This window comes from Neobacillus sp. Soil_C_43 (assembly GCF_057656715.1).
The window spans coordinates 402,748-460,418 of the sequence record NZ_JBDGJV010000001.1 but is presented as its reverse complement, the minus strand read 5'-3'; the positions used below and the strand labels follow the sequence as shown (position 1 = coordinate 460,418).

At 38.7% G+C, this 57,671-nt stretch carries 59 protein-coding genes (2 of these 59 only partly in view); 52 read left to right on the top strand and 7 right to left on the bottom strand.

All coding sequences use genetic code 11. The features are described 5' to 3' along the window. The 5 genes in view from ccmA to AC3A54_RS02415 are tightly spaced (at most 24 nt apart) and all read left to right on the top strand, a layout consistent with a single transcriptional unit that may run on beyond the window. Window positions 1-547: the 3' portion of a heme ABC exporter ATP-binding protein CcmA gene (ccmA, locus tag AC3A54_RS02435; RefSeq protein ID WP_335546952.1), read on the top strand. Its footprint begins 158 nt before the window's first position; only the last 547 of its 705 coding nucleotides appear in the window; its start codon lies off the left edge, out of view; the stop codon is at window positions 545-547. Next, window positions 544-1,224 (top strand): heme exporter protein CcmB, encoded by a 681-nt coding sequence (locus AC3A54_RS02430; protein ID WP_308083224.1) that lies wholly within the window; start codon window positions 544-546, stop codon window positions 1,222-1,224. Before ccmA ends, AC3A54_RS02430 begins: the two co-directional genes overlap by 4 nt. Continuing rightward, entirely contained in the window at window positions 1,225-1,989 is a 765-nt protein-coding gene (locus AC3A54_RS02425) for a cytochrome c biogenesis protein (RefSeq protein ID WP_420489856.1), read from the top strand. 12 nt (window positions 1,990-2,001) lie between these two features. Beyond that, window positions 2,002-2,133 carry a CcmD family protein gene (locus AC3A54_RS02420; RefSeq protein WP_308083225.1) on the top strand — a complete coding sequence of 44 codons (132 nt, stop codon included), beginning with the start codon at window positions 2,002-2,004 and terminating at the stop codon, window positions 2,131-2,133. Between the two features lie 24 nt (window positions 2,134-2,157). Further along, the gene (locus tag AC3A54_RS02415) at window positions 2,158-2,667 is read left to right on the top strand and encodes a TlpA family protein disulfide reductase (RefSeq protein ID WP_308083226.1); all 510 of its coding nucleotides are present in this window, start codon (window positions 2,158-2,160) and stop codon (window positions 2,665-2,667) included. A gap of 42 nt (window positions 2,668-2,709) precedes the next feature. On the opposite strand, the gene AC3A54_RS02410 is transcribed toward AC3A54_RS02415, so the two are convergent. Beyond that, window positions 2,710-3,381 carry an SIMPL domain-containing protein gene (locus AC3A54_RS02410; protein ID WP_487653217.1) on the bottom strand — a complete coding sequence of 224 codons (672 nt, stop codon included), beginning with the start codon at window positions 3,379-3,381 and terminating at the stop codon, window positions 2,710-2,712. A gap of 210 nt (window positions 3,382-3,591) precedes the next feature. Between AC3A54_RS02410 and spoIIIAA the strand changes: the two genes are divergently transcribed. From spoIIIAA to AC3A54_RS02295, 23 genes are all read left to right on the top strand, one after another. Beyond that, window positions 3,592-4,515 carry a stage III sporulation protein AA gene (spoIIIAA, locus tag AC3A54_RS02405; RefSeq protein WP_335546947.1) on the top strand — a complete coding sequence of 308 codons (924 nt, stop codon included), beginning with the start codon at window positions 3,592-3,594 and terminating at the stop codon, window positions 4,513-4,515. Continuing rightward, window positions 4,516-5,031 (top strand): stage III sporulation protein SpoIIIAB, encoded by a 516-nt coding sequence (gene spoIIIAB / locus AC3A54_RS02400; RefSeq protein ID WP_308083229.1) that lies wholly within the window; start codon window positions 4,516-4,518, stop codon window positions 5,029-5,031. A gap of 11 nt (window positions 5,032-5,042) precedes the next feature. Further along, entirely contained in the window at window positions 5,043-5,246 is a 204-nt protein-coding gene (spoIIIAC, locus tag AC3A54_RS02395) for a stage III sporulation protein AC (protein ID WP_007084610.1), read from the top strand. 16 nt (window positions 5,247-5,262) lie between these two features. Further along, window positions 5,263-5,652 carry a stage III sporulation protein AD gene (gene spoIIIAD / locus AC3A54_RS02390; protein WP_308084132.1) on the top strand — a complete coding sequence of 130 codons (390 nt, stop codon included), beginning with the start codon at window positions 5,263-5,265 and terminating at the stop codon, window positions 5,650-5,652. A gap of 29 nt (window positions 5,653-5,681) precedes the next feature. After that, window positions 5,682-6,881, top strand: coding sequence for a stage III sporulation protein AE (gene spoIIIAE, locus AC3A54_RS02385; protein WP_335546945.1), 1,200 nt, complete (start codon window positions 5,682-5,684; stop codon window positions 6,879-6,881). 12 nt (window positions 6,882-6,893) lie between these two features. Then, a complete protein-coding gene (spoIIIAF, locus tag AC3A54_RS02380) occupies window positions 6,894-7,523 on the top strand; it encodes a stage III sporulation protein AF (protein ID WP_335546943.1) in 630 nt (209 codons plus the stop codon). Further along, a complete protein-coding gene (gene spoIIIAG, locus AC3A54_RS02375; protein ID WP_335546941.1) occupies window positions 7,516-8,166 on the top strand; it encodes a stage III sporulation protein AG in 651 nt (216 codons plus the stop codon). Before spoIIIAF ends, spoIIIAG begins: the two co-directional genes overlap by 8 nt. Before the next feature lie 205 nt (window positions 8,167-8,371). Continuing rightward, the gene (locus AC3A54_RS02370) at window positions 8,372-8,932 is read left to right on the top strand and encodes a SpoIIIAH-like family protein (RefSeq protein ID WP_308083233.1); all 561 of its coding nucleotides are present in this window, start codon (window positions 8,372-8,374) and stop codon (window positions 8,930-8,932) included. Between the two features lie 450 nt (window positions 8,933-9,382). Further along, window positions 9,383-9,886 carry an acetyl-CoA carboxylase biotin carboxyl carrier protein gene (accB, locus tag AC3A54_RS02365; RefSeq protein WP_308083234.1) on the top strand — a complete coding sequence of 168 codons (504 nt, stop codon included), beginning with the start codon at window positions 9,383-9,385 and terminating at the stop codon, window positions 9,884-9,886. 14 nt (window positions 9,887-9,900) lie between these two features. Beyond that, the gene (gene accC, locus AC3A54_RS02360) at window positions 9,901-11,256 is read left to right on the top strand and encodes an acetyl-CoA carboxylase biotin carboxylase subunit (RefSeq protein WP_308083235.1); all 1,356 of its coding nucleotides are present in this window, start codon (window positions 9,901-9,903) and stop codon (window positions 11,254-11,256) included. Between the two features lie 18 nt (window positions 11,257-11,274). Continuing rightward, the gene (locus tag AC3A54_RS02355; protein ID WP_308083236.1) at window positions 11,275-11,682 is read left to right on the top strand and encodes an Asp23/Gls24 family envelope stress response protein; all 408 of its coding nucleotides are present in this window, start codon (window positions 11,275-11,277) and stop codon (window positions 11,680-11,682) included. A gap of 218 nt (window positions 11,683-11,900) precedes the next feature. Continuing rightward, window positions 11,901-12,299 carry a transcription antitermination factor NusB gene (gene nusB, locus AC3A54_RS02350; protein WP_335548852.1) on the top strand — a complete coding sequence of 133 codons (399 nt, stop codon included), beginning with the start codon at window positions 11,901-11,903 and terminating at the stop codon, window positions 12,297-12,299. A 37-nt stretch (window positions 12,300-12,336) separates the two neighbouring features. Next, window positions 12,337-13,197: a bifunctional methylenetetrahydrofolate dehydrogenase/methenyltetrahydrofolate cyclohydrolase FolD gene (folD, locus tag AC3A54_RS02345; protein WP_487653216.1), complete on the top strand. Its 861-nt coding sequence runs from the start codon at window positions 12,337-12,339 to the stop codon at window positions 13,195-13,197. A gap of 122 nt (window positions 13,198-13,319) precedes the next feature. Further along, window positions 13,320-14,678 (top strand): exodeoxyribonuclease VII large subunit, encoded by a 1,359-nt coding sequence (gene xseA / locus AC3A54_RS02340; protein WP_487653215.1) that lies wholly within the window; start codon window positions 13,320-13,322, stop codon window positions 14,676-14,678. Continuing rightward, entirely contained in the window at window positions 14,668-14,901 is a 234-nt protein-coding gene (locus AC3A54_RS02335; protein ID WP_308083240.1) for an exodeoxyribonuclease VII small subunit, read from the top strand. The genes xseA and AC3A54_RS02335 overlap by 11 nt, the downstream gene beginning before the upstream one ends. Before the next feature lie 3 nt (window positions 14,902-14,904). Continuing rightward, a complete protein-coding gene (locus AC3A54_RS02330; RefSeq protein WP_335548854.1) occupies window positions 14,905-15,798 on the top strand; it encodes a polyprenyl synthetase family protein in 894 nt (297 codons plus the stop codon). Window positions 15,799-15,978: 180 nt separating this feature from the next. Further along, window positions 15,979-17,874 (top strand): 1-deoxy-D-xylulose-5-phosphate synthase, encoded by a 1,896-nt coding sequence (dxs, locus tag AC3A54_RS02325; protein WP_335548855.1) that lies wholly within the window; start codon window positions 15,979-15,981, stop codon window positions 17,872-17,874. Window positions 17,875-17,877: 3 nt separating this feature from the next. Further along, window positions 17,878-18,717, top strand: a complete 840-nt coding sequence (locus tag AC3A54_RS02320; protein WP_335548856.1) for a TlyA family RNA methyltransferase — start codon at window positions 17,878-17,880, stop codon at window positions 18,715-18,717. A gap of 146 nt (window positions 18,718-18,863) precedes the next feature. Beyond that, on the top strand, window positions 18,864-19,313 hold the full coding sequence (gene ahrC, locus AC3A54_RS02315) for a transcriptional regulator AhrC/ArgR (RefSeq protein ID WP_308083244.1): 450 nt from the start codon (window positions 18,864-18,866) through the stop codon (window positions 19,311-19,313). Window positions 19,314-19,328: 15 nt separating this feature from the next. Continuing rightward, window positions 19,329-21,017: a DNA repair protein RecN gene (gene recN / locus AC3A54_RS02310; RefSeq protein WP_335548857.1), complete on the top strand. Its 1,689-nt coding sequence runs from the start codon at window positions 19,329-19,331 to the stop codon at window positions 21,015-21,017. 124 nt (window positions 21,018-21,141) lie between these two features. Beyond that, window positions 21,142-22,431 (top strand): SpoIVB peptidase, encoded by a 1,290-nt coding sequence (spoIVB, locus tag AC3A54_RS02305; RefSeq protein WP_335548858.1) that lies wholly within the window; start codon window positions 21,142-21,144, stop codon window positions 22,429-22,431. 515 nt (window positions 22,432-22,946) lie between these two features. Beyond that, window positions 22,947-23,738: a sporulation transcription factor Spo0A gene (spo0A, locus tag AC3A54_RS02300; RefSeq protein WP_335548801.1), complete on the top strand. Its 792-nt coding sequence runs from the start codon at window positions 22,947-22,949 to the stop codon at window positions 23,736-23,738. A gap of 179 nt (window positions 23,739-23,917) precedes the next feature. Continuing rightward, window positions 23,918-25,153, top strand: a complete 1,236-nt coding sequence (locus AC3A54_RS02295) for an ATP-binding protein (RefSeq protein ID WP_487653214.1) — start codon at window positions 23,918-23,920, stop codon at window positions 25,151-25,153. Window positions 25,154-25,211: 58 nt separating this feature from the next. Here AC3A54_RS02295 and AC3A54_RS02290 read toward each other — a convergent pair whose 3' ends face one another. Next, complete coding sequence (locus tag AC3A54_RS02290; RefSeq protein ID WP_308083249.1) at window positions 25,212-25,355, bottom strand: YycC family protein; 144 nt, start codon at window positions 25,353-25,355, stop codon at window positions 25,212-25,214. A gap of 40 nt (window positions 25,356-25,395) precedes the next feature. On the opposite strand from AC3A54_RS02290, the gene AC3A54_RS02285 reads away from it, so the two are divergent. After that, entirely contained in the window at window positions 25,396-26,124 is a 729-nt protein-coding gene (locus tag AC3A54_RS02285) for a glycerophosphodiester phosphodiesterase (RefSeq protein WP_487653213.1), read from the top strand. A gap of 204 nt (window positions 26,125-26,328) precedes the next feature. On the opposite strand, the gene AC3A54_RS02280 is transcribed toward AC3A54_RS02285, so the two are convergent. Continuing rightward, entirely contained in the window at window positions 26,329-26,562 is a 234-nt protein-coding gene (locus AC3A54_RS02280) for a DUF2627 domain-containing protein (protein ID WP_309860810.1), read from the bottom strand. A gap of 174 nt (window positions 26,563-26,736) precedes the next feature. Between AC3A54_RS02280 and AC3A54_RS02275 the strand changes: the two genes are divergently transcribed. The 18 genes from AC3A54_RS02275 to AC3A54_RS02190 all read left to right on the top strand — a co-directional run bounded on the left by AC3A54_RS02275 (window position 26,737) and on the right by AC3A54_RS02190 (window position 48,422). Continuing rightward, entirely contained in the window at window positions 26,737-28,809 is a 2,073-nt protein-coding gene (locus AC3A54_RS02275) for a sigma 54-interacting transcriptional regulator (protein ID WP_487653212.1), read from the top strand. A 131-nt stretch (window positions 28,810-28,940) separates the two neighbouring features. Then, window positions 28,941-29,846 (top strand): phosphate butyryltransferase, encoded by a 906-nt coding sequence (gene yqiS, locus AC3A54_RS02270; RefSeq protein ID WP_487653211.1) that lies wholly within the window; start codon window positions 28,941-28,943, stop codon window positions 29,844-29,846. Between the two features lie 31 nt (window positions 29,847-29,877). After that, a complete protein-coding gene (gene bcd / locus AC3A54_RS02265; protein WP_487653210.1) occupies window positions 29,878-30,981 on the top strand; it encodes a branched-chain amino acid dehydrogenase in 1,104 nt (367 codons plus the stop codon). A gap of 92 nt (window positions 30,982-31,073) precedes the next feature. Next, the gene (gene buk, locus AC3A54_RS02260; RefSeq protein WP_487653209.1) at window positions 31,074-32,177 is read left to right on the top strand and encodes a butyrate kinase; all 1,104 of its coding nucleotides are present in this window, start codon (window positions 31,074-31,076) and stop codon (window positions 32,175-32,177) included. Between the two features lie 22 nt (window positions 32,178-32,199). Beyond that, window positions 32,200-33,621: a dihydrolipoyl dehydrogenase gene (gene lpdA / locus AC3A54_RS02255; RefSeq protein ID WP_487653208.1), complete on the top strand. Its 1,422-nt coding sequence runs from the start codon at window positions 32,200-32,202 to the stop codon at window positions 33,619-33,621. A 43-nt stretch (window positions 33,622-33,664) separates the two neighbouring features. Next, on the top strand, window positions 33,665-34,660 hold the full coding sequence (locus tag AC3A54_RS02250; protein WP_309860823.1) for a thiamine pyrophosphate-dependent dehydrogenase E1 component subunit alpha: 996 nt from the start codon (window positions 33,665-33,667) through the stop codon (window positions 34,658-34,660). 12 nt (window positions 34,661-34,672) lie between these two features. Next, on the top strand, window positions 34,673-35,656 hold the full coding sequence (locus AC3A54_RS02245; RefSeq protein ID WP_309860826.1) for an alpha-ketoacid dehydrogenase subunit beta: 984 nt from the start codon (window positions 34,673-34,675) through the stop codon (window positions 35,654-35,656). A 14-nt stretch (window positions 35,657-35,670) separates the two neighbouring features. Next, on the top strand, window positions 35,671-36,981 hold the full coding sequence (locus AC3A54_RS02240) for a dihydrolipoamide acetyltransferase family protein (RefSeq protein WP_487653207.1): 1,311 nt from the start codon (window positions 35,671-35,673) through the stop codon (window positions 36,979-36,981). Window positions 36,982-37,108: 127 nt separating this feature from the next. After that, complete coding sequence (locus AC3A54_RS02235; RefSeq protein WP_487653206.1) at window positions 37,109-39,010, top strand: methylmalonyl-CoA mutase subunit beta; 1,902 nt, start codon at window positions 37,109-37,111, stop codon at window positions 39,008-39,010. Continuing rightward, complete coding sequence (gene scpA, locus AC3A54_RS02230; protein ID WP_487653205.1) at window positions 38,991-41,189, top strand: methylmalonyl-CoA mutase; 2,199 nt, start codon at window positions 38,991-38,993, stop codon at window positions 41,187-41,189. The genes AC3A54_RS02235 and scpA overlap by 20 nt, the downstream gene beginning before the upstream one ends. Beyond that, window positions 41,189-42,313 (top strand): methylmalonyl Co-A mutase-associated GTPase MeaB, encoded by a 1,125-nt coding sequence (meaB, locus tag AC3A54_RS02225; protein WP_487653204.1) that lies wholly within the window; start codon window positions 41,189-41,191, stop codon window positions 42,311-42,313. Before scpA ends, meaB begins: the two co-directional genes overlap by 1 nt. Before the next feature lie 103 nt (window positions 42,314-42,416). Continuing rightward, window positions 42,417-42,854: a BrxA/BrxB family bacilliredoxin gene (locus tag AC3A54_RS02220; RefSeq protein ID WP_335548257.1), complete on the top strand. Its 438-nt coding sequence runs from the start codon at window positions 42,417-42,419 to the stop codon at window positions 42,852-42,854. 124 nt (window positions 42,855-42,978) lie between these two features. Beyond that, a complete protein-coding gene (locus AC3A54_RS02215) occupies window positions 42,979-44,145 on the top strand; it encodes a M20 family metallopeptidase (RefSeq protein WP_335548256.1) in 1,167 nt (388 codons plus the stop codon). A 379-nt stretch (window positions 44,146-44,524) separates the two neighbouring features. Beyond that, complete coding sequence (locus AC3A54_RS02210) at window positions 44,525-45,292, top strand: ABC transporter substrate-binding protein (RefSeq protein WP_487653203.1); 768 nt, start codon at window positions 44,525-44,527, stop codon at window positions 45,290-45,292. Window positions 45,293-45,339: 47 nt separating this feature from the next. Further along, a complete protein-coding gene (locus AC3A54_RS02205; protein ID WP_308083267.1) occupies window positions 45,340-45,999 on the top strand; it encodes an amino acid ABC transporter permease in 660 nt (219 codons plus the stop codon). Then, complete coding sequence (locus tag AC3A54_RS02200) at window positions 45,992-46,714, top strand: amino acid ABC transporter ATP-binding protein (protein WP_487653202.1); 723 nt, start codon at window positions 45,992-45,994, stop codon at window positions 46,712-46,714. The genes AC3A54_RS02205 and AC3A54_RS02200 overlap by 8 nt, the downstream gene beginning before the upstream one ends. Window positions 46,715-46,896: 182 nt before the next feature. Beyond that, window positions 46,897-47,886 (top strand): aromatic acid exporter family protein, encoded by a 990-nt coding sequence (locus tag AC3A54_RS02195; RefSeq protein ID WP_335545043.1) that lies wholly within the window; start codon window positions 46,897-46,899, stop codon window positions 47,884-47,886. A gap of 23 nt (window positions 47,887-47,909) precedes the next feature. Further along, window positions 47,910-48,422 carry a L,D-transpeptidase gene (locus AC3A54_RS02190; protein ID WP_335545044.1) on the top strand — a complete coding sequence of 171 codons (513 nt, stop codon included), beginning with the start codon at window positions 47,910-47,912 and terminating at the stop codon, window positions 48,420-48,422. A 41-nt stretch (window positions 48,423-48,463) separates the two neighbouring features. Here the strand turns inward: AC3A54_RS02190 and prli42 are convergent, their stop codons facing one another. Then, window positions 48,464-48,562, bottom strand: coding sequence for a stressosome-associated protein Prli42 (prli42, locus tag AC3A54_RS02185; RefSeq protein ID WP_308083271.1), 99 nt, complete (start codon window positions 48,560-48,562; stop codon window positions 48,464-48,466). A 161-nt stretch (window positions 48,563-48,723) separates the two neighbouring features. Here prli42 and mce point away from each other — a divergent pair, with 161 nt between their 5' ends. From mce to AC3A54_RS02165, 4 genes are all read left to right on the top strand, one after another. Next, on the top strand, window positions 48,724-49,137 hold the full coding sequence (gene mce, locus AC3A54_RS02180) for a methylmalonyl-CoA epimerase (protein ID WP_487653201.1): 414 nt from the start codon (window positions 48,724-48,726) through the stop codon (window positions 49,135-49,137). Next, window positions 49,138-50,688 carry an acyl-CoA carboxylase subunit beta gene (locus AC3A54_RS02175; RefSeq protein ID WP_487653200.1) on the top strand — a complete coding sequence of 517 codons (1,551 nt, stop codon included), beginning with the start codon at window positions 49,138-49,140 and terminating at the stop codon, window positions 50,686-50,688. Window positions 50,689-50,821: 133 nt separating this feature from the next. Continuing rightward, window positions 50,822-51,943, top strand: coding sequence for a tripeptidase T (locus tag AC3A54_RS02170; protein WP_335545047.1), 1,122 nt, complete (start codon window positions 50,822-50,824; stop codon window positions 51,941-51,943). A gap of 74 nt (window positions 51,944-52,017) precedes the next feature. After that, window positions 52,018-53,295, top strand: coding sequence for a DNA polymerase IV (locus tag AC3A54_RS02165; protein ID WP_487653199.1), 1,278 nt, complete (start codon window positions 52,018-52,020; stop codon window positions 53,293-53,295). 50 nt (window positions 53,296-53,345) lie between these two features. Here the strand turns inward: AC3A54_RS02165 and zwf are convergent, their stop codons facing one another. Continuing rightward, window positions 53,346-54,812: a glucose-6-phosphate dehydrogenase gene (zwf, locus tag AC3A54_RS02160; RefSeq protein ID WP_487653482.1), complete on the bottom strand. Its 1,467-nt coding sequence runs from the start codon at window positions 54,810-54,812 to the stop codon at window positions 53,346-53,348. A 257-nt stretch (window positions 54,813-55,069) separates the two neighbouring features. Between zwf and rnz the strand changes: the two genes are divergently transcribed. Then, window positions 55,070-55,993, top strand: coding sequence for a ribonuclease Z (gene rnz, locus AC3A54_RS02155; RefSeq protein ID WP_487653198.1), 924 nt, complete (start codon window positions 55,070-55,072; stop codon window positions 55,991-55,993). 201 nt (window positions 55,994-56,194) lie between these two features. Here the strand turns inward: rnz and namA are convergent, their stop codons facing one another. Beyond that, window positions 56,195-57,214, bottom strand: a complete 1,020-nt coding sequence (gene namA / locus AC3A54_RS02150) for an NADPH dehydrogenase NamA (RefSeq protein ID WP_487653197.1) — start codon at window positions 57,212-57,214, stop codon at window positions 56,195-56,197. 76 nt (window positions 57,215-57,290) lie between these two features. Next, window positions 57,291-57,671, bottom strand: the final stretch of a protein-coding gene (locus AC3A54_RS02145; RefSeq protein WP_487653196.1) for a glycosyltransferase family 2 protein. Its footprint extends 759 nt past the window's final position; only the last 381 of its 1,140 coding nucleotides appear in the window; the start codon falls outside the window, past its right edge; its stop codon occupies window positions 57,291-57,293.

The window sequence follows — 57,671 nt, the reverse complement described above, 5'->3', positions numbered from 1 at the left end:
AACATCTGGATTGGTTAAAATAAATGGTTTAGATCTCAAAAAGGACCATATCGAGATAAAAAAAACATTGGGTTATTTACCCCATTCCAGTCTGTTATACGATCATTATTCTCCACTTGAAAATTTAGTTTTCTTTGGGAATATTTACGGAGTTAAGAATGTGGAGGAGAAAGCCATTCAACTGGTTAAAGAAGTAGGATTATCCTTCTTTTTGAATGAGCCGGTTAAGAACTTTTCCCGCGGTATGATACAAAGGATTGCCATTGCACGAGCCATTGTTCATGACCCAGAAGTTCTCCTGTTAGATGAACCACACACAGGGTTAGATCAAGGTGCTATAACAATTCTTAATAATGTAATCCTTTCTATGAAGGATAAAGGTGCGACCACATTAATGGTTACGCATGATTTTAAACAAGCCGCCGAGATTTGTGATCGAATTATTATTGTTAAAAATGGGAAGATCGTCGATGACTTTAAAATGGAGAGACATAATTTAGGGTACGTTTCCGAGAAATACGAGCTTCAAGTGGAGGGAGTCTCATGAACTTATTTCGTACAGCCCTCTTACTAGCAAAAAAAGATTTGTATTCCGAATTAAAAACAAAGCAAATTCTAGTAACACAAATAATATTTGCGGGACTTGTGATTGTCGTTTTCAGCTTTGCCTTTGATCCTGCTAATAATACAACAAAGGCTGTCATCCCAGGGGTGGTTTGGGTCATTATCGTATTTGCCGGCATTTTAGGCCTTAACCGGTCCTTTATCTCGGAGCAGCGAAATGATACGATTCAAGGATTATTTGTTGCACCGATGGAGGCAGCAAGTATTTATTTAGGAAAATTTCTTGCGAATTTCATCATGATCCTTGTGGTTGAACTAGTTTCGATACCGTTTCTATTTTTATTATTTGATTTTAAATTTTTTGGAAGTATTCCATATTTCATTTTAGTAGTTTTCCTAGGAAGCTTCGGATTTATAGCAATCGGCACATTCTTGGCTGCGCTTTCTGCCAATTCAAAAAGCAGTGAAATGCTGCTGCCGTTACTATTATTCCCGATTACTACTCCGATATTAATTGGTGTGGTTCAAGCAACTCGAATTATCTTAACGAATATGGAGAAGTTTTCTAGTGCTTTAGCGTGGATCCAATTGGTTACCGCGTATGATGTAATATTCTTTGTGATTTGTATATTATTAATCGATTATGTTTTGGAGGTTTAAATGATGAGTATGAATCTCGAACGAGAGAAAGCGATACTTCCTGAGGCTCAGTTGGCTGATACTAAAAAACTTAATGTATCCCGTATTTTGTTTGTCGGCACAGTGATCTCCATGTTAGTTTCCCTATATTTTATTTTTATTTTTGCAGCAGAAGAAACAACCATGCATGCAGCGCAAAAAATCTTTTATTTTCATGTAAGTTCAGCGTGGCTAGCCTTTATGGCGTTTTTTGTGACATTCGTGTTCAGTATTTTGTTTTTAATCAAGCGGAAAAGAATTTTTGATACTTACGCCTATGTATCCGCAGAGATTGGTGTTGTTTTCACCATTATTGTTTTGACAACAGGACCTATTTGGGCAAGATCAGCCTGGAACACTTGGTGGGTGTGGGAACCAAGATTAATTACAACTTTAATCCTATTTTTTATCTATATTGCCTACATTATGATTCGACAAATGGATGGAGTGTGGGATAAAAAAGCACGACTAGCATCTGTATTTGGAATCATAGGGTTCGCCGATGTTCCGATCGTATTCTTTGCTATTCGCTGGTGGCAAACGAAATTCCACCCAATTGTTTTTGGTGAGGGGCCTTCCCAAAAAGGTGGCGGAATTGAGGATAGTATGCTTGTAGCGTTACTTATCACAATTACTGCTTTCACTATTTTTTATGCCTACCTTCTTCATAAAGGTGTTTCCTTTGAAAATATGAAAATTAAAGTAGAACGTTATAAAGAAAAATTAAGAGAACAATTAGAAAACTAGGAGGAATCTAAAATGAACTATGAATATATGTTGGGTGCCTATTCCGTAGCATGGGTTGTAATTTTTGCGTATATGCTTATTGTTGGTAAAAGACATACGAAGCTGAAGAAGGAAATAGAGTTCTTAAAACAACTAGAAAAATAAGCAAGGGGAGCAGGAGGAAATAAGATGAACAAACGAGTCATCAAATTGCTCGTCATGATTCTAATTATCGGGATGTTTGCTTTCTTTGCTTATAGTCTGGTAACAAAAGGGAAACACACCGATGTAGGCGATAAGGCTTATAATTTTGAACTTCCAAACCTAGATGGCAGCAATACCAAGCTAGCGGATTATAAGGGTGAAGTAGTTATTTTGAATTATTTTGCCAGCTGGTGTGCTCCTTGTAAAGACGAATTCCCAGAGTTAGAAGCTTTCCAAAAAGATTATGGTGATCAATATAATCTTCTCATGATTAATCGTGGAGAGACACAGGATAAGATTAAGAAAGTAACAGAAAACAATAAAGCAGGAATGAATTACCTATTTGATTATAATGCTAAGGTGTCAAAATTATATAATGTAACTGGGCAGCCTGAGACGTTTGTTATTGATAAACAAGGAGTAATCAGAGAGCACTTTAATGGACCCGTTACAGAAATGCAATTGTATAATTGGGCAAAGAAATATAATAACTAAAGAGAGGATTGACCCATCATATGATGGTGTCAACCTCTTTTTTTATATAGTTCGATAGTGAAACTCTGCTGATATGTTTGCTTTTATTTTTATTTGTCCAGGTTCCAAAGGAGTGGTGCTCATAGCTTTCACCATTGTTTCCGGTTGATAAGAATAAGGGTGAATTGGACTGCTGCCTTCCACGATTAAACTAGGGGTGGGTATTAATGTAACGTTAATCGAGTCGGCAATTGTCTTTGCTTTCCCAATCGCATTGTTTACTGCCATAACTAAGGCGCGTTGATAATAAGGATCTTTATTATTTACTGTAAATTGAATGTTTGATACATAATTAACCCCATTTTGTACAGCGTTGTCTACCACCTTTCCGATCATGGTTAAATCTTCTATTTTCACCTGTAAAATATGAGTTACCTTGTATCCTTTAAAAATTTGTTTCCCTTGTTCATAGTCGTAATCAGATTCGATTCGGTAATCAAATGTTTGTATATGTGTTTGGGGAATACCAAGTTCCACTAAAGATTGAATGACCTTTGTACTTTGAAAGGCATTTTGCTGCTGTGCGGGTATTAATTCCTTGCCTTCCGTAATAACGCCTAAGTTAACAGAAGCTAAGTCGGGCTGAACCGCCAATTCTCCCTCCCCAGTAACTTTTATTAAATGCTGCCCTTTATGGTGGCCTCCACCCCGGTTAGGCTGCTGATAATGATACACATTAATTTCCTCCTCAACATTACGCTTTCCTATAAAATACTCCTTCCTCTTCTGAAATGTTCCTATTTAGTAGGGCAATCCTTGTGATTCAACCTGTTCTAGTAAACCTAGTAAAAAAATAGAATGAAATGACAGATTTGAAAGTCATAATGTGTCCAAGCAGGCATACATTTTAAATAATGAGAAAGGCAAATCAAGGAGGAACCAGTCATGGAAGGAATCCTAAATTTTTTACCCAAAAATATTGCAGATCTAATTAACCAAATCCCTCCTGAGCAAAAAGAAGAACTTGAAGAAATTCGCATTCGTATAAATCGACCAATTGAAATGACCTTAAAGGGAGCGCCAAAATTTCTAACCTACATTATACAACCTGAGGATGCGTTTCACCTGATGAATAAAATAAGCCATTTTTCAATTTACACACTTGAGGAAGAACTTAAGCGGGGTTATATAACTGTTTCTGGAGGACACCGAATTGGGTTGGCTGGAAAGGTCATTCTTGAGGAGGGAAAAGTAAAGGCGATTAGGGATATTTCCTCTTTTAACATTAGGATTGCAAGAGAAAAGGTAGGTATTGCTGAGCCTATTGTGCCTTTTCTTTTTAAAAACAGCTGGATGCATACCATGATTATAGGACCGCCGCAAACAGGGAAAACGACACTGCTTCGTGATATAGCAAGAATCATATCATCTGGTAATTGGTCAAAGGGAATAGAGGCTTGTAAGGTTGGGATTGTTGATGAACGTAGTGAGATCGCTGGATGTGTAAATGGAGTGCCGCAATTAACGTTTGGTCACCGGCTTGATGTTCTGGATGCCTGTCCAAAGGCTGAAGGAATGATGATGCTCATTCGTTCAATGAGTCCAGATGTCTTAATCGTTGACGAAATTGGCCGTAAAGAAGATGCCGAAGCGATCCAGGAGGCAGTACATGCTGGAATCAAATTAATCATGACCACACACGGGACGAGCATTGAGGAGATTAGAAAACGTCCCTCTTTAAAGGAGATTATTGATCAGGACATCTTTCAACGATTTATCGTCCTTAGCAGGGCATCAGGACCAGGTACGATTACCCATATTTTAGATTCTAGCGGGAAAGAACTAACGCAAAAAGTGAGAGTGACATAAATGATTAAGCTATTAGGGGCTATTATCATAATTGTTGCTACTACTTGGACAGGATTTGAGGCTGCAAAGCATTTAAGTGAGCGGCCGAGACAGCTTAGAGCACTAAGGTCGGCGTTGCAGTCACTTGAAGCAGAAATTATGTATGGACACACACCATTGCATGAAGCATCAAGGAGATTAGCTGAACAACTTACTAACCCACTTTCCACCTTTTTTGACTCATTTGCAAAGAAACTTACAGACACAGAAACAACTGTTAAAGAAGCTTGGGAAACAAGTTTAAAAGAGGTTTGGAAGGCAACAGCCTTAAAACAGGGAGAATTTGAAATTATGAAGCAGTTTGGGGAGACCCTTGGTCGTCATGATCGCTTTTCCCAACAAAAACATATTATGCTAACTCTTTCCCATCTTGAAAGAGAAGAAGCGGATGCCATCGACCGGCAAGCTAAATATGAAAAAATGGTAAAGAGCCTAGGATTTTTGTCGGGATTGTTACTAATTATTTTATTATTTTAGGGGGAAAAGCAATGGGTTTAGAAGTGGATATTATTTTTAAAATAGCTGGTGTGGGGATAGTAGTGGCCTTCTTGCATACCGTACTTGATCAGGTGGGCAAAAAAGAGTACGCACAATGGGTTACCTTATTTGGTTTTATTTATATTTTATTTCAGGTTGCATCTATTGTTGATGACCTGTTCCAGAAAATAAAATCGGTTTTCTTGTTTCAATAGAGAGGGGGGCTTTGCTATTGAAATCATTAAAATTGTCGGTGTAGCTCTCATTGCGACCTTTCTTGCTCTCATCATTAAGGAGCAAAAGCCAAACTTTGCCTTCCTTTTAATTGTGTTTGTCGGCTGTGTCATTTTTCTTTTTTTAGTTGATAAAATCTATGAAATCATTCATATGCTTGAAAAATTAGCAGTGAATGCACATGTAAATCTCGTTTATGTTGAAACCATTCTCAAAATCATTGGTATTGCTTATATTGCAGAATTTGCTACTCAAATAACAAAGGATGCGGGTCAAGGAGCAATCGCCTCTAAGATTGAATTAGCAGGAAAAGTAATCATTCTCGCGATGGCGATTCCTATATTAACCGTTTTAATTGAAACCATTATTAAATTAATTCCGAGCTAATCACAGTCTTTTAATGAGGTGTTTATAAAATGAAGCAGAGGCTGCAGATTATTCCTATTATCATTCTTGTATTCTTTTTTTTACTCACTCCAAGTGTCCAAGCTGCTGAAGAACCGAAAGCTAACACGTCCTCTCTTTCTCCACAGGAACTTGTTGATGCTCAACTGGAAACCTTAGATTTAGAGGAGTTAAAACAATTTTGGGAGGACATTACTGATAAGTATGGTGGGTTTCTCCCAGAAAGTCAGAAGGGAAGCTTATATGATTTCATAAAAGGAGATAAGAAATTTTCCTTTAAGCAATGGGGTCAGGGGATCTTGAAATTCGCTTTTCAAGAATTTGTAGCAAATGGGAAATTGCTCGGTTCGTTAATTATGTTAACCATATTTAGTATGTTCCTGCAATCTATGCAAAACGCGTTTGAGAAAAGCGCGATTAGTAAGGTTGCCTATTCCATTGTTTATATGGTTCTTGTCATCCTTGCGCTTAATAGTTTTCATATTGCTATCAGCTACACAAATGAAGCGATTGGGACTATGACGTCGTTTATCCTGGCACTTGTTCCTCTTTTGCTAGCATTAATTGCTGCTTCTGGAGGACTTATATCGGCGGCATTTTTCCATCCTGTGATTTTATTTCTTATGAATATGAGTGGTTTATTCATGCAATATATCATTCTTCCACTTTTATTCTTAGCAACATTGTTAAGTATCGTAAGTACAATGTCCGAACAATACAAAGTTTCGCAGTTAGCTCAGTTACTGAGAAACTGGAGTATCGGATTAATGGGTCTGTTCTTAACCGTGTTTTTGGGTGTGATCTCGGTTCAAGGTGCATCTGCTGCAGTAACGGATGGAGTAACAATAAGGACGGCAAAATTTGTTACCGGTAATTTCATTCCCGTTATTGGCAGAATGTTTACGGACGCAACAGATACGGTTGTAAGTGCTTCTGTTCTATTAAAAAATACTGTTGGGATTGCAGGAGTAGCTATTTTGCTCATTATCGTTGCTTTCCCAGCGATAAAAATATTAATGATTGCTTTCATTTATAAATTCGCAGCTGCCATTCTTCAACCATTAGGCGGGGGTCCAATCATTAAATGTTTAGATATTATCAGTAAAAGTGTCATTTATGTTTTTGCTGCATTAGGGATTGTTTCACTGATGTTCTTTTTAAGTATTACAGTCATTGTCGCGGCTGGAAATCTAACAATGATGATGAGATAGGGGGGAGCAAAAATGGAGTTTTTAACAGAGTGGGTAACGAATATTATTTTATTTATCCTGTTAGCAACGGTAATTGATATGCTCCTTCCTAACTCAGGTCTGCAAAAGTATACGAAGATGGTTACAGGATTACTCTTAATTGCTATTATTCTCACCCCCATCTTTAAACTAATCTCCAAAGACTTTGAGACAACATTGGCATCGATCCCTTCATATCAAGCACCGGGTGAAAAAAATATGAAAAATTTAATAGATTTAAAGAAAAAAGAAATACAAGCTTCCCAACATGCATATATTTTAGAAGAAATGGCTGTCCAGCTAAAAAAGGACGTTAAGGAGGAGTTGATGGAACAATACGGATTGGAGATAGCAAAAGTTGATATAGCAATAAATGAAGAAAGCGACCAAGCATTCCCTGAAAACCTCCAAAAGGTTATGGTTCTTCTGAGACAACCGGAAAATGGCGTACAGACAGTCGAAGCGATAAAACAAATCGAAATAAACACAGAAAAACCTCTTCCATCAAAAGGATCAACAGAAGAAACAGAAAAGATTGCCTCATTTCTTTCGCAAAAATGGAATGTAACTGAAGAAACAGTGGAAGTTTCGATTGAAGGGGGGATTAAAAAGAAGAATGGATAACAAACAAGGACCATTTTCATGGCTCAAAAAAATACTTAAATTAGATGAAAAAACAGAAAAGAAACCAAGTAAATACCAATATATGCTTCTCGTTCTTTGTATTGGTGCAGCGTTTATGCTTGTGGGGAACATAGTCTTTAAAACCGATACAAGTCCTACAGATATTCCAGCATCAACAAATACAAAGGCAGAGGCGGAGGATGTCCCTGCATTTGGCTTGAAAAAGAGCTCAGGTAATAAGGCCATAGCTGAATATGAAGAAAAGTATGAGGATCAGCTAAAGAAGGCAATTCAAGAAATGTTAGGCGTGAATGATGTTACTGTCGTGGTAAATATTGATTCAACTGATAAGAAGGTTTTAGAGAAAAATAGAGTCTCAAAATCACAAACAACGGATGAAACGGATCGTGAAGGTGGACAACGGAAAGTACAGGAATCCTCAACGGATGAGCAACTTGTTATTATACGCGATGGGGAAAATGAAGGACCAATTGTAGTAGAAACGAAAAAACCTGAAATTCGCGGTGTACTTGTTGTTGCAAAGGGTGCTGACAATATTCAGGTGAAAAAATGGATTGTAGAAGCAGTCACAAGGGCGTTAGGAGTGCCAAGCCACCGTGTCGCCGTTATGCCTAAAAAATAGGCTATGTTAAAGAACAGTGTTGATTTTAATACCCTGTTGATTGGAGCGGAAGGAGCGAAGACTCCTGTGGGAGTATGGTTCAGGGGAGACCCCGCAGGCCTAAGGGCCGAGGAGGCTCGCCGAAACACCCACGGAAAGCGAAGCGCCTGGAGCGGAAATCAACAGACAAGTTTAACAAAGCTAAAAAATAAGAGGGGGATTTTAAATGTTATTAAAGAAACAAACAGTATGGTTATTAACAATGTTAAGCTTAGTGGTTGTCCTTTCAGTGTATTACATTACTTCACCAGAGCAAAAATCTAATGATCTTGCGGCTGTGCAGCAAAATGCCAAAGATCAAATGGATCAAAAGCAGGCTAATTCAAAAACTGAAGCTAAGGATGGAAAAACAATTGTATCAACTGTTGCAGGTGATGATGCATTTGAGGAACTTCGCATGAAGCTTGATGACCTAAGAAGCCAAATGCAAGAAGATTTAACTACTCAATTAGCTTCCACTGATCTTCCAGCAGATGAGCGTAGTAAGGTGAAAGATCAAATGGATAGATTAAACCAAACTGCTCAAAAAGAAGAAATTCTTGAAACATTAATTAGAACGATGGGTTATGAAGATGCTTTAGTTAGAGCCGATGGAGAGCAAGTAAGAGTAACAGTAAAATCTAAGAAAAAGCCTTCAGCATCTGAAGCAAATAAAATTATTCAACAGGTAAAGAAAGAAATTGGAGAGACCAATTACGTAGCGGTGGAATTCCAGCCATCAAAATAGTAGATAGACTTTAAAAGGAAAGTCCATGGCTTTCCTTTTTTATTGTTTGACTATGTAAAAGTTAATTATGTAATTTTTTACACTCTGTTGATTGGAGCGGAAGGCACGAAGACTCCTGCGGGAGTAGTTGGTCACGGGAGACCCCGCAGGAGTGCGCGACGAGGAGGCTCCCGGACCACCCCGCGAACCGCTCGTGCCTGGAGCGGAAATCAACAGGCAAGTTTAAGATGGGTTATGTTTAATTATAAATTAATTAGGGAAAAATACTCATTTGAGGTTAATCAAATTGTTAAAATTCCCTTTTTCATCTAAAAAGATTAAGATAAAAGATGAATGGGACTAAGAGAAATGTTTCGAGGAAATGATTTAGCTTATTGAACTTTTACTAAGTATTATCGTATAGTATTAGTAGCTAGTCCTAATTAAAGTGTTACAAGGGGTGTTACTCAAATGTTAAAAGTACAAGAAATTCGTGAATTAATTAAATTGGTAGACCAGTCCAGCATTGATGAATTTGTATATGAAAATGAAGGCTCAAAAATTCAAATGAAGAAAAATGCTGCAACGGTGGTAACGACAGTTCAACCAGTTCTACAAGCTGCGACTGCACCTGTTCAAACAGCACCAGCACCAGTTGCTGTACCTGCTGCCGTAACAGAAACAAAACAAGAAGCACCGAAAGTGGAAGCGACAAACCAAGCTGATACATCCAATCTACATAAAATTACATCACCTATGGTAGGTACTTTTTATGCTTCTCCAACACCAGATGCAGATATTTATGTAAAAGCAGGAGATAAGGTTTCAAAGGATTCAATTGTATGTATTGTTGAAGCAATGAAATTATTTAATGAAATTGAAGCTGAAGTAAATGGCGAAATTGTTGAAATACTAGTTAAAAATGGTCAATTAGTAGAATACGGACAGCCTTTATTTTTAGTAAAGCCTGAATAAGGAGCGATAACAGGATGATAAAAAAACTGTTAATTGCAAACAGAGGAGAAATTGCAGTAAGAATTATTCGGGCCTGCCGAGAAATGGGTATTGAATCAGTTGCTGTTTTCTCAGAAGCAGACCGTGAAGCATTACATGTTCAATTGGCAGATGAAGCCTATTGTATTGGACCTAAAACATCAAAAGATAGTTATTTGAACGTAACAAATCTTATCAGTGTAGCAAAACTGACTGCCTGCGATGCGATCCACCCAGGGTATGGATTCTTGGCGGAAAATGCCGATTTTGCAGAGCTTTGCAGAGAATGTAATATCATTTTTGTCGGGCCAAGTCCAGAGGCAATTACTAAAATGGGAACGAAGGATATTGCAAGGGAAACTATGCGAGAAGCTGGAGTACCAATCGTTCCAGGTTCAACTGGAATAATTAATGAAATCGAGGAAGCTCTGGAACTTGTCGAGAGAATTCAATATCCAGTTATTATAAAAGCAACAGCCGGTGGAGGCGGTAAAGGAATCCGCGTCGCCAAAAACGAACAAGAGTTAATTAAGGGCATTTCGATTACCCAACAGGAAGCAATGACAGCTTTCGGTAATCCAGGTGTTTATATTGAAAAATATATTGAGGATTTCCGGCATGTAGAAATTCAAGTCCTAGCTGATACCTACGGCAACACGATTCATTTAGGAGAACGTGACTGCACGATCCAACGCCGACTGCAAAAACTTCTTGAAGAATCACCTTCACCAGCACTTGATGGTGAAATTCGTGAAGAAATGGGTAATGCAGCAGTAAAAGCTGCGAAAGCAGTTGATTATTCCGGTGCTGGCACGGTAGAATTTATATATGACTACCGCAATCGTAAGTTTTATTTTATGGAAATGAACACGAGGATTCAGGTTGAGCATCCCGTAACAGAAATGGTCACTGGAATAGACCTCATTAAAGAACAAATTCGTGTGGCACAAGGCGAGAAGCTAACAGTAAATCAACAGGATGTTACATTTACTGGCTGGGCAATTGAGTGCCGGATTAATGCAGAAAATCCGGAAAAGAACTTTATGCCTTCTGCTGGTAAAATTAATATGTACCTACCGCCTGGCGGATTAGGTGTTCGTATTGATTCAGCGGCATATCCAGGGTATACTATTCCGCCTTATTATGATTCCATGATTGCGAAAGTTATCACATATGGCAGCACTAGGGAAGAGGCAATTTCCAGAATGAAACGTGCATTGAGTGAGTTTGTTGTAGAGGGAATCCATACAACGATTCCATTCCACTTAAAGTTACTTGATCATGAAACATTCGTTGACGGACAATTCAATACGAAATTCCTAGAATTGCATGATGTGATGAAGACTATCTAATATCTGGAGGTGTTACGAATGAGCGAATTTAGTGTTTTAGAAATGGACCAAGGAAATAACGGTCATGGTAAAATTGAAATTGCTCCTGAAGTGATTGAAGTAATTGCCGGTATTGCTGCTGCTGAAGTAGAAGGTGTTGCGGGCATGAGAGGCAACTTTGCAACAGGGGTTGTAGAACGATTAGGCAAGAAAAATCACGGTAAAGGTGTTAAGGTCGAACTGACCGAAACAGGGATTAAAGTAGATGTATACTGCATGATGAAGTTTGGGGTATCCATCCCTTCTGTTGCTGGTAAAGTCCAAGACAATATTCGTCAAGCATTACTAAATATGACTGCTTTAGACGCTGAAGAAGTGAACATTCATGTAGTTGGGATTCAATTTGAAAACCAAAAGCATGAGCCCGAAGTAGATCAAGAGGTATAACCTATGAAAACCAAAGGAGAGAGTCCTTTGGTTTTTCTATTTATCCAACTATTCAAATAAAATAATGGAAATTCGAAAAAAATGATCCTTACAGTGCGAATCCAATTTAGTTATGCTATTATCTTTTTATGTGAAAACTATCTTGAAGTTGAATTCCTGTACTATGTATGAAAAATAGACAAAAATTATTTAATATATCTAAAGGAGTTAACGTTATAATGAAAAGAAGAACAGCAAGGGAAAAAGCGCTACAGGCTCTGTTTCAAATCGATGTGAGCAATACTGATCCATCATTAGCGATTGAACATGTATTAGAGGGGGAAATGGGAGACGAATACTTATCAAACCTAGTTATAGGAGTTGTAGAACACAAAGAAGAAATTGACAAGCTAATAATCGAAAACCTAGAAAAGTGGTCTATGGATCGTTTGGCAACAGTGGACCGAAACTTATTGAGAATTGCTGCATATGAATTAAAGTTTTATCGAAATGAAGTTCCTGAAAATGTTATTTTAGATGAAGCCATTGAGATAGCTAAAATTTACGGGGATGACCAATCAAGCAAATTTATTAATGGAGTTCTTTCAAAGGTGAAACAAACGCTTCTTGCCAATTAATTGATTGGTTTCACTCCTAGCATAGGGAGAGTTGAAAATGACAGCCACAATTATTAATGGAAAAGAGATCGCCGAGAAAAAAAGAGTAGAAATTGCTGAAGAGGTTAAAAGGATAAAAGGGCAAGGGGTTACACCCGGGTTAGCGGTTATCCTTGTCGGTAATGACCATGCTTCTCGAACATATGTAACAAATAAAGAAAAGGCTTGTAAACAACTAGGGATGAATTCACTATTAATTGAAATGCATGAGGAGGTTTTAGAAGAAGAACTTCTTCAAAAGATTAGGGAGTTAAACGAAGATTCTGAAGTACATGGAATCTTAGTTCAATTGCCTCTTCCTAAACATATCGATGAAAAAAAGGTGATTGAATCTATTTCTCCATTAAAAGATGTGGATGGGTTTCATCCTATAAATATTGGCAGGATGATGACAGGACAGAATGCTTTCCTCCCTTGTACACCATATGGGATTATGGTTTTACTTGAAGAGGCGGGCATATCCATTCTAGGAAAGCATGTTGTGGTTGTAGGGCGGAGTAATATCGTAGGTAAGCCAGTAGGTCAATTATTCTTAAATCAGCATGCAACAGTCACATACTGTCATTCAAAGACCAGGGACTTAAAGTTACATACCAATCAAGCAGATATCCTTGTTGCTGCAGTTGGCATTCCAAACTTCATAAAGGCTGAACATGTCAAAGATAATGCAGTTGTTATCGATGTAGGGATTAATAGGAATGAGGCAGGTAAGCTTTGTGGAGATGTTGCTTTTGATGAAGTAAGTAAAAAAGCAGGATATATTACTCCAGTTCCAAAGGGAGTAGGCCCCATGACCATTACCATGCTTATGTACAATACCTTAAAGTCAGCCGCTGAAAGTCTAAACCGAAATAAGTAGGTGCTTGTCCTTATCTTTTATTCCTTTTGTTCTTTTTAAGTCAATCTTTCTGACAAAAAAAAGAGCAAAATGTATAATGGATAAGGACAATTTCAGCTAATCAGCCGAAAAGAGGATTAGAAATGCAGGAACAAAGATATTTATCTGTGAATGCTTTAACCAAATACATAAAAAGAAAATTTGATGCAGATCCCCATTTGCGAGATATTCATGTAAGAGGGGAGATTTCAAATTTTAAACAACATTCGAGTGGACATATGTATTTTACATTAAAGGATGAGAAAGCTCGGATTCTTGCGGTGATGTTCTCCAGTCAATCCCGTCTTATGAAATTTGCTCCTGAAAACGGGATGAAGGTAATCGTAAAGGGAGATATTTCTGTATACGAACCAAGCGGACAATATCAAATTTATATTAAGGAAATGCGCCCAGAAGGTATTGGGGAATTGTTTTTAGCCTATGAGCAGTTAAAACAGCGTCTTGATGCAGAAGGGTTATTCGCAGCTGAAACCAAAAAGCCTATACCGATGTATCCAAGAACAGTTGGTGTAATTACTTCCCCAACAGGTGCTGCAATTAGAGATGTCATTACAACCATTAAACGACGCTATCCCATTGCAAATATTCTCGTTTTCCCAGCACTTGTGCAAGGTGAAAATGCAGCTCCTTCCATTGTTAAGGCAATTGAAAAGGCAAATGCCATCAACGAAATTGATGTATTAATTGTTGGACGTGGCGGAGGCTCAATTGAGGAGTTATGGGCATTCAATGAAGAAATAACAGCACGTGCGATTTTTTTATCTAAAATCCCAATTATATCTGCTGTTGGTCATGAAACAGACTTCACCATTGCCGATTTTGTTGCTGATTTGCGGGCTCCTACTCCTACAGGTGCTGCGGAGCTTGCGGTTCCACATATTGATGAATTAATGGACAGAATACTTCAGCGGCAAACCCGACTGCTTCGTGCCATGAAGGGGAAATTTCAATTTGAAAATGAACGATTACATCGTGCAAAAAAATCCTATGCTTTTCGTTACCCACATCGTTTATATGAACAGAAATTGGAACAGGTTGACAAATTAACAGAGATGATTGTTCGTGGGACCTCGAGATTATCATTAATAAAAAAAGGTCAGTATGAACTTCTACATAAACGGCTACAACGGAACCATCCAAGAGAAATGATCCTTGAATCAACGAGCCGTTTGGAGCGTTCTCAAAAAGAAATGGACCGCTCTATGATGCAAATATTAACAACGAAAAAAAATGATTTTAACCGGGTGTTATCGACCTTACAAGCATTAAGTCCATTAAAAATCATGGAACGTGGGTATAGTTTGGCTTATTCAGAGGATAACCGTTTGGTGAAAAGTGTAAAACAGGTAAGTGTGAATGAACAGGTACAAATTCAATTAACTGATGGTAGTCTTTTCTGTAAAGTGGAGAATATAAAGGGGAGCGAAAAAAGTGACGAATGAAAAAAAGTTATCCTTTGAAGATGCAATGACAAAGTTAGAACAAATCGTAGATAAACTTGAAGAAGGAGATGTACCTTTGGAAGAGGCGATTCTTTTTTATAAAGAGGGGATGGAATTATCTAAGCTTTGTCATGATAAATTGAAAAGTGTGGAAGAGCAACTTACTCAAATCATTACGGAGGATGGACGTAAAGAGAATTTTTCTATTGAAGGGGAGGAATAAGACTTGGAAACTAGGGCTTTAGAAACATTTGCGCAAGAGTATAAACAACTACTTGAAGATGAGCTTCGAAGGCTGGTTGAAAAGCTTAAGGCTCCTCCTATTATTAAAGAATCTATGATTTATTCTCTAGAAGCAGGAGGCAAAAGAATTCGCCCTTTATTATTGTTTGCTACCTTAGAAGCGTTTGGAATGAATCCTAAAAAAGGGCTGTTAGCTGCCGCTGCAATTGAAATGATTCATACTTATTCCTTAATCCACGATGATCTACCAAGTATGGATAATGATGACTTAAGAAGAGGAAAACCGACCAATCATAAAGTCTTCGGCGACGCCATCGCGATTTTAGCTGGAGATGCCTTATTAACTTATAGTTTTGAAGTAATAAGTCAGCTTCCAACCGACGTTTTCTCAGCCGATACAAAGCTTAAATTAGTTGTTGAATTGGCAAAAGCAGCTGGAACGGAAGGGATGGTCGGTGGACAAGTGGCAGACATGGAAGGGGAAGCCAAATCACTTACCCTTCAAGAGCTGGAGTACATACATATTCATAAAACAGGTAAGCTGCTTGGATTTAGTGTCTTGGCTGGAGGGATTATGGCAGGTGCTAATCAAGAACAGCTTCATAACCTATCAGGGTTTGCCCATCATCTGGGACTTGCCTTTCAAATTCAAGACGATATCCTCGATTTAGTTGGGAATGAAGAAATAATTGGTAAACCTGTAGGAAGTGATACTACCAATCGAAAAAGTACATATCCTCAACTGTTAACCATGGAAGGTGCACGAACAGCGCTGAAAGACCAAATCACCTCAGCGAAGGAAAATCTGGAGAGGACAGGCTTAAATACCCAACTGCTAAGTGAAATCACTGATTTAGTAGCATCTAGGGATCACTAACAAAGGCTATTTGAGGCAATGAACTAAGTGTGTTATAATTATTTTCAATGTAGAAAACGTTGACAATGCCGTTATCACTTAGTGTTAGCGGCTATTTTTTCAGGAAAAGTGTTATGATATATAAAAAGATATTAAAACTGATGTATAGATAGAAAAAGTATGAAAGTGAGTGGTCCAAAAATGGATCTGTTATCAATAAAAGACCCATCCTTTTTAAAAGGATTGACAAATAAAGAGTTGGAGGCTTTAAGTCAGGATATTCGTCAATTCTTGGTCGAAAAGCTGTCTGTGACTGGAGGCCATATTGGACCAAATTTAGGTGTAGTTGAACTAACAATTGCTTTACATAAATGTTTTGACAGTCCAAGGGATAAGATTATTTGGGATGTAGGACATCAGTCCTATGTTCATAAAATCTTAACCGGCAGAGCATGTGAATTTGATACTTTACGTCAATATAAAGGCCTTTGTGGGTTTCCAAAACGGATTGAAAGTGAACATGACGTTTGGGAGACAGGACATAGTTCAACATCACTATCTGCAGCTATGGGAATGGCGATTGCCAGGGATATAAAAAAGGAAAAGTCCTTTGTTATTCCTGTGATTGGTGATGGTGCCTTAACTGGTGGAATGGCATTGGAAGCTTTAAACCACATTGGCCATGAAAAAAAGGATATGATCGTTATATTGAATGATAACGAAATGTCCATTGCGCCTAATGTTGGGGCATTACATAATATCCTTGGTCAATTGAGAACAGCTGGAAAATATCAATGGGTGAAAGACGAACTAGAAGTGATATTGAAAAAAGTTCCCGCTGTTGGTGGAGTTCTTGCAGCCACTGCTGAGCGGGTAAAAGATAGTCTTAAATATTTATTTGTTTCTGGTATGTTTTTTGAAGAACTTGGTTTTACTTATTTAGGACCAATTGATGGTCATAACTTTGATGACTTATTTGAAAACCTTGCCTATGCGAAAAAAACAGAAGGCCCTGTACTCCTTCATGTGATTACGAAGAAGGGGAAGGGATATAAGCCTGCAGAAAGCGATAAGACGGGTACTTGGCATGGTACAGGCCCATATAAAATGGATACAGGTGATTTTGTAAAGCCGGCGAAAGCACAGCCACCAGCATGGAGCAGTTTGGTTAGTGAGACCGTTCGAAAACTCGCTCGAGTGGACGATAGAATTGTGGCCATTACCCCCGCAATGCCTGTTGGATCAAAGCTTGAAGGTTTTGCTAGTGAGTTTCCTGATCGAATGTTTGATGTAGGGATTGCTGAGCAACATGCTGCTACGGTTGCTGCAGGATTGGCTACGCAAAATATGAAGCCTTTTCTAGCTATTTATTCCACTTTCTTACAGCGAGCATACGACCAGGTTGTACATGATATTTGTCGCCAAAACTTAAACGTATTTATTGGAATAGATCGGGCAGGTTTAGTAGGCGCAGATGGTGAAACACACCAGGGCGTATTTGATATTGCTTTTCTAAGGCATGTACCTAATATCGTTTTAATGATGCCAAAGGACGAAAACGAAGGTCAACATATGGTTTATACGGCGTTAAATTATGATGATGGACCTATTGCGATGAGATTTCCACGTGGAAATGGTGTAGGGGTACCAATGGATGAGGAATTTAAGAAGATCCCTATAGGCACTTGGGAGGTCTTAAAAGAAGGTGATGATGCGGCTATTTTAACCTTCGGAACAACGATTCCAATGGCGATGGAAGCGGCTAAGATTCTTGAAAAGCGAGGAATCTTTGTTAAAGTCATTAATGCTCGGTTCATAAAACCTCTTGATGAAAAGATGCTATTAGGTTTGTTAGAAAAAAATATCCCTCTCCTTACCGTGGAAGAAGCGGTATTACAAGGTGGATTTGGAAGTTCCGTTCTTGAATTTGCGCATGACCAAGGCTTTGCTCAGGCATTAATAGACCGAATCGGTATTCCAGACCAATTTATTGAACATGGGGATGTAGGGTTACTATTAGAAGAAATAGGATTAACTACTGAAGAAGTGGTCAAAAAAGTGTCTACAATGGCAAGGAAAAAACAGCAAAGGGCATAAATAATGAAAAATAAAGAACGATTAGATGTATTACTCGTGGAGCGAGGTTTAATTGAGACGCGAGAAAAAGCAAAAAGAGCGATTATGGCAGGGCTTGTATACACAAATGAAGAGCGGTTGGATAAACCTGGTGAAAAAGTGAAGGTGGACATTCCACTAAATATCAAAGGAAATACGATGCCATATGTCAGTCGAGGCGGGTTGAAACTTGAAAAGGCACTAAAAGTATTCGATGTAAGCGTAACAGGAAAGGTTCTGCTTGATATCGGTGCTTCTACAGGCGGTTTTACAGATTGTGCTTTACAAAATGGGGCAAAAATGTCATATGCGCTTGACGTAGGCTACAATCAGCTTGCTTGGAAGCTTAGACAGGATGAACGTGTTGTGGTTATGGAACGGACAAACTTTCGTTATGTAACTCCCTCAGATCTCGCTGGGGAAATGCCGAATTTTGCTTCTATTGACGTGTCTTTTATTTCCTTAACTCTAATTTTACCAGTATTAAAAACACTACTGATCCCAGGTAGTGATATTATTGCACTTATTAAGCCTCAATTTGAAGCAGGCCGAGATCAGGTTGGTAAAAAAGGAATTGTTCGTGACGAGAAGGTTCATTTACAAGTCATTGAAAAAATCATTCATTTTTCCGTTAAAGAAGGATATATAGTAACTAATCTTTCCTATTCACCAATTACAGGTGGCGATGGGAATATTGAATTTTTACTACATTTAAAATGGGAAGGTGAGCGGGAGCTCGGTGAAAGTATTCTCCCTATCGGACCAATGGATATCGTAAAACAAGCTCATCTAGAATTTAAAACGAAACAGACACCAGAAGGATAGGCAATTGCTTATCCTTTTGTGTATATTAATGTATTTTTATAAAGGATTTTCATGTACAACTTTAGGAAAATGGGCTAACATATGAAATATATACGACATTTTAGTACAAAATACTCTGATGTTTTTAAAGACTATGGGGTGAAAGAATGAATAAAGGTCAACGTCATATTAAAATTAGAGAAATTATTGCCAGCAACGATATTGAGACTCAGGATGATTTGGTTGATGAGCTAAAAAATGCTGGTTACAATGTGACACAAGCCACCGTTTCACGTGATATTAAAGAACTTCATTTAGTAAAGGTTCCATTGATTGATGGGCGTTATAAATACAGCCTTCCAGCGGATCAGCGTTTTAATCCATTGCAAAAGTTAAAAAGATCTTTAATTGATGCTTTTGTAAGAATCGATCCTGCGGGGCATTTACTCGTTATGAAATGTTTGCCAGGTAATGCTATGGCAATTGGTGCCCTCATTGACAATCTGGATTGGGAAGAAATATTAGGAACGATTTGTGGTGACGATACCATGTTAATTATTTGTCGAACACCAGAAGATACAGAAGTCATTACAAATCGGTTCCTTGACATGCTTTAATTGGGGGAGAGTTCGTTGTTAGCAGAACTATCAATAAAAAACTTTGCGATAATCGAATCCCTTTCCATTTCCTTTGAAAAGGGGTTAACTGTATTAACCGGAGAAACAGGCGCAGGAAAATCTATAATCATTGATGCCATCCATTTATTGGTAGGCGGCAGAGGATCCGCAGAATTTGTGCGTCATGGTGAGGAGAAGGCTGAAATAGAGGGGCTTTTTCAACTAGATGATCCAAATCATCCAATTATTTCGAAATCATTAGAATTTGGTATAGAAATTGAAGAAGGTATGGTGGTTCTAAGACGAGACATATCACGGACCGGAAAAAGTGTTTGTCGAATCAATGGAAAGCTTGTTACAATATCAACCCTTCGTGAAATAGGTTCCACTCTTGTAGATATTCATGGGCAACATGAACATCAAGAGTTAATGGATGAAATGATACATTTATCATTGCTCGATCAGTTTGGTTCGGAGGAAATTGCAGGTTCACATGCAGAATACCTAGATGTCTTTCGAAGGTACGAGCAAACACTTCAAAAGCTAAAGTCATTAAGTGAGAATGATCAACAAACTGCGCACCGACTGGATTTGATTCAATTTCAATTAGACGAAATTCAAAAAGCCAATCTAAAACTTCATGAAGATGAAGAGCTTTCAGAAGAAAGAAGAAAGTTAGGGAATTTTGAAAGGACGTTTGAGGCCATCCAATCGAGTTATACGGCCTTGCATGGGGAGCAGAGAGGTCTTGACTGGCTAAGTATGGTCATGGGTTACCTAGAAGATGCTGCGGCGCTAGACACAACGTATAAAGATATATTTGAAGCTGTTTCGAATAGCTATTACCAGCTAGAAGATGCTGCGAGAACTTTACGAAATGAACTGGATGGATTAGAATACGATCCGCAAAGGTTAAATGAAATTGAGGATCGACTAAATGAAATTAACCAGTTAAAACGTAAATATGGTAAAACGATTAATGATATTGTTGAATATGCAGCAAAGATTGAAGAAGAAATTGAAACCTTACAGAACAAAGAAACACATATTTCTGAATTAGAAAAAGAATTATCTTCCATCAAAAAAGATTTGATTCTTGAGGCTAAGCAGTTATCTGAAATCCGTCATAAGTGGGCAGATAAACTTACGAAGCTTATTCATAAGGAATTGAAGGAATTATACATGGCCAAGACTATATTTGAAATGCGGTTTGAAACGGATTTTGAGCATTTCTCTAAAACAGGAGTGGACCATGTGGAATTTTATATTTCGACTAACCCTGGTGAGCCACTGAAGCCTTTGTCACGGGTTGCTTCAGGGGGAGAATTATCAAGGATTATGTTGGCCCTCAAGAGCATTTTTTCTCAACACCAAGGTGTTACCTCAATTATTTTTGATGAGGTAGATACCGGTGTCAGCGGAAGAGTAGCTCAATCCATCGCAGAAAAGATTTATAAGGTAGCATCTGGTTCACAAGTTTTATGTATTTCCCATTTACCTCAAGTAGCTGCCATGGCAGATACTCATTTGTTTATTTCAAAGGTTATTACTGGAGGAAGAACAAAAACTTATGTAACACCGTTGAATGTTGAAGAGAAGATTAAAGAAATTGGCAGAATGATTTCTGGAGCGGAAATTACCGATCTTACGAAGAAACACGCTGAAGAATTAATATTTTTAGCAGGTGAAAATAAAAAAACTTGAAAAGCTATCCAATAAGGGTAGCTTTTTTATGTTAAACCGAGTTATAAATGCTTGTCAAGGAGGCAAAATTAAAGATGTAGCCATTTCTTCAAAGTTGTGAAAAGAAGCGAGGAGAGTGAAAAATTTGAAGTTAGACATAATTAGAAAGATTATTGGTGGAATTCTCCTTGTTTCATTAATTAGCCTTATCTTTTTTCAGCCTATACAGCAGTACATGGCAATACCAAAAACCATTACAGTTTTTGAAGGTCAAGATTACACGTTTAAAAAGGCTGCCCCGGTATCAGCCGCTATACAATCTCGCAACTCAAATATCACACTTGCTCAGGAAAAACATGCAGTATCGGTACAGGCAACAGAAAAAGGGAAAAACGAAATGCTTCTAGAATTTGCTGGTATCCCTATAAAAAAGGTCGATGTACATGTTTTAAAGGATTTTCGTGTCATTCCAGGTGGTCAATCAATTGGTGTAAAGCTAAATACAGTAGGTGTCTTAGTGGTCGGACACCATTTAATCAATACAGCAAATGGAAAAAAATCACCTGGTGATATTGCAGGAATCAAAGTTGGAGATATTATTACGGAAATAAATGGGAACAAAATTGAAAAAATGACAGATGTAGCACCATTTGTTCAAACAGCTGGACAGGATGGAAAAGCTCTTGATATGGTTATTAGTAGAGAAAGTGGAAAATTTACGACAAAACTTACTCCTTTAAAAGATAAAGGAGAAAACACTTATAAGCTTGGTTTATATATCAGGGATTCAGCAGCAGGAATTGGGACCATGACCTTTGTTCATCCACAATCTAAAAAATATGGTGCCCTAGGACATGTCATCTCAGACATGGATACAAAAAAGCCAATTGTCGTTGAAGATGGACAAATTGTCCGTTCTACCGTTACCTCTATTGAGAAGGGAAGTAATGGGGATCCAGGTGAAAAACTTGCACGTTTTTCTTCTGATCGTGAAATTGTTGGAAATATCCAAAAAAACAGCCCCTTTGGTATTTTTGGGGAGCTAAATAAAGATTTAAAAAATGGAATCATGGATAAACCGCTGCCAATAGCATTATCCCATCAGGTGAAAGAAGGACCTGCAAAAATCTTAACAGTGGTCAACGATGACCGAGTAGAAGAATTTAACATAGAGATAGTTAGTACAATTCCGCAAAAGTTTCCAGCTACTAAGGGCATGGTGATAAAAGTAACGGACCCAAAGCTTCTTGAAAAGACCGGAGGAATCGTGCAAGGAATGAGTGGAAGTCCGATTATTCAAGATGGAAAGCTCGTTGGTGCCGTAACACATGTCTTTGTGAATGATCCTACCTCTGGATATGGTGTTCATATTGAGTGGATGCTAAATGAAGCTGGAATTAATATATACGAAACACCAAAGAATAAAGCAAGTTAACTTAGAAAATAATCGTTCTCTTCCGCGATTAAATATTAGTGTCACCCTTCTTGAGCGAAATAGGTAATCATCCTATTTTGCTTCTTCTTTTGTTCAGGCTGTGTTAAAGAACAGTGTTGATATTTACACCCTGTTGATTGGAGTGGAAGGCACGAAGACTCCTGTGGGAGTGTGGTTCAGGGGAGACCCCGCAGGCGCAAGCGCCGAGGAGGCTCGCCGAAACACCCACGGAAAGCGAAGTGCCTGGAGCGGAAATCAACAGACAAGTTTAACAGCGCTTTGTTTAAAAATTTTTCGACAAAAATCTGTTAATTGTTGGAAAAGACGCGAATTTAGTCGAATGAGTGAGAAAAACAGAGAAAAGATAAGATTTTATCACTATTTTAAGAAATATTAAAAAAATGAGAGGAATTTTTGTTGCATTGTCGAATTTGTAATTTAGAATAGAATTTAGAGACTACAGACATTAAGAAAAATGAAATAGAGAATTGAACAGATTGAGGGAGGAACTGGAATTGAAGAAAATCAAAGTTTGTGTCGTTGATGATAATAGGGAATTAGTTGGATTATTAGAGGACTACATTTCGTCCCAAGATGATATGGAAGTTGAAGGAATTGCTCATAATGGACAAGAATGCTTGGAGATGTTAGCTTCTGTTGATCCAGATGTTCTTGTTTTGGATATTATTATGCCGCATCTTGATGGTTTGGCTGTCCTTGAACGCCTGCGTGAACTAAAAAAAGGAGCACTTCCAAATGTAATCATGCTGACTGCCTTTGGCCAGGAAGATGTAACAAAAAAAGCTGTTGAATTGGGAGCGTCTTATTTTATTTTGAAACCATTTGATATGGAGAACTTAGGTAGCCATATTCGTCAGGTAAGTGGTAATGCAAGTGCATTTACCCGTAAGATGCCAACAACCAGTTATCGTTCTCACTCTGAGCAAAAGCCTAAAAATTTAGATGCAAGTATTACTAGTATTATTCATGAAATCGGTGTTCCGGCGCATATTAAGGGATATTTATATTTGCGGGAAGCTATTTCCATGGTATATAACGATATCGAGTTATTAGGATCTATTACAAAGGTATTGTACCCAGACATCGCAAAAAAATATAACACAACAGCAAGTCGTGTTGAACGTGCCATTCGTCATGCCATTGAAGTGGCTTGGAGTCGCGGCAATATCGACTCCATTTCTTCATTGTTTGGCTATACAGTCAGTATGTCAAAGGCAAAGCCGACCAATAGTGAATTTATTGCCATGGTTGCAGATAAACTTCGTTTGGAGCATAAGGCTTCTTGAAAGGGTGAGGAATAACCTTACCTAAGCCCAACCATAAGAAAGACCAATGAATGTTCATTGGTCTTTTATTTATGATTAGAAAGCACTCCCTAATTTTTTGAAAATCTGATAATATAAAGAATGCATGAACTAGCCTTCATATTACATACGTTTTTGGTGCTGAAAGGATGTAAAACCTCTTGTTTGAAACATTACTGTTGAATTTCCTTTTTATACTTTTACCAGTTGTCATTTTTTTAATCTTCTTTGAAAATAGGCCAAATTCTTTTAACAAAATAATCCTTATTTTTCTGTCAACAGTAACTATGGTTCTTTGTATGACCATTCCAATTAAATTGAAAGTTGGATTTAATGTTGATTTGCGGTACATTCCAATTATTATTGTCTCCCTTTTTGGAGGCTACAAAAAGGTATTTCCTTTATATGTAGTATTAAATATATATCGTTATTATTTAGGTGGAGACGGAATCCATCAATCATTTATATATTCTACTGGTGTGTTTATTCTTTTACCTGCTTTTAGTAAACGGTTTATACAATTAAGTTCTAAAAGGAGAATTTCTTCTACAGCAATGGTTTCATTTCTGAATGTAGGGGTGTATCTCATAAGCTTAAGTTTTTATTTTAATTCTTTAAATAGGGAATTTTGGACTCTTACATTTTATACCCTGACAACCTACACAGGAATGATGATCATCATTATGGTCTTAATAGAGCAAATAATTACAAATTCAAAAAATCGAGAAAGATTTTTACAATCTGAACGTTTAAATGTTGTCAGTGAATTATCTGCTAGTGTTTCTCATGAAATTAGAAACCCGCTTACGGTAACAAGTGGTTTTCTACAGCTTCTAAGTGAATCCAAAACAATCAATCAAGAGGAACGAAGATATGTTGAATTATCATTGCAAGAATTAAATCGAGCCGAAAGGATTGTTAGTAACTATCTCTCTCTTGCTAAGCCACAATCAGAAAATATGATTTACTCTGACTTTAGAGAAGAGGCAGAATATATAAAGGATCTAATCATTCCTTATGCGACTATGCATCAAGTGGAAGTCCAATTCTGTTTTAATAACACACTAAAAAAGAGATATGATAAGAACCAAATACAGCAATGTTTAATAAATTTATTAAAAAACGGAATTGAAGCTATGAAGGATAAAGGTGGTACGCTAATCATTGATATTTTTGAACAAAAGCAAAATATAGTTTTTAAAATTTCAGATACTGGGATTGGAATGACAAAGGAAGAAATTTTACGGTTAGGGAAACCGTACTATTCTACGAAGGAAGAAGGAACAGGTCTTGGAATGTTAATGGTATATAGTACCGTTAATAAGGTGAAGGGGAAAATAGAGGTAGAAAGTGAGAAAGGGAGAGGTACTACCTTTCTCATAACGATACCAGTTTAAGCCTTCATCCTATGAATGAAGGCATTTATTTATTATTAATATGTTATAAAGGAAGTATCTACTTATTTTCTTGTTTCTTTTCTAATTCCATTAATTTTTGGATTAGAATATGCTGTGGCATATGCATAAGCTGTTCTAGTGGAACGTTTAACTGCTTAGAAAGTTTAATGGCTGTTTCTGGCGATAATTGTAATGGTTTCATTATAAAGTTCCTCCATTTTTTGAAGTTGGGAAGTGAAAAAATGACACAAATTTTTGCGCATCGTGGTTATTCGGCTTCTTTTGCTGAGAATACAATGGGCGCCTTTTATGAAGCGGAAAAGGCTGGAGCAGATGGTATAGAACTCGATGTTCAATTAACTAAAGACGGCGAGATTGTCGTTATTCACGATGAAAAAGTGGATAGAACCACAAGTGGTACTGGATTTGTTAAAGATTTTTTATTTAAAGAAATTAGAAATCTAAATGCTAATCATAAGGGTCTTAAAAAAGAACCGATTCCATCCCTAATTGAAGTACTAGAGTGGATGCGGACAAACAAGCTTGTATGTAACATTGAACTAAAGAATGGGTTGATTCCCTATGAAGGAATGGAAGAAAAAGTCGTTCAGCTTGTTCGAAGGTATGGATTAGCTGATCGAATTATTATTTCCTCCTTTAATCACTATAGTATAGTCTATAGTTACAGGATAGCCCCAGAAATTGAAACAGCACCTCTATTTATTGAAGGGATTTATATGCCATGGATTTATTCACAATCGATTAGAGCAAGAGGGATTCACCCTAAACACTCATCGATGTCGGATAATATCATCATGAATACTATGGATAACGGGATTGCTGTGAGACCGTATACGGTCAATAAGGACGTAGATATGCACCGATTCTTTAATATTAATTGTACGGCTATTATTACTGATGATCCTATGAAGGCGCTTCGAATAAGGAAACAATATGAAAAGAGACCGTAACGGCCTCTTTTTTATTTTTTAGCTCTGCTAAATTTGCCTGTTGATTTCCGCTCCAGGCACGAGCGGTTCGTGGGTGTTTCGGCGAGCCTCCTCGGCCAAAAAAGCGCCTGCGGGGTCTCCCCTGAACCATACTCCCACAGGAGTCTTCGTGCCTTCCGCTCCAATCAACAGGGTGTAAAAATCAACACTGTTCTTTAACACAGACTATTTTTTAAATTTCGTTTGTACTTTATTTCTTTTACGATCTCTATGGAAGATAAAGCCAGCTACAAATCCTAGACCTCCGATAAAGAAAAGTAAGCCCACGATAAATTGTAGGAGTAAAAATGGAAAGGGGGCTTGGAGAATACCAAATGTCATATCACGCATTAATTTAATCCCTAAAGCGGCAAAAATTCCTGGAATGACTAAAATAGCAAGGGCGATAATCCGTTTCATACATAAATCCTTCCAAAGTTTAATTTTAATTAATGTTCTACCTCATCAAAATATTAGTACATAGATAAAATTTGTCAAGACTTGTGTTTGGTAATAAAATAAAACATGAAGAAAATTGCATGGGTTTATTAGAATTAAATGAAAAAAATTTCTTTTTTCAAAGGGGTATTAATCATGCAAAACGTGATGATTGTTGGCGCTGGAAAAGGCGGTTCTGCAATCTTAAAAATTCTGAAAGAATCTGAGGTGCTAAGGGTTGCAGCAGTAATTGACCGTAACGAGGATGCACCGGGCATTTTATTAGCCAAAAAAGAGGGCATTCAAACAGGGACAAGCTGGAAGCCTTTTATAACAGAGAATATAGATATAATTATCGAAGTGACGGGAAATAACGCGGTCTTTCAAGAGTTAAGAGATACAAAGAATAAGAAGACAGTATTGATTCCGGGGAGCGTGGCTTTCCTAGTTTCACAGCTAATGGAAGAAAAAGAAGAATTGGTGCAAAAACACCAAAATGAATCGTATCAACAGGAATTGATTTTCAATGCAACGAACGATGGGATGCTTGTAATTGATAATCATGGAAAAGTCATTTTGTTTAACAAGCGTGCTGAAGAAATAATGGGGGTGAAGAAAGATCAGGCAATTGGCAAGAACGTAGTGGATGTAATCCCTACAACTCGCCTCCCTTTGATTCTTGAGAGTAGGAGAATAGAGGCAAACCAGGAAATGGTGTTAAGTAATGAAAGAAAAATTATTACAACACGTATTCCGATTATTGAAGAAAATGGAACATTAATAGGGGCTTTCGCTGTTTTTAAAGATATAACTGAGGTGGTTAATCTAGCGGAAGAAATCACTGATTTAAAGGAAATTCAAACAATGCTTCAAGCTATTATTCACTCTAGTGACGATGCCATTTCCGTTGTTGATGAAAATGGACGAGGTATCCTGATCAATCCTGCTTACACTCGTATTACCGGACTAACACAAGAGCAAGTACTTGGTAAACCTGCGACTGCAGACATTTCTGAAGGAGAAAGTATGCATATGAAGGTACTTCAAACCAGAAGAGCGGTCCGTGGTACCCCAATGAGAGTTGGCCCAAATAAACGAGAAGTGATTGTAAACGTTGCACCAATTATTGTTAAGGGAAAATTAAAGGGCAGCGTTGGGGTTATCCATGACATGTCTGAAATTAAATCTCTGAATCGGGAATTAAATCGGGCTAGACAGTTGATTCGTAAATTGGAGGCAAAATATACCTTCGAGGATATTATCGGTCATTCAGAAGAAATGATGCTGGCGATTGAGCAAGCAAAGCTTGGAGCGAAAACACCTGCAACAGTCCTCCTTAGAGGAGAGTCAGGGACAGGGAAAGAATTATTCGCCCATGCTATACATAATGCAAGTGATCGAAAATACAACAAGTTTATTCGTGTGAACTGTGCTGCCATTTCTGAAACGTTATTGGAGAGCGAGTTATTTGGTTATGAAGAAGGTGCTTTTTCTGGGGCGGTAAGAGGTGGAAAAAAAGGCTTTTTTGAAGAAGCGAATAATGGAAGTATTTTTCTTGATGAAATTGGTGAGCTTTCTGCCAATACACAAGCAAAGCTGTTAAGGGTACTGCAGGAAAATGAAATTACTCGTGTAGGTGGAACGAAGCCTATTTCTATTAATGTCAGAGTCATTGCGGCCACCAATGTTAATTTAGAAAAAGGTATTGCCAGTGGTTCCTTTAGGGAAGACTTATACTATCGTTTGAATCGAATGCCTATTCATATTCCGCCGTTAAGAAAACGAAAGGAAGAAATTCCTGTTCTCTGTGCGAGGTTAATTTTAAAAATTAATCGTGATTATGGTAGGAATGTTGAAGGAGTTACGCCTGCAGCGTTATTTCAGTTAATGGGATATGATTGGCCAGGGAACGTTCGGGAATTAGAAAATATACTTGGCAGAGCTATTATTTTTATGAAATACAATGAGACATTAATTGATGTCCATCATTTACCTGAATTACAAAATAAAAAAGGTACGGTCCACTCCCAAACAAATTCTAATGATTCTTTCACATTAGGACAATCCTTATCGGATCTATTAGAGGATTATGAGGCAAAGATTATCCAACAAACACTTACCCGATTAAATGGCAATAAAACTTTAACGGCAAAAACGTTAGGTTTATCAGTAAGGAATTTATATTATAAGCTTGATAAATACAGTATTGAAAAAGATAGCATGCAATAATTTTCATAGTGTGAAAATTATTGCAGAGTGCTTTTGAGTAAAATGAAGCGTTTTCAAATTTAAAAGTTGGCACGAAACTTGCATATTAATAAAATGGAGTTGCAGGAAAAGGAGAAAGGGTTGATAACAACTTGTTGCTAGACTCATTAATTGAAAAAGCAACCCGGGAAGGCACTAATACGGTTGCAGTTGCTGCCGCAGAGGATGTAGAGGTAATTGAAGCGATTTTAGATGCAGTCAATCGAAACCTCGCTCGTTTTATCCTGTTCGGCGACCAAAATAAAATCAAATCTTTACTAGAAATGAAAAAGTATGATGATCGGGGAAATAACTCATTAAAAATCATTCATACAAATTCAACAATGGATTCAGCTGCATTAGCTGTTAAGGCGGTCTTTCAAAAAGAAGCCGATGTTTTGATGAAAGGGAATCTCCCTACTAATTTCATTTTAAAAGCTGTCTTAAATAAGGAATTTGGCTTAAGAACGGGAAATGTGCTATCACATGTTGCTTTTTTTGAGATTCCAGGATATGAGCGGTTTACCATTGTTACCGATGCAGCTATGAATATTGCACCTGATCTCCAACAAAAAGCACAAATTATTAATAACGCTGTTTCTTTAGCAAAATGTATAGGAATTGAAACACCAAAAGTTGCTCCATTAGCTGCTGTAGAAGTGGTAAATCCTTCGATGCAGGCAACAGTTGACGCAGCCTCACTAACCATGATGAATAAGCGTGGTCAAATTCCTGGCTGCATTGTTGATGGCCCTCTTGCCTTAGATAATGCAGTTTCGGTATCAGCGGCAGAACATAAAGGAATCCAGAGTGAAGTAGCCGGCCACGCTGATATTCTGTTGGTTCCGACAATTGAGGTTGGTAATGTATTATATAAATCATTAATTTATTTTGCTAAAGCGAAGGTGGGGGCTGTTATTGCTGGGGCTAAGGCGCCAATTGTTTTAACATCACGAGCAGACTCAGCAGAAAGTAAGCTTTATTCACTCGCATTAGCGTTATGTTGTGTTACAAAATAGAGATTCTTAAAATTCGAGGAGGAATACGAACATGGAAATTTTCAAGTATTTAGAGACTTATGATTATGAGCAAGTGGTGTTTTGCCAAGATAAACAATCTGGGTTAAAAGCAATTATTGCCATTCATGATACTACACTTGGACCTGCTTTGGGTGGAACACGCATGTGGACATATGAGTCAGAGGATGCAGCAATTGAAGATGCACTTCGATTAGCAAAAGGGATGACTTATAAAAATGCTGCAGCAGGATTAAATCTTGGTGGAGGAAAAACAGTTATCATTGGTGATCCTCGAAAAGATAAGAACGAAGAAATGTTCCGAGCTTTTGGACGTTACATTCAAGGGCTAAATGGAAGATATATTACTGCTGAAGATGTTGGTACAACTGTTGCTGATATGGATTTAATTCATGAAGAGACTGATTATGTTACAGGTATCTCTCCAGCATTTGGTTCTTCAGGTAACCCATCACCTGTAACTGCTTATGGTGTATATAGAGGAATGAAAGCAGCAGCAAAAGCAGCTTTCGATTCAGATTCTCTTGAAGGAAAAGTAATTGCCGTACAGGGTGTTGGGAATGTCGCTTATAACCTATGCCGCCACTTGCACGAAGAAGGGGCAAAGTTAATTGTAACTGATATTAACAAAGAAGCAGTTCAACGTGCGGTTGAAGAATTTGGAGCTCGTGCCGTTGATCCTAATGAAATTTATAATGTTGAATGTGATATCTATGCACCATGTGCATTAGGTGCAACAATCAATGACGATACAATTCCACAATTAAAAGCGAAAGTAATTGCTGGAGCTGCAAACAATCAATTAAAAGAAACTCGTCATGGTGATCTTATTCATGAAATGGGCATTATTTATGCACCTGACTATGTAATCAATGCGGGTGGAGTCATTAACGTTGCAGATGAACTTTATGGATATAACCGTGAACGGGCATTAAAGAAAGTTGAGCAGCTTTATACAAGTATTGAAAAGGTAATCGAAATCTCCAAACGTGATGGTATTCCAACCTATCTGGCTGCCGATCGTATGGTTGAAGAGAGAATTGAAAGAATGCGTAATTCAAGAAGCCAGTTCCTTCAGAACGGACATCACATTTTAAGTCGCAGAATTTCAAGATAAACACATTTGTGGAATAAGATTAGGGGCAGAACGCTGAATACGATATTCAGCGTCTTTGCCTTTAGATAGATGTCTAAAATGGAGGTAACAACGTGCTAGATAAAGAATATCGAATTCTCATCATCAACCCAGGCTCAACATCCACTAAGATCGGAGTCTTCGATAACGAAGTTTCAATTTTTGAAAAAACCATTCGTCATGATATAGAAGAAATTAATTCCTATACTAATATTATTGATCAATATGAATTTAGAAAAAATACGATTTTGGAGACGCTGGACAAAGAAGGAATAAATATCTCTAAATTATCCGCCGTTTGCGGTCGTGGTGGATTGCTTCGCCCTATTGAAGGGGGCACCTATGCTGTTAATGATCGAATGCTTGAAGACCTGCGTGCTGGTTTTTCAGGTCAGCATGCATCAAACTTGGGTGGAATTATTGCCTATGAAATTGCATCAGGATTAAATATTCCATCCTTTATTGTAGATCCTGTCGTTGTAGATGAACTCGATCAGATTGCTAGAATTTCCGGCTTCTCATTGATTGAAAGAAAGAGTATTTTTCATGCGTTAAATCAAAAAGCAGTCGCTCGAAGAGTAGCAAAGGATCTTGGGAAAAAGTACACAGATTTGAACTTAATAGTTACCCATATGGGAGGCGGTATCACCGTTGGCATACATAAACAGGGGAGAGTAGTTGATGTGAACAACGGTCTACACGGGGATGGGCCATTTAGTCCAGAACGTGCCGGAACAGTGCCTGCAGGTGATTTAGTTGCCCTTTGTTTCTCAGGAGAACATTATCGTGAAGAGATAATGAAAAAACTTGTTGGACAGGGTGGCTTAGTAGGTTACCTTGGAACAAACGATGCCATAAAAGTAGAACAGCGAATTGAAGCTGGAGACCAAGAGGCGAAGCTGGTTTATGATGCTATGGCCTATCAAGTGGCAAAAGAGATTGGTGCCGCAAGTGCAGTACTATCAGGAAAAGTAGATGCAATTATTTTAACGGGCGGTCTTGCATATGGAAAAGGCTTTGTGAAATCTATCACCGATCGGATTAATTGGATTGCGGACGTCATTGTCCAACCAGGTGAGAATGAACTCCAAGCGCTTGCAGAAGGAGCCCTTCGAGTCCTTCGCGGAGAAGAAGAAGTGAAAACGTACCCAGGAAATTTTTTAACTGCAAAAATCTAGGGAAAATGGGGAGGAAATACAATTGGCACAAGAATACGATTTAGTCATTCTTGGCGGGGGAACTGGCGGTTATGTTGCTGCCATTCGCGCCTCACAGCTCGGACTAAAAACAGCTATAGTAGAAAAAGGGAAGCTTGGTGGGACTTGTCTGCATCAAGGGTGTATTCCTAGTAAGGCACTACTTCGCAGCGCAGAAGTCTTTGCAACAGCCAAACATAGCGAAAACTTTGGAGTAGTTACTGGCGATGTGTCTGTTGATTTTGGAAGAGTACAGGAAAGAAAAAATAAAATTATTGACCAGCTTCATAAAGGTGTTCAACATCTTATGAAACAAGGCAAGATTGATGTTTTTCATGGAATAGGCCGCATCTTAGGTCCATCTATTTTTTCACCAATGCCTGGAACGATTTCGGTTGAGATGAACAATGGTGACGACAATGAAATGTTACTTCCTAAAAACGTGATTGTAGCAACTGGTTCAAGACCTAGAACACTTCCAGGACTTGAAATTGATGGAGAATATGTAATGTCTTCAGATGAAGCGCTACAGCTTGAAGCACTTCCAAGTTCAATTGTTATTGTCGGCGGCGGTGTCATCGGAATTGAATGGGCATCTATGCTTTCTGATTTCGGAGTAGAAGTGACGGTTATTGAGTATGCTGATCGAATTATTCCGACTGAAGATAAAGAAATCTCCAAAGAGTTGCAACGTTTAATGAAGAAAAAAGGAGTTAAACTGGTAACTAGTGCGAAAGTACTTCCAGAAACACTCGTAAAGGATAATGGTGTGCGCATAAGCGCTGAAGTGAAAGGTGAACAGAAGGAATTTAAGGCTGAAAAACTTCTTGTATCTGTGGGACGTCAAGCGAATACGGAAGGAATCGGACTTGAGAATACCGAAATTCAAGTTGAAAAAGGCTTTGTTGTTACAAATGAATTTTTCCAAACGAAGGAATCACATATTTATGCCATTGGTGATGTAATTGGTGGTTTACAGTTAGCACACGTTGCTTCTCACGAGGGTATAGTTGCTGTTGAGCATATCGCTGGTAAGGATCCGTCACCATTTGACTATAATCTAGTTTCAAGATGTATTTACAGTAATCCAGAGGTTTCTAGTGTAGGAATAACAGAGGAACAAGCAAAGGAAAATGGGCATAAAGTGAAAATTGGAAAGTTTTCCTTTAAGGCGATTGGGAAGGCCCTTGTTTTTGGAGAATCAGATGGATTTGTGAAAATTGTTGCTGATGAAGAGACCAATGATATTCTAGGGGTGCATATGATTGGTCCACATGTGACAGATATGATTTCTGAGGCAGGACTCGCCATGGTATTAGATGCGACACCGTGGGAAATTGCTCATACCATTCATCCACATCCAAGTCTTTCAGAGGCAATTGGTGAAGCCGCACTAGCGGTTGACGGGAAGGCAATACATTCATAAGTAAGTTAAGGTTATTAGCGAACAAATGGGAGGTAAGAAATAAATGACTGAAAATCGTCATGAAGCTTTAGGATTAAGCGATGGAAAAGTTTTGGAAATGTATGAAACAATGCTTCTAGCCCGTCGTATTGATGAACGGATGTGGTTATTGAATCGTGCTGGTAAAATACCATTTGTCATCTCATGTCAAGGACAGGAAGCAGCACAAGTAGGAGCTGCATTTGCACTCGATCGAGAAAAGGATTATGTTCTTCCATATTATCGTGATATGGGTGTAGTGTTAACGTTTGGTATGACACCAAGAGAACTAATGCTTTCAGGGTTTGCGAAAGCGGAGGATCCAAATTCAGGCGGACGACAAATGCCAGGTCACTTTGGGCAAAAGAAGAACCGAATTGTAACAGGATCTTCTCCAGTTACTACCCAGGTTCCACATGCAGTAGGAATTGCGCTTGCAGGGAAAATGGAAAGAAAAGATCTAGTTACGTTTGTAACCTTTGGTGAAGGATCATCCAACCAAGGTGACTTCCATGAAGGGGCTAACTTTGCAGGCGTGCATAAACTTCCAGTCATTTTCATGTGTGAAAATAATAAATACGCAATTTCTGTGCCAATTGAGAAACAATTAGCATGTGAAAAGGTATCTGACCGTGCGATCGGGTATGGTATGCCAGGAATCACTGTTGACGGAAATGATCCATTAGAAGTTTATAAAGCAGTGAAAGAGGCTGCTGATCGTGGCCGTCGTGGAGAAGGGCCAACTCTTGTTGAAACAGTTTCTTACCGTCTTACCCCACACTCATCTGATGATGATGACCGTTCTTACCGGGCACCTGATGAAGTAGCAAAAGCAAAAACGCAAGATCCGATTATTACATTTGGTGCGTATTTAAAGGAAACAGGTATCTTGAATGATGAGTTGGAAAAAGAAATAAACGACCGCGTGATGAAGCTGGTGAATGAAGCTACAGATTATGCTGAAAATGCACCTTATGCTGCACCAGAAGAAGCGTTGAAGTTTGTTTATGCACAGGAGTAAGGGGGATATAACATGGCGATTATTTCTTATATTGATTCAATAACTATGGCCATTCGGGAAGAAATGGAACGGGATCCTAAGGTTTTTGTATTAGGCGAAGATGTAGGGGTAAAAGGCGGCGTGTTTAAAGCTACACAAGGCCTGTATGAACAATTTGGCGAGGAACGCGTCATCGATGCACCTCTTGCTGAATCTGCCATTGCAGGGGTTGGAATTGGTGCAGCAATGTACGGAATGCGCCCAATTGCCGAAATGCAATTTGCTGATTTCATCATGCCAGCTGTCAATCAAATTATTTCAGAAGCAGCGAAAGTCCGTTATCGTTCGAATAATGATTGGAGCTGTCCAATTGTTATACGTGCTCCTTATGGCGGCGGCGTTCACGGTGCGTTGTATCATTCTCAATCAGTTGAGGCTGTATTTGCTAATCAACCGGGATTGAAAATTGTAATGCCGTCTACACCATATGATGCGAAAGGCTTGTTAAAGGCAGCCATTCGTGATAATGACCCGGTTTTATTTTTCGAGCACAAAAGGGCTTATCGTTTAATAAAGGGAGAAGTCCCAACAGATGATTACACTTTGCCAATCGGAAAAGCTGATGTGAAGCGTGACGGAGATGACATTACCGTTATTACCTACGGTCTATGTGTACATTTTGCCCTCCAAGCGGCTGAAAAATTAGCGAAGGATGGAATCTCTGCACATATTCTTGATTTGAGAACCGTATACCCTCTTGATAAAGAAGCTATTATTGAAGCAGCTTCAAAAACAGGTAAAGTCTTGCTTGTTACCGAGGATACAAAAGAAGGCAGTATTATGAGTGAAGTATCAGCTATTATTGCCGAAAATTGCTTGTTTGAATTAGATGCTCCAATAATGCGCCTAGCTGGACCTGATGTACCAGCCATGCCATATGCTCCAACAATGGAAAAATTCTTTATGGTAAACCCTGATAAAGTCGAAAAAGCAATGAGAGAACTAGCCGAGTATTAAGGAGGTACGGAATAGTGGTAATTGAACAAATTAAAATGCCTCAGCTAGGGGAAAGTGTAACCGAGGGTACGATCAGTAAGTGGTTAGTATCTGTTGGTGATAAAGTAAATAAATACGATCCCCTTGCAGAGGTTATGACAGATAAAGTAAATGCAGAAGTCCCATCCTCCTTTACAGGTGTGATTAAAGAACTAATTGCTAACGAAGAAGATACCCTAGCGGTTGGAGAAATCATTTGTACAATTGAAGTTGAGGGTGGAGAAAGTCCTCAGGTTAAAACAGAAGCTGTAGTTCCAACATCATCCAGCAGTGTGGAAACTACAGCTCCAGTTGACCAAGGAAACAAAGCGCGTTATTCTCCAGCAGTTTTGAAAATATCTCAAGAACATGGTATTGACCTAACGCAGGTGTCAGGCACTGGTGCAGGTGGAAGGATTACAAGAAAAGACCTACTGAAATTGATTGAATCTGGAAATATCCCTGTTGCTGGCCAAAGGATGGAAGCTGTAAAAGTAGAAACAGTTGTTCAGCCTGGACCTCAAAAGCAAGAGGTATCACAACCGGTATCTACATCCACACCAAAGCCACCATCTGCACAACCGGTTCATATTCCAGTGGAAGCTGGTGACATAGAAATCCCGGTTACTGGCATTCGAAAAGCAATTGCTGCCAATATGCTTCGCAGCAAGCATGAAGCGCCACATGCTTGGACTATGATGGAAGTGGACGCAACCAATTTGGTTGACTATCGTAATTCTCTTAAAGATGAGTTTAAGAAAAAAGAAGGCTTTAATCTAACATTCTTTGCTTTCTTTGTAAAAGCGGTAGCCCAAGCATTAAAAGAGTTCCCACAAATAAATTCTATGTGGGCTGGAGAAAAAATCATTCAAAAGAAAGACATTAATATTTCGATTGCCGTTGCAACAGATGATGCCTTATTCGTACCTGTCATTAAAAATGCAGATGAAAAAACGATTAAAGGAATTGCCCGTGAAATTTCGGAGCTTGCAGTTAAGGTAAGAACCGGAAAATTACGATCTGAAGATATGCAGGGTGGAACATTCACAGTGAACAACACAGGATCATTTGGATCTGTTCAATCCATGGGAATTATCAATTATCCGCAAGCTGCCATTCTTCAAGTGGAATCCATTGTGAAGCGCCCTGTAGTGATGAATAATGGAATGATCGCTGTTCGTGACATGGTTAATTTATGTATGTCCCTTGACCATAGAGTATTAGATGGACTTGTTTGCGGTCGTTTCTTACAACGTGTGAAGGAAATTCTAGAAAATACATCAAAATCAACAACTTCCATTTATTAATAACAATAACCGTTGCCAAATTGATGGCGACGGTTATTTGTTTAGTTGCCTGAATTCTGTTTGTACCATAAAATAGTATTTAGTAGAATTAATTGAATTTTATTTCAATTACGTATATGGAAAGGGGATGAGGAGTTTGGAAAAAATAATGAATCAGTCTTTTCCATTTATGTCGAAAGATGAATGGAAAGAAAAAGCAGAAAAATCGTTAAAAGGAAGAACCGTTGAGTCCTTACAAACGGCTACATATGAAGGAATTATTTTGAAACCGCTTTATTCTCAGGAAGATGAACAGGCAGTTCCAGATTATCCAGGAGGCACAGATTATAGAAGAGGGATTCATCCGCTTGGATATTTGACTAATGAATGGAAGGTAGCACAGCGTTTAACCTATCAAACATTGGATGAATTGAAAGAAAAGCTCAAGCAAAACTTTGATAAAGGGCAAACTGCCATTTCTTTTGAAGTATCAAAGTCTTTATTTGAAGAGAATGAAACGCTAGAAACTATTCTTGGAGAATACAGTCATCAACACCCCTTCTCCATTAACGCCAAGGGTCTCCACCCTAAATTACTTGCATCTCTAGATACAATTGGAGAGAAAAAAGGAACCAGCGACACGATTTGTGGTTATATTGGTTCTGATCCAGTTGCTCTTTTTGCTGAAGAAGGCAGTATTTCAGAAGAGTTTTTCAATGAATGGATGGCGACCATTGTCCAATCAAGTGTGAAATTACCTAATCTTAGAACCATATTAATTAATACATCGCCATATCATAATGGTGGAGCAAATGCTGTTCAAGAGCTTGGTATTGCATTGGCTGAAGGAATCTATTATCTTGAAAAGCTTCAGGAAGCTGGAATGGAACTGGAAGATATTTTTTCCAAAATGATCTTTCAATTCTCTATTGGCGGCCACTTTTTTATGGAAATGGCCAAACTCCGGGCAGCAAGAATTCTATGGAATCGTGTGGCTGAAGTTTATGGAACTAAAGTGAATAATCAAGGGATGCATATCTCTGCGGAAACTTCTAGATTCACAAAAACTATACAGGACCCCCATGTCAACCTCCTACGGGCAGGTAATGAGGCTTTTGCAGCAGTTATTGGGGGAATACAATATTTACATGTGGATCCTTTCAATAATCTTTCGGGTTCCACTTACGCTTCGGAAAGAATTGCAAGGAACACACAACTCCTACTAAAAGAAGAAGCTCAGTTAAAACAAGTGATTGATCCTGCTGGTGGTTCTTGGTATGTCGAACAATTAACCAATGAACTTGCCGAGAAATCTTGGGAATTCTTTCAACAAATTGAAGCCCATGGCGGCATCATTGAGGGATTAAAATCAAACTGGCTGCAGAAAGAAATAGCGACAGTGTATGATAAAAGAAATAAGGATTGTCAGACAAGGAAGCAAAGTATGATTGGCACGAATGTTTATGCCAATCTTGATGAAAACGTTCCTAATCTTAAATCTCAAAATAAAGAATCATATGTACTAAAAAAGGGAAATTCATTAATAAATATTACTGCTATTCCTCAACGAAGACTGTCAGAGTCATTTGAAGAATTGCGAAATAAGGCAAGGAGTTATGAAGAAACAGCTGGCTATAAGCCATCTGTAGGCATGATTTGTCTTGGCGAGTTAAAAGAGCATAAGGCAAGGCTGGATTTTATGAAAGGTTTTCTAGCTGCGGGTGGGGTGAAAGCAGTTGAAAGTGATTCAATTGTTTCTTTTGAGAATGCTAGATCATTTGTTTCTACTCTTCCTGTTACGAAATGTCTTTGCTTCTGTGGTACAAATGAACAGTATGAAAGGGTCGGGCATGAGATTTTAACTAGCCTAAGAACGGAATTCCCTGATCGAGTATTTTACCTTGCTGGGCTCCCTGAAAAAGACAAGCAGTCCCAGTGGACGGCTGAAGGAATTAAGCAGTTTATTCATATGAAAAGCAATTGTTATGAAACTCTCGATGCCATTTTTAACGAGTTGGAGGTGAGCACGGTTGAAGAAACAAAAGCCTGATTTTCAAAACATTTCTTTATTCAGCAACCAAACATTCATGACCAAGGAAGAATGGCAGGAGAGCGTTCAGACAGAAATGGATGTTTTCATTGATGATTTACTTTTTGAAACAAATGAACAAATTAGTTTAAAGCCTCTTTATACAAAAGAAGATCGTAAAAATCTTGAACAAATTGGCCACCTGCCTGGGCTCCCTCCTTACACAAGGGGTCCCTATCCAACGATGTATGTCAATCGACCATGGACAGTCAGACAGTATGCAGGATTTTCAACCGCCGAGGAAAGTAATGCTTTTTACCGCCGTAACTTAGCAATGGGTCAAAAGGGACTTTCGGTTGCATTTGATCTAGCCACCCACCGTGGCTACGATTCTGACCATTCACGTGTGGTCGGTGATGTGGGAAAAGCAGGGGTAGCTATTGATTCTATACTTGATATGAAGACTCTTTTTGAGGGGATACCTTTAGACCAAATGTCTGTATCCATGACCATGAACGGGGCTGTCTTGCCGATTCTTGCGTTTTTCATTGTAACAGCCGAAGAACAAGGTGTAAGTCAGGAGAAGCTCGCTGGAACTATTCAAAATGACATTTTAAAAGAATATATGGTTCGAAATACATATATATATCCGCCAGAAATGTCAATGAAGATTATAGCTGATATTTTTGAATATACCTCAAAATACATGCCAAAGTTTAATAGTATCAGTATCTCAGGTTACCATATGCAAGAAGCAGGAGCGCCTGCAGATTTAGAGTTAGCTTATACACTGGCAGATGGTTTGGAATATGTACGAACAGGCCTAAAATCAGGTATTGAAATAGATTCATTTGCTCCAAGGTTGTCCTTTTTCTGGGCCGTTGGGATGAATTATTTCATGGAAGTGGCCAAAATGCGGGCAGCGAGATTAATTTGGGCAAAAATGATGAAATCATTCAATCCTAAAAATGAAAAATCTTTAGCATTAAGGACACATTCGCAAACATCTGGTTGGAGCTTAACAGAGCAAGATCCGTTTAATAATGTTACTCGTACTCTAGTTGAAGCTCATGCGGCAGCAATGGGGCATACTCAATCACTGCATACAAACGCCTTGGACGAAGCCATTGCATTACCAACGGATTTTTCTGCACGAATCGCTCGTAATACCCAATTGTTCTTACAGGAAGAAACAGGAATAACACAGGTGATCGATCCATGGGCAGGCTCCTATTATGTTGAAAAGCTTACCGATGAATTAGTTAAACGTGCTTGGACACATATTGAAGAGATAGAACAACTTGGCGGGATGGCCAAAGCGATTGAAACGGGCTTGCCGAAGATGCGAATTGAAGAAGCGGCAGCTAGAAGACAGGCTCAAATTGATTCAGGTAAGGAAACGATTATAGGCGTCAATCGTTACCGTCTTGAAAAGGAAGAAGCAATTGATATTTTAGATATTGATAATACTGCAGTTCGCCTAAAACAAATTGAAAAATTACAGGGATTAAAAGCCAGCCGCGATGACCATAAAGTGAAGGCAGCCCTAGATGCGTTAACAATCGCAGCGGAAACTGGTGAACAAAACCTATTAGAGCTGGCAGTAAAAGCAGCAAGGGTAAGAGCAACCTTGGGAGAAATCTCCGATGCTATTGAAAAGGTTGCTAGCCGACATAAAGCGGTGATTCGCTCAATTAGCGGAGTGTATAGTACTGCTTTTAGCAATGAGGAAGAGATTGTAGAAGTTCAAAAAATGACAGATGAATTCCTTGAAAATGAAGGAAGACGGCCCAGAATACTGATTGCTAAAATGGGTCAAGATGGACATGATCGCGGTGCCAAGGTAATTGCGACCGCCTTTGCTGACCTTGGTTTTGATGTCGATATTAGTCCGTTATTCCAAACACCAGAAGAAACGGCAATGCAGGCAGTAGAAAACGATGTTCATGTGGTTGGAATGAGTTCACTTGCTGCAGGGCATAAAACGTTACTTCCTCAATTAGTGGAGGAGTTAAAAAAATTAGGAAGAGAAGATATTTTGGTGGTAATTGGCGGAGTCATTCCTGCTCAGGATTACCAATTTCTATATGATCACGGTGCTTCAGCCATTTTTGGTCCAGGAACCATTATTCCAGTGGCTGCTCAAAAGGTTATAAAGGAGATTTATGCACAACTCGGTTATGAGGAAGTGTCACAATAATGACTTCTGATAAAAAACCGGAATGGAGCGATCCAAACGACCTTGATAAATGCTCAAGTATTGTAAGAAAAGGTCAAGAGCAGAAAGGTCAACCAGCATCCATTCAAAAAAATATCCGCTTTCAGAAACGCAAAATCTCAGAACTTTCAACGGATGAACTCTTTGAAGGTGTACTAAAGGGTGACAGGAGTCTATTAGCTAGAGCAATCACACTTGTTGAAAGTAATGCTGATCAACATTTTCAAAAAGCCCAGGAGCTTCTGCAAAAACTTCTGCCCAAAAGTGGAAAGTCTATTAGAATTGGAATTACAGGTGTCCCTGGTGCAGGAAAAAGCACATTTATTGAGGCCTTCGGCATGTACCTTTGTAATTTGGGACATCGGGTTGCCGTTTTAGCCATTGATCCAAGCTCAAAGTTAAGTGGTGGAAGCATCCTTGGAGATAAGACGAGGATGGAACACCTATCAAAAAACCCGAAAGCCTTTATTCGACCTTCACCCACAGCAGGGAAGCTAGGCGGCGTTCATCGAAAAACGAGAGAAGCCATGTTGCTATGTGAGGCAGCAGGATTTGATGTGATCTTAATTGAAACCGTTGGTGTGGGACAAAGTGAAGTAATCATTAGAGATATGGTAGATTTTTTTATGCTGCTCGTACTGACAGGTGCTGGAGATGAACTTCAAGGAATGAAGAAGGGAATTATGGAGCTTGCGGATGCGGTCATTGTCCATAAAGCAGATGGAGACAATAAACGAAGAGCAGAACAGACCAAACATGAATATAACCGGATTCTGCACTTTCTTCAGCCAGCTACTAAAGGTTGGACAACAAAAGCTTATACCTGTTCATCGGTAAACGGGGAAGGCATTAATGAGATTTGGGGCTTGATTCAAAAATTCGAAGAGACTGGAAAAGGGACAGGCGTTTTTACAGAACGAAGAATGGGACAGCAAAGAGACTGGATCTATTCATTAATTTCTGACCAGCTTCATTACAGCTTCTTTCACCATCCAGTTGTAAAACAAAAGCTCCCACAATTAGAGAATGAAGTAATGGCTGGGACAAAGACAGCTGCTTCCGCTGTGGGAACCTTGTTTGATGTTTTCTTATCAGGAAAAGAATAATAGCTGCTGACTTTTGGCAGCTTTTTTATTGCAGTTCGCTTGGAAAAACTATATTTTAACTGTTATGATGTAGTTATGGACAAATAAGAAGGAGTGATTGTAAGTGAGTATGGATTTCAACTTTTTTATGAATGATGTTGTTAACCAGGCACGGCAAGAAATTGTGTCAGCTGGATATAAGGAATTAAAAACCACTGCTGAAGTGGAAGAAGCATTTGCACAAAAGGGTACGACTTTAGTGATGATTAATTCTGTTTGTGGTTGTGCAGGTGGGGTTGCTCGTCCAGCTGCTGCACATGCTCTTCATTACGATAAACGTCCGGATCATTTAGTTACAGTGTTTGCCGGGCAAGATAAGGAAGCAACTGAGACCGCAAGAAGCTATTTCACTGGCTACCCTCCTTCCTCTCCATCTTTTGCCCTATTAAAGGATGGGAAAATTATTACAATGGTCGAGAGACACCAAATTGAGGGCTTTGACCCTGCATCCGTCGTTGCAAAGCTTCAAAATGAATTTGAAAAGCATTGTGAAGAACTATAAGGTATACATTCGTTAAAAGGCCAATTCATTATGATTTGGCTCTTTTTTATTGTCGAAACACAGAATTTCGTGTATATTTATTAATTAAATCGTAACTTTAATCATTTTAAGAGGAGTTTTGACCATGAAAGAAGTATTAAAAAACTATTTAGAAACTATTCAAAGCAAGTTATGGGATATAAGTGACAAGCTATATGATCACCCCGAATTGGGTGATCAAGAATATGAATCAATGAAACTCTTAGTAGAGTTTTTGGAGGGGCACCATTTTACTGTTGAAAAAGGAATTGTAGACCGACCTACAGCCTTTAAAGCTGTTTATGATAGTAAGAAGGAGGGACCAACAATCGCCTATCTTTCTGAATATGATGCGTTGCCGGAGATTGGGCATGGATGTGGGCATAATTTAATTGGAACGATGAGTGCGGGAGCAGGGGTTCTCTTAAGTAAAGTAGTGGATGAAATTGGAGGCCGTGTGGTTGTTTTAGGCACACCAGCAGAAGAAACGAATGGAGCAAAGGTTCCGATGGCCGAACAAGGAATTTTTGATGACATTGATGCTGCAATGATTTTGCACCCGGCAGATGAATCGTATGAGAGCGGGGACTCTTTAGCTATGGATGCCATCCAATTTGACTTCCGTGGCAGAACAAGTCATGCTGCAGCATCTCCGGAAAAGGGGATCAATGCACTGGATGCCGTCATTCAATTATTTAACGGGATCAATGCCCTTCGTCAACATGTAACATCTGACGTAAGAATTCATGGAATTATTAAGGAGGGTGGGGTTGCAGCCAATATTGTCCCAGATAAAGCAGTTGCTCAATTCTATGTTCGTGCAAAGGACCGCACCTATTTAAACGAAGTTGTTCAAAAGGTAATCAGTATCGCTAATGGTGCATCTATGATGACTGGTGCAGATGTGCATATTGAAAATTATGAATTGAGCTATGACAATATGGTCACGAATCATACTTTATCCCAGCTTTTTTCAAATAATCTATTATCCACCGGTGTTAAGAAGGTTGAGAAAGCGAAAGATTCTTACGGTTCCATTGACATGGGAAATGTGAGTCATGTGGTTCCAGCTATTCATCCTTATATTGGTCTCGATTCACCTGGGTTAATCGCTCATACAAGAGAGTTTGCAGATTTAACCATCACAGACAACTCTCATCAGATTCTGGCAAGAGGTGCACTGGCCCTTGCTATGACGGGCTATGATTTAATTACCAATAAAGAGGAATTTGAAAAAATGAAGAATGAATTCCGTCAAAATGTATTAAGATAAGACTGACAAAAAAGTACCTCTGTTTGTTTAGAGGTACTTTTTTGTTTTTGGCTGTGTTAAAGAACAGTGTTGATTTATACACCCTGTTGGTTGGAGCGGAAGGCACGAAGACTCCTGTGGGAGTATGGTTCAGGGGAGACCCCGCAGGCGCAAGCGCCGAGGAGGCTCGCCGAAACACCCACGGAAAGCGAAGTGCCTGGAGCGGAAATCAACAGGCGAGTTTAACAGAGCCTTGTTTTTAATATATTTAAATTTTTAGAATATTTTTATATTAAAATAATATCTTTTCAAATCTATTTTCATGTGTTATTATTCGTTTTGTTGAATAAAAATTCAAATACGAATCAAAAACATATGAAACTAAACAGGGGGAATCAACATGAAAAAGTCTATTTTATTCTTATCCATTATTTTTACATTAGTAGTTTTGTCTGCATGCGGACAAAGCAATAAGGATGGGGCAACAAGCGGAGACAAAAAGGTATTAACAATGGCAACATCTGCTGACTTTGCACCATTTGAATCAAGAGATAAAGCAGGAAAAATTATTGGTTTTGATATCGATTTAGCTAAAGTGATTGCTGATGAATTAGGGTACAAGCTTGAAATTAAAGACATGAAATTTGATGGTTTAATCGGTGCATTACAAGCAAAGCGTGTAGATATGGTTCTTGCTGGTATGTCAGCTACAGAAAAACGCCAAAAGAATGTAGATTTCTCTACTGCTTATAACCACTCTGGGGAAATGTTTATTACAAAAAAAGACTCTACTGTTAAAACAGTCGATGACCTTAAAGGAAAAACAGTTGCCGTACAGCTTGGTACGATTCAAGAAGAAGGTGCCAAAAAAATACAAGAAAAAATTGATTTCACTCTTAAGCCTTTAGATAACTCAACTACGTTAATTCAAGAGCTATTATCAGACCGCGTTCAAGTTGCTTATTTAGATAAATCAGTTGCAACTGGATATATTAAGGAACAAGGACTAGCAGGATTTGATGATCCAACATCTAGTTCTCCAGGTATGGCTGTTGCATTCCCAAAAGGCAGCGAACTGAAAGAGGATGTTAATAAAGCTCTTAAAAAGTTAGAAGAAAACGGAAAACTTCAAGAATTAAAGGATAAGTGGTTAAAAGACCAGCAGTAATTTTCACAACAGGAATATAAACAAAATATTGAAGTGAGGTGTAAGGCATGAATTTGGATTTTAGCCAAATTGTGCCTTATATTCCTTTTATCTTAGAAGGAATATGGGTTACATTAAAATTTGTTATTATATCTATTGTTTTTGGATTTGTCCTCGGGACAATTATAGCTTTACTTAAAATTTCACGTATAAAGGTATTAAATTGGTTCGGCGATTTTTATACATCTATTTTCCGTGGGACACCTTTGATTTTGCAATTAATGTTGATTTATTTTGCGATTCCACAATTAACAGGCTATGATATTTCACCATTTTTATCATCAATATTAGCCTTTGGATTAAACTCTTCTGCCTATGTCTCTGAAATCATTCGCGCAGGAATCCAAGCGGTTGATAAAGGACAAACAGAAGCAGCCCAGGCACTTGGTGTTCCATATAGTCTGATGATGAAGGATCTTATTTTACCGCAAGCCTTAAAAAATATCTTACCAGCACTTATGAATGAATTTATTACTTTAACAAAAGAATCTGCTATCGTTTCAACCATTGGTTATTTAGATTTAATGCGACGTGCCCAAGTTGTGGGAGCGGATACGTATCGAAACTTCGAACCATTAATATTTGTTGGGTTAATTTATTGGGTATTAGTCATGGTGCTAACGTTAATTGGTAAGCGGGTTGAAAGGAGGATGAAATATAGTGATTAAAGTTGAAAACCTCCATAAAAAATTCGGGGAAAATGAAGTATTAAAAAATATAAATACTAGTATTAATAGTGGAGAAGTGGTGTCCATTATTGGTCCATCAGGTTCTGGTAAATCCACTTTTCTTCGCTGCTTAAATTTGCTAGAAACACCAACGCAAGGGAAAGTATGGATTAATGGACAAGAAATTACCGATTCAAAAACAAACATCATGAAGATTCGCGGACAAATCGGTATGGTTTTTCAGCACTTTTATTTGTTTCCTCATAAAACAGTGTTAGAGAACTTAACTTATGCTCCGATGAAAGTAAAAGGAGAAAGTCGAGAGACCGCAGAGAAAAAAGCGCGGGAACTTCTTGCTAAAGTGGGCCTTAGCGAAAAAGAATCAGCTTATCCAAATAATCTTTCTGGCGGACAGAAGCAAAGGGTTGCAATTGCAAGAGCTCTTGCAATGGAACCACAATTAATGTTATTTGATGAGCCTACATCAGCACTTGACCCTGAAATGGTTAAAGAAGTACTAAATGTAATGAAGGACCTTGCACAGTCAGGAATGACCATGGCAATTGTCACACACGAAATGGGATTTGCAAGAGAGGTTTCTGATCGTATCATGTTTCTTGATGAAGGGGTGCTCTTAGAGGAAGGCACGCCGGATGAGTTCTTTACTAATCCTCTTACTGGCAGAGCAAAGGACTTTTTAGAAAAAGTACTTTAGTGCTTAAAACGATGATTACTTGCAAAACATGCTTAAATAGGGATATGTTAAAGATGATCTTAAAGATCATCTTTTATTTTTTTTGCTCTGTTAAACTTGTCTGTTGATTTCCGCTCCAACCAACAGAGTATAAAAATCAACAATGTTCTTTAACACAGCCATTTTTTTTAAGGAGAACTGTAATGAAATTTCGCATTGGGTATCGGACACTAAAAACAGCTGTTGGCACGGCTATTGCTATACTTATTGCTCAACAGTTGGGGTTACATAATTTCGCTTCTGCAGGCATTTTAACAATCCTTTGTATCCAAGTGACCAAAAGGAGATCGCTTCGAACGGCATGGGATCGTTTTTTGGCTTGTGTATTAGCAATGCCTTTCTCTGCCGTTTTTTTTGAGGGGATCTCCTATCATCCGATTGTTATTGGTGTAATGCTGTTTTTCTTTATCCCTACCATTGTCATGTTAAAAGCGAAGGATGGTGTGGTTACAAGCAGTGTCATTATTTTACATATATATATGGCCCAAAAGATTTCAATGGATATTTTTTTCAATGAACTTGGTGTTATTGTGGTCGGAATAGGCGTGGCCCTCCTTATGAATCTTTATATGCCTAGTGTTGATAGTAAGCTGAAAAATTATCAAGTTAAAGTGGAGGAAAACTTTAAAATCATTCTTTGTGAAATGGTTCGGTATTTACGAACGGGAGATAGTACTTGGGATGGAAAAGAAATTACCGAATGTTCTCGCCTGCTTGAAGAGGCAAAAACGTTGGCATTTAGAGATGTGGAGAATCATTTTTTACGGGAAGATACCACTTATTTTCACTATTTTAAAATGAGAGAAAAACAATTTGAAATTATTGAACGTGTGCTACCAATGGTTACCTCACTTACAAGAACGGTGAAGCAAGGAAAAATGGTCGCTGAATTCCTTGAGGAGCTTTCTCTGAATATCCATCCTGGAAACACCGCTCATATCTATATTGACAAACTAAGAGAAATGAAAAAAGAATTTGAAGAGATGGAGCTGCCAAAAACGAGAGAAGAATTCGAAACACGTGCCGCATTGCTGCAACTAGTAAATGAAATGAATGAGTATCTTATCATCAAAAGCTCTTTTAAAGCAAAGAAAACCAGGATGCATGAAAAAAAGAAAATCGAAGCAAACTAGGTAAAAAAAGGCAGGTGGCTGTTTTGATTAAACTCTTATCGCCGATCCTGATTGCTTTTTTCATCTCACCCATTTGGCCATTAGGGTCCAATCCTATGCCAGGTGATCCTTTTGTTATTGTGAATAAAAGTAGAAATGAACTGGCCTTTATTAATGAGAATAAAGTCCAAACAGTGGTTAGTGTCGGGACAGGAAAGACACAGGAGTTAACCCCCGAAGGTCTTTTTACCATTACTGTTAAGGCAAAAGAACCTTATTTCCGAAAAGAGAATATCCCAGGGGGTGACCCTAAAAACCCACTGGGGGCCAGATGGATTGGCTTTGACGCTAAGGGGACTGATGGCAGAACCTATGGGATACATGGAACCAACCAGCCAGCTTCCATAGGCAAGTATGTCTCACAAGGCTGTATTCGCACCCAAAATGAAGTTGTTTCCTCGTTATTTCCGTTAATTCCGTTAGGAACAAAAATATTAGTCGTGTCCTCTAAAAAAACATTTGAGGCTCTAGCACAAGAACAAGGTGCAATTGAATGAGGAAAGGGACTGTTCGTTTTCGAACAGTCCCTTTTATATGTTTATGACAAGAAGGTGCCGATTCCGATTAGGAGGGTGGAAGCAAGCATCGCAAAGAGCATCAAATAAACAATAATTTTTCTTGTTTTCTTTTTAGTCAATTTAGGTACCTCCCTTATTGCATTTGGCTATATTCCTATTTTACAGGGAAAAGCCCAAATGAACAACGGAACAACTAAGTAATTTAGGAAGGATTTATGAACTTTTTACCGAATAAGAGTAATTGTCGAATTTATTTTAATATTGGAACAGAGGGGTATATATGATTAAAAAAGTCGACCATATTGGAATTGCCGTTAAATCTCTTGAGAATACACTACCATTTTATACAGATGTATTAGAGCTCACTTTATTAGGAATAGAAGAGGTTGAGAGCCAAAAAGTAAAAGTTGCTTTTTTACAAGCAGGTGGAACAAAACTCGAACTCCTTGAGCCTACATCTGAGGAAAGTCCGATTGCTAAATTTATTGAAAAGCGTGGAGAAGGTATTCACCATGTGGCTTTGGGCGTAGAATCGATTGAAGAAAGAATCATTGAAATGAAAGAAAAAGGCATTCAGATGATTGATCAACAGCCAAGACTTGGAGCAGGCGGGGCACAGATAGCCTTTATGCATCCAAAATCGTCTGCCGGTGTTTTGTATGAGTTATGCGAAAAGAAAGGGATGAAGGAGTAAATGTTAGACATCTACGAAAAAATAAGTGAACTATACGATAAGCGCAGAGAAGTGGAGCTCGGTGGCGGGGATGAGCGAATTGACAAACAGCATGAGAAAGGAAAACTAACGGCTAGAGAACGAATCGAACTCTTAGTTGATAAAGGGACGTTTGTCGAACTGAACCCATTTATCGAACATCGGACGAATGACTTTGGTCTGGATGAACAAAAAGGACCTGGTGATGGCGTTGTAACTGGCTTTGGGAAAGTCAATGGCCGTCCAATCTATTTATTTTCACAGGATTTTACGGTGTTTGGCGGCGCTTTAGGTGAAATGCATGCGAAAAAAATTGCGAACGTTATGGATTTAGCAGCTAAAAATGGTACGCCTTTTGTGGGGCTTAATGACTCTGGTGGAGCAAGAATTCAAGAAGGGGTCGTTTCACTTGATGGATATGGTCATATCTTTTATCGAAACGCTATTTATTCAGGTGTCATCCCGCAAATCTCCGTAATAATGGGACCGTGTGCTGGTGGCGCTGTTTATTCTCCAGCTATTACGGATTTCGTATTTATGGTTGAAAAAACAAGCCAAATGTTCATCACTGGGCCGAAGGTAATTGAAACAGTAACCGGTGAGAAAATCTCTGCCGAAGACTTAGGTGGGGCAAATGTTCATAATTCGATCAGTGGGAATGCCCATTTCCAAGCAAACTCTGAAGAAGAGGTCTTACAAAATGTGCGCCAGCTATTAAGCTATCTCCCTCAGAACAATGAGGAAAAACCGCCAAAACAGGAAGTGGAGCATGAAAATGATTACCGTCCAGATTTAACGGATGTGATTCCATTTGATGCGGTTCGCCCGTATGATGTTCGTAAGGTGATTGAACAAGTGACAGATGCGGACTCTTTTATGGAAATACAAAAGGATTTTGCTAAAAATATAGTCGTTGGCTTTGCTAGAATCAAAGGTGAATCAGTAGGGCTTGTTTGCAACCAGCCAAAGGTGATGGCTGGTGGTTTAGATATTGATTCTTCAGATAAAGCCGCCCGCTTTATTAGAACGTGCGATTCTTTCAATATCCCAATTATTACATTTGAAGATGTTACTGGTTTCTTCCCAGGTGTTAAACAAGAGCATGGAGGAATCATTCGCCATGGTGCAAAGATATTGTTCGCCTATTCAGAAGCGACTGTACCGAAGCTAACGGTAATTTTAAGAAAAGCATATGGCGGGGCTTATGTGGCTTTAAATAGCAAGTCGATCGGTGCTGATTTGGTATTTGCTTGGCCAAATGCTGAAATTGCGGTCATGGGTCCTCAAGGTGCAGCTAATATTATCTTTGCTAAGGAGATTAATAACAGCGAGAATCCTGAGCTGACACGCCAGCAAAAAATCGATGAATACCGCGAAAAGTTTGCCAATCCATATGTTGCTGCCAGCAGGGGAATGGTGGATGATGTCATTGATCCTCGTGAAACTAGAATTAAAATTATTCAGGCTTTAGAGATGCTGAGAAATAAAAAAGAGTCACGTCCATATAAAAAACACGGGAATATCCCGCTTTAATATTAATCAGATGCTCTTTCATTTGATGATATCCGTAAGAAAGAGGTATACTGAAATAGAAAAAGTGTAAAGCGCCTTGCTTAGGCGCTTTATTCTTGACGATTGTAAGTACATATATTGGAGGGTCAATCAAATGGTGAATCAAGAACGTCTTTTGAATGAATTTTTAGAGCTTGTGCAAATTGACTCAGAAACGAAATTTGAGACTGAAATTGCAAAGGTATTAAAACAAAAGTTTTCTGATTTAGGTCTTGAAGTTTTTGAAGATGATACCACATCTGTAACAGGACATGGTGCAGGGAACTTAGTTTGTACGCTTCCAGCAACTAAAGAGGGCGTAGATCCAATTTACTTTACTTGCCATATGGACACAGTTACACCTGCAAAAGGGGTAAAGCCTTCTATTAAAGATGGTTACGTGGTTACTGATGGCACGACGATTCTAGGCGCAGACGATAAAACTGGTATTTCTGTTATGCTTGAAACCATCCGTCTTTTAAAAGAACAAAATCTACCGCACGGATTAATTCAATTCGTTATTACGGTAGGGGAAGAGTCCGGTTTAGTAGGGGCAAAAGCACTTGACCCTTCATTAATGAAGGCAAAGTATGGCTATGCTCTTGATAGCGATGGCTTAGTTGGGAATGTGGTTGTAGCTGCTCCAACACAAGCAAAAGTAAAGACAGTGATTTACGGAAAAACAGCCCATGCAGGTGTTGCTCCTGAAAAAGGTATTTCTGCCATTACGATTGCAGCAAAATCCATTGCTAAAATGCCGTTAGGCAGAATTGACCATGAAACGACTGCTAATATTGGTCGTTTTGAGGGCGGGCAGGCAACCAATATCGTATGTGACCGTGTGGATATCTTAGCAGAAGCCCGTTCACTTATACCTGAAAAAATGCAGACACAGGTAGGCAAGATGAAGGAAGCATTTGAAACAGTTGCTGCTGAAATGGGCGGCAGAGCAGAAGTAGATGTGGAAGTTATGTACCCTGGTTTCAAATTTGGAGAAGGCGATCTTGTGGTTGAGATTGCTCGTAAAGCAGCAGCAAAAATTGGTCGTAGTTGTGAACTTCAGCATAGTGGTGGAGGCAGCGACGCTAACGTGATAGCTGGGTTCGGAATTCCAACTGTAAACCTTGCTGTTGGCTATGAAGAAATCCATACAACAAATGAGCGGATGCCACTTGAGGAATTATACAAGCTGGCAGAAATGACGCTTGCTATAATTGATGAAGTAACTAATCAATAAGAAAAGTTTAAAGGAGGGTCTTAGACTCTCCTTTTTGCTATACTAGACCTATAAATGGTTTAAGGATGATTAACATGAAGGATATGTATCCAAAGAACGGACGAGTCATTTTACATGTGGATATGAACAGCTTTTATGCTTCCGTAGAAATGGCCTATGATCCTAACTTAAAAGGGAAGCCATTAGCAATTGCTGGAAATGTGGAAGAAAGACGTGGGATCATTGTAACTTGCAGTTATGAAGCAAGAAATTTTGGTGTAAAAACAACGATGCCGTTGTGGGAAGCAAAAAAACTATGTCCGCAGTTAATCGTAATGAAACCTAATTTTGAAAGGTACCGGGCGGCATCTATTGGGATGTTTGATATTCTCAGACAGTATACCGAAATGGTGGAACCTGTTTCGATAGATGAAGGCTATTTAGATATAACAGAGAGCTTTGAATTTGGCAGTCCGATTGACATTGCTAAAAGTATTCAAAAAAGAGTTCTAGAACAACTGGATTTGCCGTGCAGTATCGGCATTGCTCCGAATAAATTTTTGGCTAAAATGGCTTCTGATATGAAAAAACCGATGGGCATTACGATTCTTCGTAAGCGTGATATTACGAAGATTTTGTGGCCATTAAATACAAATGAAATGCATGGTGTCGGGAAAAAAACAGCAGAAAAGTTAACGACCATCGGTATACACACGATTGGGGATTTAGCAAAAGGCAATGAAATTCAACTTAAATCCCTTCTTGGTATTAACGGAATTCGGATCAAAGAAAGAGCCAACGGTATCGACAAAAGGCCAGTTGATCCTGGATCTATTGAGGAGTTTAAAAGCATCGGTAATTCGACCACACTTCCTCGGGATGTTAGTAACCAGCATGAGCTTTATCGTGTGTTAGATTCACTGGCAGAAACTGTTTCTGTTAGGTTAAAGCGAAAAAATGTTCTAACAACTACTTTGGGTATTACGATTCGGTATAAGGACAGACGAACGATTACAAGAAGTAAAAAACTTCCTAACCCTATCAATCATAAAGAGGACCTTTCTGTCTTTGCAAAACAGCTCTTTCTAAAATCTTGGAATGGGGACCCCGTTCGTTTATTAGGGATTACTGGCAATGATTTAGTGGATCAAGACCATGCATATAAGCAGTTAGATTTATTTTCCTTTGAAAACGACGCGAAAAAAGAGCCACTGCTTAAAACACTTTCTAGTCTACGAGAGAAATATGGGAAAAATATAATTGAAAATGCTGGTTCCCATAAGGTAGATCCTTCACATAATGTAGGGACGGCGACAAGCTTCAATAAAGATTTCTTACGTACATTTCCTATAAAAAATAAAGAAGAAGACTAAAAAGCTCCACTTTGCTAGGAAACAAAGTGGAGCTTTAAATTGATTTAATTTTACTTACAAATATCTACATCTAAATCTGTTACAGGCCACCAGAAGAAGCCATCCTTTTCTAACAGTTCATCCGCAGCTTGTGGTCCCATTGAACCTGAAGCGTAATTAGGGAATGCAGCCTTGGTTCCTTCCCACACTTCCGAAATCTTATCTACAAAGGCCCAAGAATAGGCTACCTCATCCCAATGCGTAAAGTTGGTCGCATCGCCGCGCATGCAATCGTAAAGCAGCTTCTCATAGCCTTCAGGAGTGTTCATAGCATTAATTCCTGTGTTAGCAAAGCTTAGCTTTACTTCTTGTGCGTCTAAATGGCCGCCAGCCTTTTTGGCATTAAGGTGAAGGGTAATTCCCTCTTCCGGCTGGATATGAATAACAAGAAGGTTTGGATTCAACATTTTTTCCGTCTGATAGTATAAATTCATTGGAATGTCTTTAAATTGAACGACAATCTTTGTTGATTTTGCTGCCATTCGTTTACCTGTTCGAATATAAAACGGAACACCAGCCCAGCGGAAGTTATCAATCATCACTTTCCCTGCGACAAAAGTCTCTGTGTTCGATTCCTTGTCTACCATTTGTTCATCACGATAGGCTGGAACGTTCTTATCAGCCATCATTCCCTCACCATATTGTCCGCGGACAAAGTAATCATTTACTTCGTCACCCACAACCGTTCTGAGTGAACGAAATACCCTTACTTTTTCGGAACGAATTTCATCCGTTGTCAATTTGATTGGAGGCTCCATCGCAAGCAAGGCTACCATTTGCATCATATGGTTTTGCAACATATCACGTAAAGCCCCGCTTGTTTCATAATAACGCCCTCGTTCTTCGACACCAAGTGTCTCGCTAGACGTAATTTGGATATTAGATATATATCGGTTATTCCACAGCGGCTCGAAAATGGCATTGGCAAATCGAATGACTTCAATATTGCGAACCATTTCTTTTCCAAGATAGTGGTCAATTCGATACACTTCTTCTTCAGAAAAGGCGGTTCTAATTTGTTTATTTAACTCTTTGGCAGATTCTAAATCATGTCCAAACGGTTTTTCAATGACTAAGCGCTTGTAGCCTTTTACATTGGTTAACCCATCTGATTTTAAATGGAGAGCGATTGGTCCAAAGAATTCTGGTGCCATCGCAAGGTAAAAGATCCGATTTCCTTCAAGTTGATAATTCTCATCAATCTCATGTGCCAATTTATTTAATTCTGCATATGAGTTTGAATCAGCTACATCGTGTGATTGATAATAAAAATGAGAGGCAAATTCATCGAGATTATCCTGATCTCCTAAAGCAGACAATACTGAATCCTTTACAGATTTTTGAAAATCATCATTTGATAATGATCTTCTTGCTACCCCAACGACAGCAAATTTATCTAATCTACCTTTCTTAAATAATCGGTAAAGAGAAGGAAACAATTTTCTGTGTGCTAAATCACCGGTTGCTCCGAAGATCATAATTAATGAATTCATATTTTGTTCCACGGGTTAAAGACCTCTTTCCTAATAGCATGAGTGTGCATATGTAGTTTAAATTACAATTCCTTCATTCAAGTATTTAATTTAGCGGTTTTTATTAGGTTTCGCAAATATATTGATTTGCATGTAAGAAATATGCCTTTTCGTTATTTGAAGGAGCCATTGAGAAATCATAGCGAGTTTATGGTATATTATCAATATTGGCTAAAGGAACGGTAAGAAAGGGGAAATAACACTTGGATTTGTTTTTTTTAGGTACGGGGGCAGGAATGCCAGCGAAACTCAGAAATGTCACATCTATAGCCTTGAAATTGCTCGAGGAACGGGGAGCAGTATGGTTATTTGATGTGGGTGAGGCGACACAGCATCAAATTTTACACACATCCTTAAAACCGCGGCGGATTGAAAAAATTTTTATTACTCATTTACATGGTGATCATATTTATGGGTTACCTGGGTTGTTATCCAGTCGTTCGTTTCAAGGCGGGGAGTCAGAGGTTACGGTTTATGGACCAAAAGGAATTAAAGAATATATTGAGATGAGTCTGTCCTTAAGTCAGACCTATTTAAAATATCCCTTGAGTATCATCGAAATTAGCGAAGGAATTATTTTTGAAGATGACCAGTTTATTGTAGAAGCTCGGCTGCTTGAACATGGGATTCCTTCGTATGGATTTAGAATCATGGAGAAGGACAGACCAGGGACCTTACTTGCTGATAAGCTAATCGAAGCGGGTGTTCAACCTGGGCCAATCTTTAGGCAAATAAAAAATGGTGAATCAATTACTCTGGAAGACGGACGGGTGCTTGATCCGAATGAGTTCCTTGGTCCTGAGCAAAAGGGAAGAGTCGTTACGATTCTTGGGGACACACGATACTGCGAAAATGCGTTGTTGCTGGCTAAAGAGGCAGATTTATTAATTCACGAAGCTACCTTTTCAAAGGGTGAGGAAACATTAGCCTATGATTACTTTCATTCAACGACCTCTCAGGCAGCAGATATTGCTAGAAAGGCTGGTTGCAAGCACTTATGTTTGACCCACATCAGTTCACGATATGATCGGAATGATTGGCGCGAGTTAGTGGCCGAGGCAATGGAAACCTTTCCTAATACAGACATCGCGGAAGACTTTAAGGAGATTCATATTCCGCTTAGGTAAAAAAAGCACTTTCCCCAATCGGAGGAAGTGCTTTATCTTTTATTATACTATAAGAAAGTATAAAATTCGACTTCGAGAATTGTCCAGCTTCAGCGCCTAGCCCCTCGGGTCAAATAACCTTCGGCAAGTAAAGTCAAAGAGCGACTTTTCTTGCCGAAGAACATTTGCCTGTCGGGGCTGATCAAGGCGCTTACGCTTTTCTTATACCCATCCTCGCTCGTATTGTTTCGGTCCTTCGAGGGAAACCCCAAGTTCTTTGGCTGCTGTTCGCGGCCAATATGGGTCGCGTAGTAACTCACGAGCTAGGAAAACTAAATCCGCTCGGTCATTCTGTAAAATTTCCTCAGCCTGAATTCCTGTAGTAATTAAGCCAACCGCGCCAGTTGGAATACCAGTCCCATTTTTAATCGTTTCAGAATACTTTACCTGATAACCTGGATACACATGAATATGTGCGGGTACCACGGCACCTGAGCTTACATCCACTAAGTCTACACCTTGTTCTTTCATCCAATCTGCGAACACGATGTAATCTTCAGGTGTTAAACCATCCTCGTGATAATCATGAGCAGAAACTCTTACGAACAATGGACCTGTCCAAACGGTTTTCACAGCTTCAATGACCTCACGCAGCAAGCGGTAACGGTTCTCAGCAGTGCCACCATATTCATCTGTTCTTTTGTTGGAAAGTGGCGACAGAAACTCATTAATTAAATAGCCATGAGCGCCGTGAATTTCAATCACATCGAAACCAGATTTGGCAGCACGCTCCGCCCCTTTTTTAAATGCTTCCACTGTCTCTTTAATTTCTGCTATTGTCATTTCTTTTGGAGTTTGCGATTTTTCATTAAAAGCAATCGCGGATGGGGCAAGAATTTCACCTTCTAATACTGCTTTTCTGCCAGCATGGGCAAGCTGGATGCCTGTTTTCGCTCCATGTTCTTTCATTAGGTTTACTAACTCTTTGAAACCATCTGTGTGCTCATCACTCCAAATACCTAAATCCTGTGGAGAAATTCGGCCTTGTGGAGTAACTGCTGTTGCTTCAACGATGATTAGACCAACTTGTCCGACTGCTCTACTAGTATAGTGAGTGCGGTGCCAGTTTTGAAGATGCCCATCTCCATTATGGCTGGAGTACATACACATTGGAGCCATAACAATTCTATTTTTTAATGTCACTCCCTTTATGGTAATGGGAGAAAATAATTTGGTTGTCATTTGAAAAATCCCTCCTGTTTCATACTAATCCTTCTTTAGTATAGCAAAGGGCATAAATATAATGTACAATACTGCTTCAGTCGTGATCTTTCAGCTCACTCAAGCGGTAAGTAGTTCCTCTCCAAACGATCCCTCCGCGTTTAAAGGTCAGCAGGCTTGCCCGAATAATCGAATAAATAAAAAGTAAAGCGGTAATGGGAAAAACGAGAAATAATACAGGGGAAAAGACCGTCATTCTTTTTATAATCAACACATAAAGAATACCACTCGTAACAATATTACCTAAACTTAGAAAGGCCACGGTTTTGTTTGCAGAAAAAATTGTCAGGAACGGAAGCACATTGGTGACAAACACTCCGAAAATCGAAAAAAACACCATCCTGACTTGATAATTTAGGCCTGCAAATGTATTTTTCTCCAGACCGATAAATGCCTCTTTTAAACTCCCATACCATTC

What these genes read in the sequence shown, in the direction of transcription:
- nusB (WP_335548852.1), top strand. Translation starts at nt 11,901, where the DNA reads ATGAAAAGAAGAACAGCAAGGGAAAAAGCGCTACAGGCTCTGTTTCAA.
- AC3A54_RS02420 (WP_308083225.1), top strand. Translation starts at nt 2,002, where the DNA reads ATGAACTATGAATATATGTTGGGTGCCTATTCCGTAGCATGGGTTGTA.
- AC3A54_RS02175 (WP_487653200.1), top strand. Translation starts at nt 49,138, where the DNA reads ATGTTAGACATCTACGAAAAAATAAGTGAACTATACGATAAGCGCAGA.
- mce (WP_487653201.1), top strand. Translation starts at nt 48,724, where the DNA reads ATGATTAAAAAAGTCGACCATATTGGAATTGCCGTTAAATCTCTTGAG.
- xseA (WP_487653215.1), top strand. Translation starts at nt 13,320, where the DNA reads ATGCAGGAACAAAGATATTTATCTGTGAATGCTTTAACCAAATACATA.
- namA (WP_487653197.1), bottom strand. Translation starts at nt 57,214, where the DNA reads ATGACAACCAAATTATTTTCTCCCATTACCATAAAGGGAGTGACATTA.
- spoIIIAB (WP_308083229.1), top strand. Translation starts at nt 4,516, where the DNA reads ATGATTAAGCTATTAGGGGCTATTATCATAATTGTTGCTACTACTTGG.
- AC3A54_RS02165 (WP_487653199.1), top strand. Translation starts at nt 52,018, where the DNA reads ATGAAGGATATGTATCCAAAGAACGGACGAGTCATTTTACATGTGGAT.
- AC3A54_RS02275 (WP_487653212.1), top strand. Translation starts at nt 26,737, where the DNA reads ATGCAAAACGTGATGATTGTTGGCGCTGGAAAAGGCGGTTCTGCAATC.
- spoIIIAC (WP_007084610.1), top strand. Translation starts at nt 5,043, where the DNA reads ATGGGTTTAGAAGTGGATATTATTTTTAAAATAGCTGGTGTGGGGATA.
- accC (WP_308083235.1), top strand. Translation starts at nt 9,901, where the DNA reads ATGATAAAAAAACTGTTAATTGCAAACAGAGGAGAAATTGCAGTAAGA.
- AC3A54_RS02430 (WP_308083224.1), top strand. Translation starts at nt 544, where the DNA reads ATGAACTTATTTCGTACAGCCCTCTTACTAGCAAAAAAAGATTTGTAT.
- AC3A54_RS02370 (WP_308083233.1), top strand. Translation starts at nt 8,372, where the DNA reads ATGTTATTAAAGAAACAAACAGTATGGTTATTAACAATGTTAAGCTTA.
- spoIIIAE (WP_335546945.1), top strand. Translation starts at nt 5,682, where the DNA reads ATGAAGCAGAGGCTGCAGATTATTCCTATTATCATTCTTGTATTCTTT.
- ahrC (WP_308083244.1), top strand. Translation starts at nt 18,864, where the DNA reads ATGAATAAAGGTCAACGTCATATTAAAATTAGAGAAATTATTGCCAGC.
- spoIIIAA (WP_335546947.1), top strand. Translation starts at nt 3,592, where the DNA reads ATGGAAGGAATCCTAAATTTTTTACCCAAAAATATTGCAGATCTAATT.
- AC3A54_RS02215 (WP_335548256.1), top strand. Translation starts at nt 42,979, where the DNA reads ATGAAAGAAGTATTAAAAAACTATTTAGAAACTATTCAAAGCAAGTTA.
- AC3A54_RS02280 (WP_309860810.1), bottom strand. Translation starts at nt 26,562, where the DNA reads ATGAAACGGATTATCGCCCTTGCTATTTTAGTCATTCCAGGAATTTTT.
- AC3A54_RS02235 (WP_487653206.1), top strand. Translation starts at nt 37,109, where the DNA reads ATGAGGAGTTTGGAAAAAATAATGAATCAGTCTTTTCCATTTATGTCG.
- AC3A54_RS02210 (WP_487653203.1), top strand. Translation starts at nt 44,525, where the DNA reads ATGAAAAAGTCTATTTTATTCTTATCCATTATTTTTACATTAGTAGTT.
- spoIIIAG (WP_335546941.1), top strand. Translation starts at nt 7,516, where the DNA reads ATGGATAACAAACAAGGACCATTTTCATGGCTCAAAAAAATACTTAAA.
- accB (WP_308083234.1), top strand. Translation starts at nt 9,383, where the DNA reads ATGTTAAAAGTACAAGAAATTCGTGAATTAATTAAATTGGTAGACCAG.
- AC3A54_RS02415 (WP_308083226.1), top strand. Translation starts at nt 2,158, where the DNA reads ATGAACAAACGAGTCATCAAATTGCTCGTCATGATTCTAATTATCGGG.
- dxs (WP_335548855.1), top strand. Translation starts at nt 15,979, where the DNA reads ATGGATCTGTTATCAATAAAAGACCCATCCTTTTTAAAAGGATTGACA.
- AC3A54_RS02195 (WP_335545043.1), top strand. Translation starts at nt 46,897, where the DNA reads ATGAAATTTCGCATTGGGTATCGGACACTAAAAACAGCTGTTGGCACG.
- AC3A54_RS02170 (WP_335545047.1), top strand. Translation starts at nt 50,822, where the DNA reads ATGGTGAATCAAGAACGTCTTTTGAATGAATTTTTAGAGCTTGTGCAA.
- spoIIIAF (WP_335546943.1), top strand. Translation starts at nt 6,894, where the DNA reads ATGGAGTTTTTAACAGAGTGGGTAACGAATATTATTTTATTTATCCTG.
- AC3A54_RS02290 (WP_308083249.1), bottom strand. Translation starts at nt 25,355, where the DNA reads ATGAAACCATTACAATTATCGCCAGAAACAGCCATTAAACTTTCTAAG.
- zwf (WP_487653482.1), bottom strand. Translation starts at nt 54,812, where the DNA reads ATGATCTTCGGAGCAACCGGTGATTTAGCACACAGAAAATTGTTTCCT.
- AC3A54_RS02425 (WP_420489856.1), top strand. Translation starts at nt 1,225, where the DNA reads ATGATGAGTATGAATCTCGAACGAGAGAAAGCGATACTTCCTGAGGCT.
- AC3A54_RS02355 (WP_308083236.1), top strand. Translation starts at nt 11,275, where the DNA reads ATGAGCGAATTTAGTGTTTTAGAAATGGACCAAGGAAATAACGGTCAT.
- AC3A54_RS02245 (WP_309860826.1), top strand. Translation starts at nt 34,673, where the DNA reads ATGGCGATTATTTCTTATATTGATTCAATAACTATGGCCATTCGGGAA.
- folD (WP_487653216.1), top strand. Translation starts at nt 12,337, where the DNA reads ATGACAGCCACAATTATTAATGGAAAAGAGATCGCCGAGAAAAAAAGA.
- AC3A54_RS02285 (WP_487653213.1), top strand. Translation starts at nt 25,396, where the DNA reads ATGACACAAATTTTTGCGCATCGTGGTTATTCGGCTTCTTTTGCTGAG.
- AC3A54_RS02320 (WP_335548856.1), top strand. Translation starts at nt 17,878, where the DNA reads ATGAAAAATAAAGAACGATTAGATGTATTACTCGTGGAGCGAGGTTTA.
- meaB (WP_487653204.1), top strand. Translation starts at nt 41,189, where the DNA reads ATGACTTCTGATAAAAAACCGGAATGGAGCGATCCAAACGACCTTGAT.
- AC3A54_RS02250 (WP_309860823.1), top strand. Translation starts at nt 33,665, where the DNA reads ATGACTGAAAATCGTCATGAAGCTTTAGGATTAAGCGATGGAAAAGTT.
- AC3A54_RS02205 (WP_308083267.1), top strand. Translation starts at nt 45,340, where the DNA reads ATGAATTTGGATTTTAGCCAAATTGTGCCTTATATTCCTTTTATCTTA.
- bcd (WP_487653210.1), top strand. Translation starts at nt 29,878, where the DNA reads ATGGAAATTTTCAAGTATTTAGAGACTTATGATTATGAGCAAGTGGTG.